48 protein-coding genes, 3 pseudogenes and 1 riboswitch (1 of these 52 only partly in view) are annotated in these 56,280 nt (G+C 67.0%); of the genes and pseudogenes, 33 read left to right on the forward strand and 18 right to left on the reverse strand.

Features of this window, described 5'->3' with window-relative positions:
- The 7 genes and pseudogenes from ACIIOY_RS16310 to ACIIOY_RS16340 all read left to right on the forward strand — a co-directional run.
- Positions 1–642, forward strand: a pseudogene (locus tag ACIIOY_RS16310) (hypothetical protein); the annotation flags it as partial.
- Positions 643–678: 36 nt separating this feature from the next.
- Positions 679–891, forward strand: a complete 213-nt coding sequence (locus tag ACIIOY_RS16315) for a hypothetical protein (RefSeq protein ID WP_411035735.1) — start codon at positions 679–681, stop codon at positions 889–891.
- Positions 891–2,081, forward strand: a complete 1,191-nt coding sequence (locus tag ACIIOY_RS16320; protein WP_411035736.1) for a pyocin knob domain-containing protein — start codon at positions 891–893, stop codon at positions 2,079–2,081. Before ACIIOY_RS16315 ends, ACIIOY_RS16320 begins: the two co-directional genes overlap by 1 nt.
- Before the next feature lie 15 nt (positions 2,082–2,096).
- Positions 2,097–2,459 (forward strand): hypothetical protein, encoded by a 363-nt coding sequence (locus ACIIOY_RS16325; protein ID WP_411035737.1) that lies wholly within the window; start codon positions 2,097–2,099, stop codon positions 2,457–2,459.
- Positions 2,443–2,868, forward strand: coding sequence for a DUF4376 domain-containing protein (locus tag ACIIOY_RS16330; RefSeq protein ID WP_411035738.1), 426 nt, complete (start codon positions 2,443–2,445; stop codon positions 2,866–2,868). The genes ACIIOY_RS16325 and ACIIOY_RS16330 overlap by 17 nt, the downstream gene beginning before the upstream one ends.
- Positions 2,869–3,008: 140 nt before the next feature.
- Positions 3,009–3,805, forward strand: a pseudogene (locus ACIIOY_RS16335) (DNA adenine methylase).
- A gap of 148 nt (positions 3,806–3,953) precedes the next feature.
- Positions 3,954–4,169: a hypothetical protein gene (locus ACIIOY_RS16340; protein WP_411035739.1), complete on the forward strand. Its 216-nt coding sequence runs from the start codon at positions 3,954–3,956 to the stop codon at positions 4,167–4,169.
- Positions 4,170–4,229: 60 nt separating this feature from the next.
- Here the strand turns inward: ACIIOY_RS16340 and ACIIOY_RS16345 are convergent, their stop codons facing one another.
- A complete protein-coding gene (locus ACIIOY_RS16345) occupies positions 4,230–4,742 on the reverse strand; it encodes a hypothetical protein (protein WP_411035740.1) in 513 nt (170 codons plus the stop codon).
- Between the two features lie 453 nt (positions 4,743–5,195).
- On the opposite strand from ACIIOY_RS16345, the gene ACIIOY_RS16350 reads away from it, so the two are divergent.
- On the forward strand, positions 5,196–7,739 hold the full coding sequence (locus tag ACIIOY_RS16350) for a methyl-accepting chemotaxis protein (RefSeq protein ID WP_411035741.1): 2,544 nt from the start codon (positions 5,196–5,198) through the stop codon (positions 7,737–7,739).
- 152 nt (positions 7,740–7,891) lie between these two features.
- Here ACIIOY_RS16350 and moaA read toward each other — a convergent pair whose 3' ends face one another.
- Positions 7,892–8,878, reverse strand: a complete 987-nt coding sequence (gene moaA / locus ACIIOY_RS16355; RefSeq protein ID WP_411035871.1) for a GTP 3',8-cyclase MoaA — start codon at positions 8,876–8,878, stop codon at positions 7,892–7,894.
- A 200-nt stretch (positions 8,879–9,078) separates the two neighbouring features.
- Here moaA and ACIIOY_RS16360 point away from each other — a divergent pair, with 200 nt between their 5' ends.
- From ACIIOY_RS16360 to ACIIOY_RS16370, 3 genes are read left to right on the forward strand one after another with little or no spacing between them, the layout of a single operon-like run.
- Positions 9,079–9,453: a gamma-butyrobetaine hydroxylase family protein gene (locus tag ACIIOY_RS16360; RefSeq protein WP_411035742.1), complete on the forward strand. Its 375-nt coding sequence runs from the start codon at positions 9,079–9,081 to the stop codon at positions 9,451–9,453.
- 55 nt (positions 9,454–9,508) lie between these two features.
- On the forward strand, positions 9,509–11,332 hold the full coding sequence (locus tag ACIIOY_RS16365) for a monovalent cation:proton antiporter-2 (CPA2) family protein (RefSeq protein ID WP_411035743.1): 1,824 nt from the start codon (positions 9,509–9,511) through the stop codon (positions 11,330–11,332).
- Between the two features lie 3 nt (positions 11,333–11,335).
- Positions 11,336–12,547, forward strand: a complete 1,212-nt coding sequence (locus ACIIOY_RS16370; protein ID WP_411035744.1) for a low temperature requirement protein A — start codon at positions 11,336–11,338, stop codon at positions 12,545–12,547.
- Here the strand turns inward: ACIIOY_RS16370 and ACIIOY_RS16375 are convergent.
- Complete coding sequence (locus ACIIOY_RS16375; protein ID WP_411035745.1) at positions 12,544–13,017, reverse strand: MarR family winged helix-turn-helix transcriptional regulator; 474 nt, start codon at positions 13,015–13,017, stop codon at positions 12,544–12,546. The two genes, ACIIOY_RS16370 and ACIIOY_RS16375, sit on opposite strands and share 4 nt — an antisense overlap.
- A 47-nt stretch (positions 13,018–13,064) precedes the next feature.
- Between ACIIOY_RS16375 and ACIIOY_RS16380 the strand changes: the two genes are divergently transcribed.
- The 3 genes from ACIIOY_RS16380 to ACIIOY_RS16390 all read left to right on the forward strand — a co-directional run bounded on the left by ACIIOY_RS16380 (position 13,065) and on the right by ACIIOY_RS16390 (position 15,287).
- Positions 13,065–13,973 carry an alpha/beta hydrolase gene (locus tag ACIIOY_RS16380; RefSeq protein ID WP_411035746.1) on the forward strand — a complete coding sequence of 303 codons (909 nt, stop codon included), beginning with the start codon at positions 13,065–13,067 and terminating at the stop codon, positions 13,971–13,973.
- A 146-nt stretch (positions 13,974–14,119) separates the two neighbouring features.
- Positions 14,120–14,506 (forward strand): hypothetical protein, encoded by a 387-nt coding sequence (locus tag ACIIOY_RS16385; RefSeq protein ID WP_411035747.1) that lies wholly within the window; start codon positions 14,120–14,122, stop codon positions 14,504–14,506.
- On the forward strand, positions 14,451–15,287 hold the full coding sequence (locus ACIIOY_RS16390; RefSeq protein WP_411035748.1) for a M15 family metallopeptidase: 837 nt from the start codon (positions 14,451–14,453) through the stop codon (positions 15,285–15,287). Before ACIIOY_RS16385 ends, ACIIOY_RS16390 begins: the two co-directional genes overlap by 56 nt.
- Before the next feature lie 4 nt (positions 15,288–15,291).
- Here ACIIOY_RS16390 and ACIIOY_RS16395 read toward each other — a convergent pair whose 3' ends face one another.
- From ACIIOY_RS16395 to fumC, 3 genes are all read right to left on the reverse strand, one after another.
- Positions 15,292–15,939, reverse strand: coding sequence for a L,D-transpeptidase (locus tag ACIIOY_RS16395; protein ID WP_411035749.1), 648 nt, complete (start codon positions 15,937–15,939; stop codon positions 15,292–15,294).
- A gap of 497 nt (positions 15,940–16,436) precedes the next feature.
- Positions 16,437–17,507, reverse strand: coding sequence for a GGDEF domain-containing protein (locus ACIIOY_RS16400; protein WP_411035750.1), 1,071 nt, complete (start codon positions 17,505–17,507; stop codon positions 16,437–16,439).
- A 168-nt stretch (positions 17,508–17,675) separates the two neighbouring features.
- Entirely contained in the window at positions 17,676–19,067 is a 1,392-nt protein-coding gene (fumC, locus tag ACIIOY_RS16405; protein WP_411035751.1) for a class II fumarate hydratase, read from the reverse strand.
- A gap of 533 nt (positions 19,068–19,600) precedes the next feature.
- Here fumC and ACIIOY_RS16410 point away from each other — a divergent pair.
- Positions 19,601–21,469 (forward strand): L,D-transpeptidase family protein, encoded by a 1,869-nt coding sequence (locus ACIIOY_RS16410; RefSeq protein ID WP_411035752.1) that lies wholly within the window; start codon positions 19,601–19,603, stop codon positions 21,467–21,469.
- Positions 21,470–21,473: 4 nt separating this feature from the next.
- On the opposite strand, the gene ACIIOY_RS16415 is transcribed toward ACIIOY_RS16410, so the two are convergent.
- Together ACIIOY_RS16415 and ACIIOY_RS16420 are read right to left on the reverse strand one after the other, a co-directional pair.
- A complete protein-coding gene (locus ACIIOY_RS16415) occupies positions 21,474–22,274 on the reverse strand; it encodes an APH(3'') family aminoglycoside O-phosphotransferase (RefSeq protein ID WP_411035753.1) in 801 nt (266 codons plus the stop codon).
- A 2-nt stretch (positions 22,275–22,276) separates the two neighbouring features.
- Positions 22,277–22,966: an HAD family hydrolase gene (locus tag ACIIOY_RS16420; RefSeq protein ID WP_411035754.1), complete on the reverse strand. Its 690-nt coding sequence runs from the start codon at positions 22,964–22,966 to the stop codon at positions 22,277–22,279.
- Positions 22,967–23,157: 191 nt separating this feature from the next.
- On the opposite strand from ACIIOY_RS16420, the gene rpiA reads away from it, so the two are divergent.
- The 3 genes from rpiA to gor all read left to right on the forward strand — a co-directional run bounded on the left by rpiA (position 23,158) and on the right by gor (position 25,982).
- On the forward strand, positions 23,158–23,856 hold the full coding sequence (rpiA, locus tag ACIIOY_RS16425) for a ribose-5-phosphate isomerase RpiA (RefSeq protein WP_411035755.1): 699 nt from the start codon (positions 23,158–23,160) through the stop codon (positions 23,854–23,856).
- Between the two features lie 18 nt (positions 23,857–23,874).
- On the forward strand, positions 23,875–24,414 hold the full coding sequence (locus tag ACIIOY_RS16430) for a DUF2059 domain-containing protein (RefSeq protein ID WP_411035756.1): 540 nt from the start codon (positions 23,875–23,877) through the stop codon (positions 24,412–24,414).
- A 179-nt stretch (positions 24,415–24,593) separates the two neighbouring features.
- Positions 24,594–25,982, forward strand: coding sequence for a glutathione-disulfide reductase (gene gor / locus ACIIOY_RS16435; protein WP_411035757.1), 1,389 nt, complete (start codon positions 24,594–24,596; stop codon positions 25,980–25,982).
- Here the strand turns inward: gor and ACIIOY_RS16440 are convergent.
- On the reverse strand, positions 25,960–26,862 hold the full coding sequence (locus ACIIOY_RS16440) for a LysR family transcriptional regulator (RefSeq protein ID WP_411035758.1): 903 nt from the start codon (positions 26,860–26,862) through the stop codon (positions 25,960–25,962). The two genes, gor and ACIIOY_RS16440, sit on opposite strands and share 23 nt — an antisense overlap.
- Positions 26,863–27,013: 151 nt before the next feature.
- Between ACIIOY_RS16440 and ACIIOY_RS16445 the strand changes: the two genes are divergently transcribed.
- The 3 genes from ACIIOY_RS16445 to ACIIOY_RS16455 all read left to right on the forward strand — a co-directional run bounded on the left by ACIIOY_RS16445 (position 27,014) and on the right by ACIIOY_RS16455 (position 29,306).
- A complete protein-coding gene (locus ACIIOY_RS16445) occupies positions 27,014–27,349 on the forward strand; it encodes a hypothetical protein (RefSeq protein ID WP_411035759.1) in 336 nt (111 codons plus the stop codon).
- A 66-nt stretch (positions 27,350–27,415) separates the two neighbouring features.
- Positions 27,416–28,789 (forward strand): class II 3-deoxy-7-phosphoheptulonate synthase, encoded by a 1,374-nt coding sequence (locus tag ACIIOY_RS16450; protein WP_411035760.1) that lies wholly within the window; start codon positions 27,416–27,418, stop codon positions 28,787–28,789.
- A gap of 121 nt (positions 28,790–28,910) precedes the next feature.
- Positions 28,911–29,306, forward strand: a complete 396-nt coding sequence (locus ACIIOY_RS16455; protein WP_411035761.1) for a GFA family protein — start codon at positions 28,911–28,913, stop codon at positions 29,304–29,306.
- Between the two features lie 6 nt (positions 29,307–29,312).
- Here ACIIOY_RS16455 and ACIIOY_RS16460 read toward each other — a convergent pair whose 3' ends face one another.
- The 3 genes from ACIIOY_RS16460 to ACIIOY_RS16470 all read right to left on the reverse strand — a co-directional run bounded on the left by ACIIOY_RS16460 (position 29,313) and on the right by ACIIOY_RS16470 (position 33,512).
- Positions 29,313–31,019 (reverse strand): pilus assembly protein TadG-related protein, encoded by a 1,707-nt coding sequence (locus tag ACIIOY_RS16460; RefSeq protein WP_411035762.1) that lies wholly within the window; start codon positions 31,017–31,019, stop codon positions 29,313–29,315.
- Position 31,020: 1 nt separating this feature from the next.
- Positions 31,021–31,443: a TadE/TadG family type IV pilus assembly protein gene (locus ACIIOY_RS16465; protein ID WP_411035763.1), complete on the reverse strand. Its 423-nt coding sequence runs from the start codon at positions 31,441–31,443 to the stop codon at positions 31,021–31,023.
- A 146-nt stretch (positions 31,444–31,589) separates the two neighbouring features.
- The gene (locus tag ACIIOY_RS16470; RefSeq protein WP_411035872.1) at positions 31,590–33,512 is read right to left on the reverse strand and encodes an LTA synthase family protein; all 1,923 of its coding nucleotides are present in this window, start codon (positions 33,510–33,512) and stop codon (positions 31,590–31,592) included.
- 302 nt (positions 33,513–33,814) lie between these two features.
- Here ACIIOY_RS16470 and ACIIOY_RS16475 point away from each other — a divergent pair, with 302 nt between their 5' ends.
- Together ACIIOY_RS16475 and ACIIOY_RS16480 are read left to right on the forward strand one after the other, a co-directional pair.
- Positions 33,815–35,494: an NAD+ synthase gene (locus ACIIOY_RS16475; protein WP_411035764.1), complete on the forward strand. Its 1,680-nt coding sequence runs from the start codon at positions 33,815–33,817 to the stop codon at positions 35,492–35,494.
- Positions 35,495–35,498: 4 nt separating this feature from the next.
- Entirely contained in the window at positions 35,499–36,326 is an 828-nt protein-coding gene (locus ACIIOY_RS16480) for a TolB family protein (RefSeq protein ID WP_411035765.1), read from the forward strand.
- On the opposite strand, the gene ACIIOY_RS16485 is transcribed toward ACIIOY_RS16480, so the two are convergent.
- On the reverse strand, positions 36,323–37,357 hold the full coding sequence (locus tag ACIIOY_RS16485; RefSeq protein ID WP_411035766.1) for a LacI family DNA-binding transcriptional regulator: 1,035 nt from the start codon (positions 37,355–37,357) through the stop codon (positions 36,323–36,325). The two genes, ACIIOY_RS16480 and ACIIOY_RS16485, sit on opposite strands and share 4 nt — an antisense overlap.
- A 93-nt stretch (positions 37,358–37,450) precedes the next feature.
- On the opposite strand from ACIIOY_RS16485, the gene ACIIOY_RS16490 reads away from it, so the two are divergent.
- The 3 genes and pseudogenes from ACIIOY_RS16490 to bluB all read left to right on the forward strand — a co-directional run.
- Positions 37,451–38,647, forward strand: a complete 1,197-nt coding sequence (locus tag ACIIOY_RS16490; protein WP_411035767.1) for a phytanoyl-CoA dioxygenase family protein — start codon at positions 37,451–37,453, stop codon at positions 38,645–38,647.
- A 76-nt stretch (positions 38,648–38,723) separates the two neighbouring features.
- Entirely contained in the window at positions 38,724–39,542 is an 819-nt protein-coding gene (locus tag ACIIOY_RS16495; RefSeq protein WP_411035768.1) for an SDR family oxidoreductase, read from the forward strand.
- A 56-nt stretch (positions 39,543–39,598) separates the two neighbouring features.
- Positions 39,599–39,816: riboswitch (cobalamin riboswitch) on the forward strand.
- A gap of 45 nt (positions 39,817–39,861) precedes the next feature.
- Positions 39,862–40,533 (forward strand): annotated as a pseudogene (gene bluB, locus ACIIOY_RS16500) (5,6-dimethylbenzimidazole synthase); the annotation flags it as partial.
- 19 nt (positions 40,534–40,552) lie between these two features.
- On the opposite strand, the gene ACIIOY_RS16505 reads toward bluB, so the two are convergent.
- Entirely contained in the window at positions 40,553–41,662 is a 1,110-nt protein-coding gene (locus ACIIOY_RS16505) for a DUF2865 domain-containing protein (RefSeq protein WP_411035769.1), read from the reverse strand.
- Between the two features lie 250 nt (positions 41,663–41,912).
- On the opposite strand from ACIIOY_RS16505, the gene ACIIOY_RS16510 reads away from it, so the two are divergent.
- A complete protein-coding gene (locus ACIIOY_RS16510) occupies positions 41,913–43,490 on the forward strand; it encodes an ABC-F family ATP-binding cassette domain-containing protein (RefSeq protein ID WP_411035770.1) in 1,578 nt (525 codons plus the stop codon).
- A 51-nt stretch (positions 43,491–43,541) separates the two neighbouring features.
- On the opposite strand, the gene ACIIOY_RS16515 is transcribed toward ACIIOY_RS16510, so the two are convergent.
- Complete coding sequence (locus ACIIOY_RS16515) at positions 43,542–45,854, reverse strand: NADP-dependent malic enzyme (protein WP_411035771.1); 2,313 nt, start codon at positions 45,852–45,854, stop codon at positions 43,542–43,544.
- A gap of 234 nt (positions 45,855–46,088) precedes the next feature.
- On the opposite strand from ACIIOY_RS16515, the gene ACIIOY_RS16520 reads away from it, so the two are divergent.
- Positions 46,089–46,931, forward strand: coding sequence for a UDP-2,3-diacylglucosamine diphosphatase (locus ACIIOY_RS16520; RefSeq protein WP_411035772.1), 843 nt, complete (start codon positions 46,089–46,091; stop codon positions 46,929–46,931).
- 144 nt (positions 46,932–47,075) lie between these two features.
- Complete coding sequence (locus tag ACIIOY_RS16525) at positions 47,076–48,296, forward strand: MFS transporter (protein ID WP_411035773.1); 1,221 nt, start codon at positions 47,076–47,078, stop codon at positions 48,294–48,296.
- On the opposite strand, the gene dgcA is transcribed toward ACIIOY_RS16525, so the two are convergent.
- Positions 48,266–49,249: an N-acetyl-D-Glu racemase DgcA gene (gene dgcA, locus ACIIOY_RS16530; RefSeq protein ID WP_411035774.1), complete on the reverse strand. Its 984-nt coding sequence runs from the start codon at positions 49,247–49,249 to the stop codon at positions 48,266–48,268. The genes ACIIOY_RS16525 and dgcA overlap by 31 nt on opposite strands.
- 130 nt (positions 49,250–49,379) lie before the next feature.
- Between dgcA and ACIIOY_RS16535 the strand changes: the two genes are divergently transcribed.
- From ACIIOY_RS16535 to ACIIOY_RS16550, 4 genes are all read left to right on the forward strand, one after another.
- A complete protein-coding gene (locus ACIIOY_RS16535) occupies positions 49,380–50,531 on the forward strand; it encodes an ABC transporter permease (protein WP_411035775.1) in 1,152 nt (383 codons plus the stop codon).
- Between the two features lie 8 nt (positions 50,532–50,539).
- Positions 50,540–51,325, forward strand: coding sequence for an ABC transporter ATP-binding protein (locus ACIIOY_RS16540; protein WP_411035776.1), 786 nt, complete (start codon positions 50,540–50,542; stop codon positions 51,323–51,325).
- Between the two features lie 59 nt (positions 51,326–51,384).
- Positions 51,385–52,755 (forward strand): MlaD family protein, encoded by a 1,371-nt coding sequence (locus tag ACIIOY_RS16545; protein WP_411035777.1) that lies wholly within the window; start codon positions 51,385–51,387, stop codon positions 52,753–52,755.
- A 149-nt stretch (positions 52,756–52,904) separates the two neighbouring features.
- Entirely contained in the window at positions 52,905–53,507 is a 603-nt protein-coding gene (locus ACIIOY_RS16550) for an ABC-type transport auxiliary lipoprotein family protein (RefSeq protein ID WP_411035873.1), read from the forward strand.
- A gap of 64 nt (positions 53,508–53,571) precedes the next feature.
- Here the strand turns inward: ACIIOY_RS16550 and ACIIOY_RS16555 are convergent, their stop codons facing one another.
- Together ACIIOY_RS16555 and ACIIOY_RS16560 are read right to left on the reverse strand one after the other, a co-directional pair.
- Entirely contained in the window at positions 53,572–54,543 is a 972-nt protein-coding gene (locus tag ACIIOY_RS16555) for a Tim44 domain-containing protein (protein WP_411035778.1), read from the reverse strand.
- 260 nt (positions 54,544–54,803) lie between these two features.
- On the reverse strand, positions 54,804–56,280 hold the final stretch of the coding sequence (locus ACIIOY_RS16560) for an apolipoprotein A-IV repeat region-like domain-containing protein (RefSeq protein WP_411035779.1). The gene runs 4,466 nt beyond the window's last position; the window shows 1,477 of its 5,943 coding nt (coding positions 4,467–5,943); its start codon lies off the right edge, out of view; the stop codon is at positions 54,804–54,806.

Below are 56,280 nucleotides of genomic sequence, written 5' to 3' on the forward strand. Positions count from 1 at the left end.
GCCGTTCCGAGCGACAGCACCGGCATCAATGTCGACTACACCTTCGAAGGCAGCAAGATCGTCTTCATCAACAACGGTGTGTCCTGTCGGGCGCGCTTCATCCTCTTCGGCGCCGATGCCAGCGCACCGACGTCCGGCAGCTACAACGTGCTGCGGCATTACCAGCACGGCGGCGAGCGGCATATCCAGTTCCTTCGGCCCGGCGCCGGCGACCCGCCGTCGTGGTCGGACGTCATCCTCGATACCCGTCGCCCGGTCATCCAGATCCTGCAAGAGGGCTATCTGACCGTGCCTGTTGGCATCGGCGTTGCGCAGACCATCACCTATGACGCGACCGGCTTCTTCCCGCTCATCAAGTTCTCCACCCACCACGGCTCCGGGCATAGCTGGTCCATGGGGGTGCGGGAGCCGCTGGTCAAGCGGCTGCTTCCCAACCAGTTCGGCAACGACACGCAGGCCGCAGGGGACAGCTCCCACTGCGAATACAACTACCAGCAGGCGACCTTCTACACCAACCGCGGCGCTCCGGTGAACCGGTACTGGCGAACGTCCGGCGGCCAGCGCGAAGCAGTGCGGGTGTTCGATACGTCCCCCATCCTCGGAATTAGGTACTACGTCCTCGGCATTCCGGTCGCGGACTGACAGGAGATCGACCATGTCCACACCAGGAGCCACGTTATGAGCCAGGTTCAAATTTCACCCCACGTGGAAGTGCAGGAGCTGCGGGCGATCGAAGCCTCGCTGCGCAACCGCAACCTCCTCCTGGCCCAGGCAGTCGACGAGGCGCGAACGCTGCTTGCCGAGAAGGAGGCACAGCTCGCCTCCGTCATCGAAGAACTGGAGCGGCTGAAGGCGCTCACCGAAACGCCCGTTGAAGAAAGGAGCGCATGATGGCCGTCGCAATCCCCTACAACACCGGCACCGCATCGGTTAACGCCGGTTCGACCACTGTTGCCGGTCAGGGCACGACCTGGCTGGCAAGCGGCATCCGGCCGGGAGACCTGTTCTGGGCGGCGGGCCTCTCCGTGCGGATCGCCGCAGTCAACAGCAACACGAGCCTGACGCTCGCCTATCCCTGGCCCGGGGCGAACCAGTCGGCGTCCGCCTACGAAATCCGCCTGACGCCGGAGGGCGAGCTGGTCTATGCCGCAAGCCGCCGGATGCTGACAGAACTGGAAAGCGGGGGGCTTTCGCCGCTCTCGGGCCTTACGCCGGCTGCCAACAAGATGCTGCTGTACACCGGCGCAGCCACCGCGACGCTGATCGATGCGACGACGCAGGCTCAGACATTGCTTTCGGGCACCGCGCTCAGCCGGTCCGGCACCAACTACACCCTTGACGGCCGGCTCCTCGGACAGGCCGTCACACAGAGCCAGACAGACACGACCGGCGGGCGGCTGATGAAGACCAACGACTTCGGTCTCGGCTACGCGATCACTCTGACGGCGGCCGACAACCTCGACAACCTGACGGCAAGCGGCCTTTACTACAATCCGACCGGCGCCAACACGACCGGCAACAACTACCCGATCAGCTCGGCCGGCGCGCTATACGTCTGCTACAGTCAGACCAACAGGCACACGCAGATGTTCGTGTCGTATGGGGGAAACTCTACGGCGGCAGGTCTTAGCACCTTCATTCGCAGCTATGGCAATTCCGGGTGGACGCCGTGGTGCGAGATTATCCATCAGGGAACCATTCTCAGGCCCGTCGGCCAGTCGGGCGGCGTTCCGACCGGCGGCGTCATGCAGCGCGGCAGCAATGCCAACGGCGACTGGGTGAAGTTCGCTGACGGGACGCAGATTGCCACGAGCAGTGTCACCGCAACCTACGACATAAACACGGCAGCAGGTTCTGCCTATGTCTCAGCCGTTATCGGCCTGTCGCTGCCCATAAACTTCCTCTCCCTCGCAACGACGTCCGTGTCGATTTCGCCGGACCAGCTCGCCGTGGGCAATATCTGGGTTGGCTTCCAGCGGGCATCGGCCGTCGGCGCGGCGCAGTGCCGTCTCATGGCGTCGTCGTCGCTGGCGGGGCAGACGGTCGGGCTTAAGATCACTGCGGTCGGCCGCTGGTTCTAGGAAAGGAGCATAGCAATGATCATCAACCTTTCGCCGCTCTATGACGGGCCGCCCGTCGAGATCGTCAAGTCGGGTGACTGCCTCTGGATCAACGGCGAGGAATTCGACTTCTCGGACCTTCCGGAAGGAGCCGAGATCGCCGACTTCGTGGTGCCCTGCGACTTTATCCGTGGCCCCATCACACGCCAGGGCGGGCACGTCGTCCTTACCATCCGGCTACCATACTCGGGGGAAAACCCCTCCGCAGCCGTGACGCACCCCGCGCCGATCGTCGATCCGCCGGACGGCCTTGTTGTCCTGCCGGCAGACGAGCCGGAGGCCGAAGAATTCATCGATCCGCCGCAGGTAGAGGAGGTTGCCAATGACGTGGAAGCTTGAACCATCAATGTACATCACGGCCGAGGCAAAGGCGCGCGATGCCAAGCTCGCCGCGATCTCCGCTCGCGTCGCCGGCCTCCTTGCTGCCGGATACCCTGCCGGCGGCGGACTGCACGTCGCTCTCGACGATGCCAGCCGCGCCGACATGGGCGCTATGGCCACCACGGCCGTCGCGGCGGCCGGCGGCGGCGTGCCCTGGCCGGAAAGCTACCAGACTGGGTGGATCGCGATCGAGAATGTACGCATCCCTCTTGCGACACCTGCCGATGGCCTCGCGCTCGCCGCCAGCGTCGGCGATTACTACGCGCAGATCCGACAGCACGGCCGGACCCTGAAGGATGCCGTGCTCGCGGCCGAGGACGTCGCCGGCATCGCGGCCGTCGACATCGAAACGGGCTGGCCGGCTTAGCCGGGCGGCCGAGGCGCGGAAACGCCTCAAGCGACGGGCCTTGATTGGCGTCCAGTCCCGTCCGACAGCCGAATTGCACAACCGTCGCACCCGTGCCCTGCAGGGCGGGAGACATGTGACTGAGTCGTGAGCTATTTGAAATGGTGAATTTGCAGCCGGTCGCCCCGGTCTCTCCCGCCGCTCCCTATATCGGCGGCAAGCGCGTGCTTTCGAAGGTCATAATCCGCCGCATCAACGCCACGCCGCACGACGGCTATGCGGAGCCCTTCGTCGGCATGGGCGGCATCTTCCTTCGCCGCACCATGCAGCCGCGCATGGAGGCGATCAATGACATCAGCGGGGACGTCGCAAACCTCTTCCGCATCCTCCAGCGCCACTATCCGCAGTTCATGGAGACGCTACGGTTCCAGATCACGAGCCGGCGGGAATACGAGCGTCTGGTCAAGGTCGATCCCTCGACCCTGACCGACCTCGAACGGGCGGCGCGTTTCCTCTACCTCCAGCGCCTGGCCTTCGGCGGCAAGGTCTCCGGCCGCAACTTCGGGGTGGTCAAGGCAGGAGGCGCAGGTTCAACCTTTTGAAGCTCGCGCCGCTGCTGGAGGACATCCACGAGCGCCTGGCCGGCGTCGTCATCGAATGCCTGCCCTGGCGGACCTTCATCGAGCGCTACGACCGGCCGGGCATGCTCTTCTATCTCGATCCGCCCTATTGGGGCAGCGAGGGCGACTACGGCAAGGCAGTATTCGGCCGGGAGGAATTCGCCGAGATGGCCGACGTCTTGAAGGGCATTCGAGGCACCTTCATCCTGTCCTTGAACGCCGTTCGAGGCGTCTTCGAAACCTTCAAGGACTTCTCGATCGAGGAGGTCGATTGCACCTATACGGTCAGCGGCAAGGGGCGAGCCAGCGCCGTGAAGGAGGTGCTGATCGGGCCGTGATCGGCCGCGAACAAAAGTGTTGCTCGACGTCGGTCGACCAACGGCCGCAGCCGGAAAAGCGATTCGCGTCCCGGCGATCAAAGCACTGGCATTGCTCGATGCGCGGGCGGCTTCGAGCGAAGGTGTCGCCATCGACAAGGAGGCACACATGAACGACCGAAACCCCGCCATCACGCAGATCATCAAGGCCATGCAGCGCGATGCGGAGGACCTCATGAACCAGATCGATCTTGCGGCCGGCGACATCGGAGAAGGAAGGCGGAACGGAGCGATCGGCGCCCTGGCGCCGGTCGACGCAACCCTGGAGCGGCTGTCCTCGCTTCTGGCTGCGGCGCGGGCGATCCACCGCATGACGCCGCTCTAAGCCAGAGCCGAGCACGAAGAGCGCCAAAGCCCTGCGGTGAGAGCCGCAGGGCTTTTCGGTCTAGCGAGGCAGTTTGACCAGTTCGAGCTCGATCTTCGGGTTTGCACGGCCGGCTTCCTCGCAGAGAGTGCAGGTGAGTTTTTCCTCGATCAGCGCCAGGGAGAACGATTTCCACTTTGCTACCGGCGGCGCGTACCTATCGAGTTTTCGGGAGCGACCGCAGCTGCAGCGAGCTTCGATGCCGTACCATTGCGGCAGGTCTTCAAGCGCGATGCTCTTGTAGCTGGTGTCCCGGCCGGGACCGGAGCCGACGTCGTCATCGGTCGGCACCTTCGCTGCACTGATCACGAAGTGCGCGTTCTTTCTGATCAGGTAGCGGCCTGGGTACGCCTTTATCGCCTCCGGCCAGGCCTGGCACTGGATGATCCACAAGGACGTGCGCAGGCAGATGCCGATCAGCTCGCCGCCCTCACGGTTCCAAACCTCAATGGTGTAGTTGTCTTCTGCCTGTAGTCCCTTCGCCTCCGGCGTCGGGCCACCCAGCAATGTTTCACGCGGTCGATCGGAGCACACGTATCCTCACCGTCTACCCCCTGTGGTTTCGTTTATGGTCGCCGCGCGGGAGGAAATAGGGGGAGGCAGAGCTGCCGTCAACCGACGCCATTTTGCTGCCACATGATCTTGCGCGGCGTGCCATTCGATTTTGCGCGCTACACGAGGGGGCCGGTTGCCGAAAGAAGGGGCGGATGGGCGGATTTTGGGCAGAAAAGTATGACCAATTCGGCGCAACAGCTTGAATTACTGCCGCTTTGGCGAAGGGTTTCATTAAGTTTCCCCACCTATCGTTGCGTTATCCCAATGAGCGATCGCATGATGCGACGGGTGAGGGCGTGCCGCCTGGTGGAAGATCGGCCGAGCCCCGACAGTGCAAGGACGGCCGCGCTCGCGATGGCGAGTCCGAGCGGCCGCTCGGCTTTGAGAAGCACCCGAGGGGATCTTTGGTCGTCATAAAACGTCGGGGAACCCATGTCCTTCATCGACCGCCTGCTCCAGCAGCGCCGCATCGTCACCAAGGTGCTGCTGTTCGTCATCCCTCTCGTCGCGCTGATCGCGGGCATCGGCCTCGTCGGCTATTTCACGGCGAGCACGCTGAACGGCCACATGACGGTCACGCGCGAGACGATCAACAGCCTGTCGCATTTCCAGAACCTGCGCACCGGGTTGCAGGACTTCGTGGACAGGCCGGGCGAAGAGACCCGCGATGCGCTGAGCGCGCGGATCGACGAGCAGGAGGCCGGCATCCGCGATCTCGACGCCCTGCTGCCCGACGCGGCGGAGAAGGCGAAGATCGCCTCCGTCGTGGCGCTCGCCGCGACCATGCGCAGCCAGACCGAGACGCTCTGGACGATCGACCAGGAACGCAACGCCGTGACCGCCGGCCTGGAGGGCGCGCTGGCGGCGATGGCCAAGGACGGCGAATTCGCCGAAAAGCAGATCGGCGTCATCCGCAGCGAATCGGGCGAGAAGGAAGCCTTCGCCAAGGCGCTGCTCTTCGACGCCGCGGCCTACCAGGGGCTTGCCGAGCGCATCGGCAAGTTCCGCAAGCCCGTCGCGCTGGCGATGAAGCCGGAAGACAAGGTCAAGGCGGCCGAGACCTACCTGCCGCAGCTCCTGAAGCAGCTCGGCGAATCCAAGGCGATCGCCTCGCAGAAGGCGCTGGCGCAGATCGCGCCCTTCGAGGCGGAGATCGCCAAGGTGAAGGAAATCCTCGCCGGCGGCGAGGATGCCGAAACCAAGAAGACCAAGTTCGTGCCGGTGCTGACCAAGCTCGCCAAGTTCGACGCGGATTTCCTCAAGGAGGCGGGCAAGAATTCCGACACCGCCGCCAAGCGCTTCGTCGGCATGGATGCCGAGATCGCGCTGCTCAAGACGCTGATCACCCTGATGGGCGATACCTTCAAGGGCATCGACGAGACGCGCCTCCACATCAGCGAACTGCACCGCAAGCTGGACCAGGCAAGCCGCGACGCCGTGCTGGCCGACGTCAAGGCCGTGTCCGCGAGCGCTGCCGAGCTTGCCAAGCTCGGCGGGAAGAATGCGGCGCTGCGCGATCTTTCCGCCAAGCTCGCGCCCTCGCTCGAAAGGATCGAGAAGGGCACGCAGGACCTCATCTCCGTCGGCGAGAAGTGGCAGGCGGCGCGTGCAGCGGCCTATGCCTCGGTCGCCGATGCCAGCCAGACGCTCGAGCAGTTCGTCTCCAGCGCCCAGGAAGCCGGCAAGAAGGACAGCCAGCGCTCGGCCAACGTCTCCATCATCGCGATGGTCGCCGGCACGCTGCTGGCCATCATCGGCGGCCTGATGCTCGTCGAGACGCTGCGCGGCCCGCTGAAGCGCGTGACCGAAGCCATGTCGCGGCTCGCCAGCGGCGACCTCGACATCTCCATCGACGGACGCAACCGCGGCGACGAGATCGGCGACATGGTGCGCTCGGTCGCCGTCTTCCGCGACGCGGCGCTGGAAAACATCCGCCTGGAGCGGGAGGCGGAAGCCCAGCGCCAGCTGACGGCCGAGGAGCAGGCACGCCGCGCCAGCGAGCGCGCCCGCATCGAGGCGGAACAGACCGAGGCGCTCACCGCGCTGTCCGAAGTCCTCGGCCAGCTCGCCGCCGGCAACCTCGAAGAGAGCATGACGGAGGCGCTGGCCGCCGAGTACGTCGCCATGGCCCGCACCTACAACAACGCGGTCGAGGCCCTGCGCGCGACCCTTTCGGACGTGCGCGCCACGACGATGGAGATCAACGGCGGGGCGGGGAACCTCGCCGCTTCCGCCGACGACCTCGCCCGCCGCACGGAGCAGCAGGCGGCGGCGCTGGAGGAGAGCTCGCGGGCGCTGCGCCAGCTCACGGAGATCGTGCGCTCGACGGCCGAAAGCGCGCAGCAGACCGCCGTCTCGGTCGACGAGACGCACAGCTACGCCCGGCGTTCCGGCGAGGTGGTGGCGAAGGCCGTCGACGCCATGGGGGAGATCAACAGGTCATCGGAGAAGATCAGCACGATCATCGGCGTCATCGACGAGATCGCCTTCCAGACGAACCTCCTGGCGCTGAACGCCGGCGTCGAGGCCGCCCGGGCCGGGGAGGCGGGCCGCGGCTTTGCGGTCGTGGCGCAGGAGGTGCGCGAGCTCGCCCAGCGCTGCGCGGGGGCGGCCCGCGAGATCAAGGGGCTCATCTCCGACAGCTCGTCGCAGGTCAGGAACGGCGTCGCGCTCGTCACGGAGACCGGTGAGGCGCTGACGGTGATCAACCAGCACATCTCGTCGATCCACGCCCTGGTGGGCAAGATCGAGGCGGCCGCGGCCGCCCAGTACGAGGGCATCAACGAGGTGAACCAGGCGGTGCACCAAGTCGAGCTCATCACGCAGCAGAACGCGGCGATGGTGGAGGAGAACACGGCCGAGATCCACGGCCTGCGCCGCCGCGTCGAAATCCTCAACCAGAAGATCGACCACTTCAAGACGCGCGACGCCGATGCGCGGCCGGAGGGCGTTCACGGACAGACCTACGCGGCTTGAGGGGGCGGCTCTTCAGCAAGAGGGGCCGGGGGCAAAGGCGGCCGGGCGAAAGCCCGGCCGTTTTCGTTGGAGACCTTCACCCCGCCTATCGTCGTCCCCGGCCTTGAGATGGTGCCGGCCGGGCCTACCCCGGCGGGCGGCAATCGGGCGGATCAGCCGCCCGTCACGCTCATGTGGCGGGCGACGGCGGGGCGGTTGCGGCGGTCGATGACGAAATCGTGGCCCTTCGGCTTGCGGCCGATCGCCTCGTCGATCGCCTGGGAGAGCAGGGCGTCGTCTTCCGACGCGCGCAGCGGCAGGCGCAGGTCCGCCGCATCGTTCTGGCCGAGGCACATGTAGAGCGTGCCGGTGCAGGTGAGGCGGACGCGGTTGCAGCTTTCGCAGAAATTGTGCGTCATCGGCGTGATGAAGCCGAGGCGGCCGCCGGTCTCGGCGACCGTGACGTAGCGCGCCGGCCCGCCGGTGCGGTAGGCGTTGTCGGTCAGGGTGAATTCGTCTTCCAGGCGCGCGCGCATCTCGGAAAGAGGCATGTAGCGGTCGGTGCGGTCTTCCTCGATCTCGCCCATCGGCATGGTCTCGATGAGGGTGAGGTCCATGCCGCGGCCGTGCGCCCAGCGCATCAGCTCGGGGATCTCGCGGTCGTTGAAGTCCTTGAGCGCCACGGCGTTGATCTTGATCTTCAGGCCGGCCGCCTGCGCCGCGTCGATGCCGTCCATGACCTTGGAAAGGTCGCCCCAGCGGGTGATGGTCCGGAATTTCTGCGCATCGAGCGTGTCGAGGGAGACGTTGATGCGGCGCACGCCGCAGTCGGCGAGCTCGGCCGCGTGCCTTGCGAGCTGCGAGCCGTTCGTGGTGAGCGTCAGCTCGTCGAGGCGGCCTTCGTGCACGTGCCGGCCGAGCTCGCGCACCAGATGCATGATGTTCTTGCGCACCAGCGGCTCGCCGCCGGTAAGCCTGAGCTTGCGCACGCCCTTGGCGATGAAGGCGGAACAGAGCCTGTTCAGCTCCTCCAGCGTCAGGAGGTCCTTCTTCGGCAGGAAGGTCATGTTCTCCGCCATGCAGTAGGTGCAGCGGAAGTCGCAGCGGTCGGTCACGGATACGCGCAGATAGGTGATCGCGCGCCCGAAGGGGTCGATCATCGGCGTGTCGGATTGCGCGATCGCCTTCGCGCCGTTCCAGGGACCTGCATACGAGTTCAAGAAACATCCTCCATGACCGACATGTCGTGCGCCGGGCACGCGGCGTCAAGCCGGTGCTGTGATTATGACAGCATTTTCCGCCTTGCACATCCCCGGCTTGCGGCATAGTCCTTCGCGAAATCCTATGGAAAGGAAACGGCATGAGCGACCTTTGGCCGACCGAGCTGCGCGTGTCCAAGGACCGGCAGCGCCTCGTCGTGACCTTCAACGACGGGGCGAGCTTCGACCTTTCCGCCGAGATGCTGCGCGTGCTTTCCCCGTCCGCCGAGGTGCAGGGCCACGGTCCGGGGCAGAAGGTGACGGTGCCGGGAAAACGCAACGTCGCCATCATCTCCATGACGCCGACGGGCAACTATGCCGTGCGCATCGGCTTCGACGACTTCCACGATACCGGCATCTATACCTGGTCCTATCTCAGGGAACTGGGGGAAAAGGGGGCGGAGCTCTTTGCCGAATACGAGCGCGAGCTTGCGGAGAAGGGCATGAGCCGCGATATTTCGGAAAAGCCGCGATAACCTGTTGGACTGCCTGCCGGAGGCCGCGTCCACCCAGAGAGAACGGGAGATGCCCTTGGCCGCAGAGGCGAATGCAAACGATCTGACGCAGGTTGTCGTGCTGCTGGCGGCGGGCGTGGCGGCCGTGCCGGTCTTCAAGAAGATCGGGCTCGGCTCGGTGCTCGGCTACCTGGCGGCGGGGCTTGCGATCGGCCCCTTCGGGCTCGGCTTCTTCTCCGACCCGCAGGCGATCATCCATGTCGCCGAACTCGGCGTGGTGATGTTCCTCTTCCTCATCGGCCTGGAAATGCAGCCGTCCAGGCTCTGGGGCATGCGCAGGGATATTTTCGGCCTGGGGGCGTTCCAGGTGCTCGGCGCCATCGCGGCGCTGACCGGCATCGGCCTTTCCTTCGGCTTCCCGCTCGTTCCCTCCTTCGTCGCCGGCACCGGCTTCGTGCTCACCTCCACCGCCATCGTCATGCAGATGCTGCAGGAGCGCGGCACGCTCTCGACGCTGAAGGGCCAGCGCATCATCGCGATCCTGCTGTTCGAGGACCTCGCCATCGTGCCGCTGCTCGCCATCGTCGCGCTGCTCGGCACGGGCGCGGCGGCGGCGGATGCCTCCGACCGCTGGCTCTCGATCGGCATCGCCGTCGGCGCGCTCGTGGCGCTGGTGTTGGCGGGACGGTACCTGCTCAATCCGCTCTTCCGCGTGCTCGCGGCCTCCGGCGCGCGCGAGGTGATGACGGCGGCGGCGCTCTTGGTGGTGCTGGGCTCGGCGCTCGCCATGCAGCTTTCCGGCCTCTCCATGGCCATGGGCGCCTTCCTCGCCGGCGTGCTGCTTTCCGAATCGAGCTTCCGCCATCAGCTCGAAGCGGACATCGAGCCGTTCCGCGGCATCCTGCTCGGCCTGTTCTTCCTCGGCGTCGGAATGGCGATCGACCTATCGGTCATCGCCGCGAACTGGCCGCTCGTGGTGGCGAGCGTCGCCGGCTACATGGTGGCGAAGACGCTGCTGATCTACGTCGTCGCCCGGCTGCTCGGCACCTGCCACCGCGAGAGCCTGGAGCGCGCGGTGCTGATGGCGCAGGGCGGCGAATTCGCCTTCGTGCTCTATGCGGCGGCCGTCTCGGCCGGCATCCTCGACGGTAAGGAGAACGCCATCCTGACGGCGACCATCATCATCTCGATGGTCCTGACGCCGCTGATGGTCATCCTGCACGACCGGCTGGTGCCGAAGCAGCAGCCGTCCACGGAAGGGCTGGCGCTGCCGGAGAACGTCGAGGGCACGGTGCTGATGATCGGCTTCGGCCGCTTCGGACAGATCGTCAGCCAGCCGTTGCTGGCCCGCGGCTACACGCTCTCGCTGATCGACAAGGATGCCGAGTTCGTGCGCGACGCCTCGGACTTCGGCTTCAAGGTCTATTACGGCGACGGCGCGCGCATCGACATCCTGCATGCCGCCGGCGCGGCGACCGCCAAGGCGATCCTCATCTGCCTCGACGACAAGGAGGCCGCCGTGAAGATCGCCGAGGTGGTGCGCGAGGAATTCCCGCTCGTGCCGATCCTGGCGCGCGCCTACGACCGCGGCCATGCGATCGACCTCGTGCATGCCGGCGTCGACTACCAGATCCGCGAAACCTTCGAATCGGCCTTGCTCTTCAGCCGCGAGACGCTGAAGGCGCTCGGCGAGGACGAGGACGTCGCCGCCGAGGTGGTGGAGGAGTTCCGCGACGTCGACCGGGAGCGCCTGGCGCTCGAGACCGTGGGCGGCATCTATGCCGGCCGCCAGCTCATCCGCGGCAATGCGCAGCCGGCCGACCTCGTGGCGGCCCGCACGGCGCGGGAGCGCGCGGCGGAGGAGGAGCGCCTGCTCCACGCGCAGGAAGAGGCCGGCTGAGGGATGACGGAAGAGGACGACCAGCGTTTCGCCCGATCGGCTTGCCTGCGCACGCGCGGCACCGCGCAGGAAGGCAAGGTGGCGTTCGCCGAGCTCTTCTTCGACCTCGTCTTCGTGTTGACGATCATCCAGCTTTCCCATTCGCTGGCCGCGCACTATTCGCTGCTCGGCCTCGTCGAGGCGGCGGTGCTGATGCTGGCGGTCTGGTGGGTGTGGATCTACACGACCTGGGCGACGAACTGGCTCGATCCCGACAAGGCGCCGGTGCGCATCCTGCTCTTCGTGCTGATGTTCCTCGGCCTGATGCTGTCGATCGCCATCCCGACCGCCTTCGGCGTCGGCGGTTTCCTCTTCGCGCTTACCTATGTCGCCATGCAGATCGGCCGCTCGGCCTTCACCGCCTACGTGATGCGGCGGGACTGGCCGGAGAACAGCCTGAACTTCACCCGCATCACGGCCTGGACGGCGTTTGCCGCCGTGTTCTGGCTGGCGGGCGGCCTTGCCGGGGACGAGGCGCGGCTGGCGCTCTGGCTGCTCGCGCTCGCCATCGAATACGCCTCGCCGGCGCTCGGCTTTCCCGTGCCGGGCCTCGGGCGCTCGAAGGCGAGCGACTGGCAGGTCTCGGGCGCGCATATGGCGGAACGCTGCGCGCTCTTCGTCATCATCTGCCTCGGCGAGACGATCCTCGTCACCGGCCGCACGGTCGCCGGCATGGAACTGCTCGACGGCTTCACGATCATCCTACTGGCCACCGCCTTCCTCTCCACCGCGACCATGTGGTGGATCTACTTCCGCTTCGGCCATGGCGAGGCGGCGCACCTGATCGAGCATTCGGCGACGCCGGGGCGAATCGCGCGGCTCGCCTTCACCTATGCCCATATCCCGATCGTCGCCGGCATCGTGCTTTCGGCGGTGGCGGAGGAATTCGCGCTCGACCACCCGCACGGGGACGTCGACATAAAGACGGCGAGCGCCATCATCGGCGGGCCCGTCGTCTTCCTCCTCGGCAATATCTGGTTCAAGGCGGCGATCCGCGGCCGCTGGCCCCTGTCGCACCTCGCCGGCATCGGCGCGCTGCTGGCGCTTTGCCTGATCGTGCCGATCGTCCAGCCCTACCAGCTCTTCATCGCCGCCGCCGCGGTGCTCTTCGGCGTGGCGCTGTGGGAGTTCCTGGCGCTGAAATCGACGCGGGCGGACGACGTCGCGACGGTCTAGGATTCGTCCTCGTCCGTCTCCATCGTCTGGAGGATGCCGATGATGTCCTCCATGGCTTCCGCCACCTGGAGGCAGCGGTCGGCGGGCGTCTGCGACATGATGCGGTCGATGAGGCCGGTCTGGATGGCCATCGCCTGTTCGGTCAGGGCACGGCCGGCCTCCGTCAGCGACAGGCGCAGCACGCGCTTGTCCTTCGCATCGGGCCTGCGCGCGATCAGGCCGCGCCTTTCGAGCTGCGGCAGCAGCATGCTCATGTTCGAGCGGCCGACGAGCAGCTTTCGCGCCAGCTCCTGCTGGGAAATGCCGTCGAAGCGGTAGAGGTTGATCAGGATGTCGAGGTGCGGCGTCTTGATGTCGAGGCCGGCGATCGCCTTCGTCATCGCCTGCTGCATGAGCTGGCAGGCGCGCGCCACGCCGACCCAGCTGCGAAAGCGCGGATGATCCCAGGGGAAGGCTTGATTTTTGTTCATCGTTGTACTTTATTGTTCAGCATTGAACATTTTTATGGATTCCCAATATGGCATCCTTTGGCTTGAAGGTCATCCGGCTCGCGCTTGCCGGCGTTTCCGCGGTTTCCCCCCGGGCGGCCGGCCGCGCCGCCTTCCGTCTCTTCGCGACGACGCCCGGCCGCCGGCCGCGCACGGCGAAGGAGAAGGAGCTGTTCGCCCGGTCCGAGGGCTGGATGCGCCAAGCGCAGCGGGTGGAGCTTTCCTTTGCCGGGGGCAGGGCGGTCGCGCACCGCTTCGCGGCGCGTCCCTGCGAGGCTTTCACCGGCCGCGTCCTTGTCGTGCACGGCTGGGGCTCGCGGGCGGCCTACCTCACGGCGCTGACGGAGAGGCTGGTGGCGGCCGGGCACGAGGTCGTCGCGCTCGACCTGCCGGGCCACGGGGCTTCGCGCGGGCGCACGCTGACGCTGCCGATGGCCGTCAAGGCGATCGATGCGGCCTGGCGGCGTTTCGGCGGCTTCGACTATTTCTGCGGCCATTCCTTCGGCGGGGCGGCGCTCGCCTGCGCGGCGAGCGGCCTGGTGCCGTCCGTGCCCGCCCATCGTCCGCGCCGGCTCGTGACCATCGGCTCGCCGAGCGAGATGACATGGCTGTTCAAGGACCTGGGGCGCGTTCTGAAGCTCGCTCCCGAGGCGCAGGCGGCGCTGGAAAGCCATGTGGAACGGATCGCCGGCGCGCCGCTTTCGGCTTTCGACGCGGCCAACGGGGCCGGGCGGCTCGACACGCCGATGCTGGTCGTCCACGCGGAGGACGACAAGGAGGTGCCGGCGCTGCATGCCCGCCGCTATGCCGCGGCCGGGCCGAACGTCACGCTCGAATGGGCGAACGGCTTCGGCCACCGCCGCATCGTCTCGGCCGAGCCGGTGATCGACCGCATCGTGGATTTCCTTGCCGAGGACGGGCGGCGCATCGCCGCCTGACCGGCTTTTCCGTCTTGACCCTGTCATGCGGGGGTGCGATGCGCCGGCAAGGGGCAGGCACCATGTGGTGAGGAAGCGAATATCTTGCCGCTCCGGCCCGTCCTGTCATTGTTTGTAAAGGGCTTCGGCCGGATCTGGAGTGGGAAATGCGGACAGGAATTCTTGCGGCGGCTTGCGCGGCGGCGATGATGGTTTCGGCCGGCGCGGCGCATGCCGACGAGCTGCTGGAAAGTTACAGTGCCTATATCGGTCAGGACGACCTCTACAATTCCAGCAACGAGCGGCTGACCCAGCCCTGGCAGGTCATCCGCCAGGACCGCGCCAATGTCCACCGCTTCGGGATCCGCCAGCCCGGCGACGACATCGACGGTTTCTTCGCTTCCCCCCGCAACCGCGATCTTGCCGAGCGCATGATCCGGCACGGCCGCATCGAGGGCGATGCCGCCCGCCGGCTGCTCGACGGCGACGTCCGCGTCCATGTGGAAATCTGGCGCGGGGCGGGAGGCGACTATATCAATATCTCGGTGGACTGAGCGCTGGATCGCCGTCGCGATCGCGCTGGCTGCCGTGCGGGCGGCCGGCGCGGCCGAGCCCGACCTCGCGACCCGCCTCAAGCTGCTGGTGGAAGCCTATCCGGAGAGCCTTTCGGGCGTCGAGGACGACAGGCTCGTCTTCCGGGACGGCGGGCCGCCGCTCGAGATCGACGACGGGAAGACCAAGGACCACCAGGCGGCGCTTTCCGCCGGCGACGTGGAGGACAGCCTCCGGCAGGTCTACCCGCTCGGGGCCTGCGAGACGGAACCCGCGGTCGATTTCGATCCCGGCCGCATCCGCAGCGATCCGTTGATGATGCGGCTCTACGGCCGGTCGGCGAAGGCGGTGGAGGCCAGCCTCGTGCCGGTCGAATGGTTCGGCGCGACGCTTCGCGTGACGAAGCGGCAGGGCGCCGCGGCGGCCCTCGAGAAGGTGCGCGACGACCTTGCGGCGAAACCGGAGCTGAGGCGCTACCTCGCGCCGTCCGCCGGCACGTTCAACTGGCGCAAGGTCGCGGGCGCGCCGAACCTGTCGGTCCACAGTTTCGGCGCGGCCATCGACCTCAATACGAAGTTCGCCGACTACTGGGTCTGGTCGGGCGGCAAGCCGGGCAATGTGCCGGGCCATGCCAACAGGTATCCGATGGCGATCGTCGAGATATTCGAGCGGTACGGCTTCATCTGGGGCGGCCGGTGGTATCACTACGACACGATGCACTTCGAGTATCGGCCGGAAATCGTCGCGATAGCGAGGGCGGCGGGCGCTTCCGCCTGCCGGTGAGCGGTCAGTCCCGCACGATGACGGTCGTGCCCGCCCGGACCTCTTCGTAGAGGTGCTCGACGTCTTCGTTCGCCATGCGGATGCAGCCCGAGGACTGCGCCTTGCCGAGTGAGGACGGCTGGTTGGTGCCGTGGATGCGGTAGACGGTCGAGCCGAGGTAGATGGCGCGCGAGCCGAGCGGGTTGTCGAGGCCGCCCTTCATCGAGACCGGCAGGATCTTGCCCTTCTTCGCCTCGCGGGCGCGCATGTCCTGCGGCGGCGTCCAGGTCGGCCATTCGCTCTTGCGCGTCACCTTCTCCGTACCGGTCCAGAGGAAACCCTCGCGGCCGACGCTGACGGCATATTTCATCGCAAGGCCGCTGCCGAGCACGTGGTAGAGGCGCCGCTCGGAATTGTCGACGATGATCGTGCCGGGGGCGGCCTTCTCATGGAAGGCGACGAGTTCGCGGGCGATGGGCGCACGGGAGACGGCGGCGACCCTTTCCCTCGACTTCACCGGCTTGCCGCCGGAAAGCACCTGGAGCCAGCCGGTCTTCTGCGTGGAGGAGGAAAGCGAGGCGACTTCGATCGGGTCGATGGCGCTGCCGGCGGCAAGGGCGCTGCCGGCGGTGGAAAGAAGGCCTGCGATGACGGCGACGGCGAGCTTTTTCATGGTCCTGTCCCTGTCCGGAGCGGCCGGGGCATTCATGCCCGGCGTCTTCTGATGGGGACCTTTTAGGACAGCGCCGCCTTTCGCGGTGTTCCGGCGGGAACAGGACGCTCCCGCCATTCCGTCAGAAGGGCTGGATCCAGACGAGGCTGCTCAGCATCAGGACGGCGATCATCGTCATTTCGAGAAATCCGGTTTGCATGGCACGCTCCTCCTTTGCCGCAAGAACGCGCGATTTCCGCCGTGGTTCCGCCCGACATGGGGCACGGAGGGAAAAATCCTTGCCGAAACGTGAAAAGATGCTTGGAGGGGGCGGTCAGTTTGATGCGAGACATTGCCCCAGGCACGCCGTCATCCTCGGGCGTGACCCGAGGATCCATTCTTTTCAAAGGCTTATGGATGGTCGGGTCAAGCCCGACCATGACGGAGGAGAGGTTGGCGATGTTTGCCGTCACACCGACGGCGCCCCGCGGGCACCGTTTCGGGACGGGTGGGCCTTCCTACTTGCGGTAGATCAGCCAGCTCTTCGCGAAATCCTTCTTCATGCCGTCCTCGAAGGCCATGGTGCGGTTGCGGCCGCCGTTCTTGGCGCAGTAGAGGGCGATGTCGGCCTTGGAGTAGAGCTCGCCGGGGCCTTCCGCCCAGGAGGCCATGCACAGGCCGAGCGAGATGGTGATCGGCCCGTAGTTGACGCCGGTCTTGGAGTTCTTGAAAGGCGTGTGCTCCAGCGCGACGCGGATGCGCTCGGCGATCGCCATCGCCTCTTCCTCGGTATTGCCCTCGACGATCATGGCGAATTCCTCGCCGCCGGTGCGGGCGACGAGGATGTCCTTGCGCACGTTGGCGCGGATCAGGCTGCCGACCGAGGCGAGGATCTTGTCGCCGACCGGATGGCCGTAGGTGTCGTTGATCTTCTTGAAATGGTCGATGTCGGCGAGAATGAGCGCCGTGACGTTGCGCGACAGGGTCGAGTTGTAGATCGCGGAAAGCTTGTCGTCGAAGGCGCGGCGGTTGGAAAGCTGCGTCAGCGAATCCGTGTTGGCGATGCGCTTGTACTCGTCGAGCTCCTTGCGCACGTTCTCCATCTCGCGCGATTTCTGCGTGACGTTCTCCACCATCTCCTTGCCCTGGGTGATGGTGTCGCCGGTGGCTTCCGTCAGGACGCCGATGACGCTCTTGATGATGTCGACGCTCGTGGCGTTCTTGCTGGTGATGCGCACGAAAGTCTCGTCGAGCAGCTTGTTGTAGCTTTCGAGCGAGTTCTGTTCCTGCTTGAGGAGGCGCAGCAGACCTTCCAGTTCGCCGACGATCTTCGTGTGCGCGCCGTCGATGGCGGTCGCGCCGTGGTGATGGCCGAAATACTGCTGGCCGATCTCGTCCAGCTCCTCCTGCGAGGCCTTGCTGCCGAGGGCCGCGAGCTCGCGCGTCAGCTTGGGGTTGGAGCCGATATAGGCCTCGTAGAACAGCTCGTAGTTCCGCGGGATGGGAGAGACACCCATTATGCGCATCGCGTAGGTCACCTGCGCCGCGATGTCCGGCACCTGGACCTTCTGCGCAACTGCCGTGTTCATGTCGGCTGCTCCTGATTTTCGTTCGTTGGCTCCCATCCCGTAAAATAAGGCGAAAATGCTTTGGGAATGATTAACGGTTGTATGTTCCGCAAGGGAAAGCGGGCAGAAAAAAGGCCGCAAATCCAAGGATCTGCGGCCTCGATGGCGGCATTCTGGTAAACGCCGTCCTCAACCCGGCATGATCATCTTTTCCGGGCGCACAACCTCGTCGAACTCCTCGTTCGTGACGTAGCCGCCGCCGACCGCTTCCTCGCGCAGCGTCGTGCCGTTCTTGTGGGCCGTCTTGGCGATCTTGGCGGCGTTGTCGTAGCCGATCTTGGGGGCAAGGGCGGTGACGAGCATCAGCGAGCGGTCGAGCGCCGCCTTGATGTTGTCCTCGCGCGCCTCGATGCCGACGACGCAGTTGTCGGTGAACGAGATCGCCGCATCCGACAGGAGCTGGACGGACTGAAGGAAGTTGTAGGCCATCAGCGGGTTGAAGACGTTGAGCTCGAAATGGCCCTGGCTGCCGGCGAAGGTGAGGGACGCATGGTTGCCGAAGACCTGGGCGCAGACCTGGGTGAGGGCCTCGCACTGGGTCGGGTTCACCTTGCCCGGCATGATCGAGGAGCCCGGCTCGTTTTCGGGAAGCGCCAGCTCGCCGAGGCCGGAGCGCGGGCCCGAGCCGAGGAAGCGGATGTCGTTGGCGATCTTGAAGAGCGCGGCGGCGGCCGCGTTGATCGCGCCGTGCGAGAAGACCATGGAATCGTGCGCGGCAAGCGCCTCGAACTTGTTCGGCGCGGTCTTGAAGTCGATGCCGGTGATCTTCGCGATGTGCTCGGCGACCTTCTCGGCGAAGCCGACCGGGGCGTTGAGGCCCGTGCCGACGGCGGTGCCGCCCTGGGCGAGCTCGCACAGGCCCGGCAGCGTCAGCTCGATGCGCTTGATCGAGGAGGCGACCTGCGCGGCGTAGCCGGAGAATTCCTGGCCGAGGGTCAGCGGGGTCGCGTCCTGCGTGTGCGTGCGGCCGATCTTGATGATGTGGTCGAAGGCCTTGACCTTGGCCTCAAGCGCGGCGTGCAGGTGCTTGAGCGCCGGGATGAGGTCATGGACGATGCGCTCGGCGCAGGCGATGTGCATGGCCGTCGGATAGGTGTCGTTCGACGACTGGCTCATGTTGACATGGTCGTTCGGATGCACCGGCTTCTTGGAGCCCATGACGCCGCCGAGCATCTCGATCGCCCGGTTGGAGATCACCTCGTTGGCGTTCATGTTCGACTGGGTGCCCGAGCCCGTCTGCCAGACGACGAGCGGGAAATGGTCGTTCAGCTTGCCGTCGATGACTTCCTGCGCGGCCGCGACGATCGCCTCGCCGAGCTTGGGGTCGAGGCGGCCGAGCTCCATGTTGGCGCGGGCGGCGGCCTGCTTGACGATGCCGAGGGCGCGCACGACCGAAAGCGGCTGCTTCTCCCAGCCGATCCTGAAGTTGCCGAGCGAGCGCTGGGCCTGGGCGCCCCAGTAGCGGCTGCTGTCCACCTCGATGGGGCCGAACGTGTCTGTTTCCGTGCGCGTCGATGTCATTGTGCTTCCCGCTTAAAGCCCATGCGCTTCGTCCTGCCGCCGGCGCCGCCGCCGCATGGGACGCGGCAGGCCGGGCGAGCGCGGGCCGTGCGAGACGGCCGCGCCTGTGCGAATAAATCGCACAAGTCTCTGGCTCATCTGCGACCTGCTTGCAAGGGTGGAATCCCCGCCGGAGGCGAGACTTTCGGTTAAAATCGATTAGGCGCAGACAGGCGCTTTGCGGAGGCTGCCGGAGCCGTCCCGGGCTTGTGCCTTTTCCATCACAACCGCCCGATCATTTTTTCGGATTTTTTCGCACGGCCGCGGAGAAAGGCCGACCGAACGCAAAAAATCCGCGTCGATTCAAATTTTTACGCCGTGTCGTTCGTCCTCATTTCCAGGCTCCGGAATGACGGCTTCGTGAGGTTCGGCAGGGCTGGCGGAAACGGGCGTTTCCTTTTCATTCACCATCCTTTCCTATAACTTACCGGCCTGCTGGTTCGGGCGTCGCCAGAAGACCGCGATGTGCGGTTCATACGGGGAATGGAATACATATGAAGCTGACAAAGACTGCCGTGCTGGCCGCCGCGCTGGCGTTCTCCTGCGCCACCATCACGTTCAACGCCGCGCCCGCAAACGCCCTGACGCTGATGGACATCATCCGCGGCGGCAAGAAGAGGGAACCGGCGCGCGAGGGCCTTCCCGGCGTCATGCTGCCGGGAGGCGAGGCGAAGCGAGAGGCAAAGCCCCTGCCGCGCGTCACCGGCCCGCGCTACTACACCTACAAGGCCGACGCCCTGAAGCGCGTTGCCGTCGACAAGCTTGCCGATCCGGTCGTGACCAGCTCGATCTCGGCCGACCTCGCGCCGGCCGGCGACGCCGGGATCCGCGCCGCCTTCTCGGCGGTGAACGTGCGGGCGACCCCCGATGCCGCAAAGGCGGTCGAGACCTTCTACGGCACGCAGAAGAGGTTCGTCTGGGTCGACGGCACGGGCATCACCGAGAAGGCGAAGACGGCGATCGCCGTTTTGGCCGATGCCGCGGCCGTCGGCCTCGATCCCTGGGACTACGCGGTGAAAATTCCGCCGGAGAGCTTCGACGGCGCCGATATGAGCAAGCGCTACCAGGAGCTTGCCACCTTCGAGATCGCCCTGTCCGCCGCCGTCGCGACCTATGTGCAGGATGCGGTGCGCGGCCGGATCGATCCCAACCGCATTTCCGGCTACCACGATTTCAAGCGCAAGGACGTCAACCTCGTCGCCGCGCTCAGGAACGTCGCGCTCAGCGGCAACGTGAAGGCCTATCTGGAAAGCCGCTCTCCGGCGAGCGCCGACTTCCTCGCGCTCAAGGCCGAGCTCGCCAGGCTCAAGGCCGAGAAGGACAGCGAGGACCGCGTCGAAATCGCGGAAGGCACGCTGCTGAAGCCCGGCCAGAGCAGCCCGGAGCTCGCCAATATCGTCAAGGGCATCGTCAAGCACGGCTCCGACGCGCTGAAGACCGATCATTCGGTGACGATCGCCACCTATCACGGCACGCCGGAATACACGCCCGAACTGGTCGCCCTCGTCGAAGCCTTCCAGAAGGAAAACGGGCTGAAGCCGGACGGCGTCGTCGGCAAGGCCTCGATCCGCAAGCTCACCGGCGGCGATTCGATCGCCGACAAGATCGCCAAGGTCGAGGTGGCGCTGGAGCAGGCGCGCTGGCTGCCGGCCGACCTCGGCGCACGCCACGTCTTCATCAACCAGCCGGCCTACATGGTCTACTACCACGAGAACGGCGCGGAGAAATTCTCGATGCGCACGGTGGTCGGCTCGAAGTCGAACCAGACCTATTTCTTCCAGGACCGGGTGCAGACCGTCGAGGTCAATCCGTACTGGGGGGTACCGCAGTCGATCATCATCAACGAGATGCTGCCGAAGCTTCGCAGCGACCCGTCCTACCTCGACCGCATGGGCTACGAGGTGGCCGTGGGCGGCCGCGCCGTGCCGTCCTCCTCGGTCAACTGGCACGGTTCGACCGCAGGCGTTTCGGTGCGCCAGCCGCCGAGCGGCGACAATGCGCTGGGCGAGCTGAAGATCCTCTTCCCGAACAGCCATGCCATCTACATGCACGACACGCCCTCGAAGAGCTTCTTCAAGAAGGACATGCGGGCGCTGAGCCACGGCTGCGTGCGCCTTGCCGAGCCGCGCAAGATGGCCGCCGCCGTGCTCGGCGTGACGGAGGAGGAGGTCGGCAGGGAGATCGCCGCCGGCCGCAACAAGGCGCTGAGCGTCAAGGCGGACATCCCGATCTACATCGCCTACTTCACCGCCTGGCCGAACAAGGACGGCACGGTCGAATATTTCGACGACGTCTATGGCCGCGACGACTACATGCGCAAGGCCTTCGCCGCCACGCGCACGGTGCGGCAGGCGCAGGGCTGAGCCCTCAGCCCCAAGTCAGCGGGTCGAGCCTGAGATAGAAGGCGAGGCGCTCCCTGTCGGGCGCCTCGATTCGCAAGACCGAGAAGAGGATGTCGAAGGCGCGTCCGGCCTCTTGCGGCGTGTTCCAGCTTTCCCCGGCATTGGCGAGCATGAGCGCGAGATCGGCATGGCGATCCGCCGTGCCGAGGCGGCCGAGGTCGATGACGCCCGTGCAGCGGAGCGTTGCCGGGTCCACCATGAAATTCGGCATGCAGGGATCGCCGTGGCACACGACGCGGTCCTGCGCCTCCTGGGAAAGCCGCAGGGGCAGCTCCGCTTCCACGCGCGCCAGCAAATCCCGGGCGGGTACGTCCTTGTCCTCGTCCGGCAGGAAATCCGAATTGACGGCGTCGCGCGCCACGACACCGGCGGCGCGGGCGAACATGTCGGAAAGGCTTTTGCCGAAGGGGCAATCGCCGGCCGGAAGGGCGTGGATGGCCGCAAGCTGCTCCACCATGGACGGCCAGGCCTCCAAGAGGCTCGCGCCGGAAGGCGTCGCCGCCGGAACGCCGGGCACCGCGCTCATCACGAGGCAGGCGCCGTGCTCGTTCTCCCGCCAATCCTCTGGCTCGGGGCAGGCGATGCCCTTGCCCGCGAGCCAGCCGAGCCGGTCCCGTTCGCCGGCAAGCTCGGCCGCGCGCGGGCCCGCCGCGAGCTTGGCGTAGCGCCTCGCATCCGCGCTGCGGAAGACGCGATCGCCGGATTCGCCCTGATGCGCCGGGGTCCATCCGGACCGGATGTCGAGCAGCGTTTCAATCCAGTCCAAGATCACTCCATCGAAGGTCGGGGGGCGATGAGGCGCTCGACGAGGCCGGGCGTCAGCTCGTCGAAATGGGCGATGACGTGGTCCGGTTCAAGATCGGCGACCGGCACGTCGGAATAGCCGAAGGGTACGCCGATGGAGGGAACGCCGGCATTGCGGGCGACGAGCATGTCGTTGAGGCTGTCGCCGATCATCACCGTGCGCCTGGGGTCGGCGCCGGCGAGGCGGACGGTGCCGAGCAGGTGCTCGGCATCCGGCTTGCGGACGGGGAAGGTGTCTCCGCCGGTGATCGCCGCGAAGCGGGCGGAGAGGCCCAGGCCCTCGATGAGGCGGCGGGCAAGGCCCTCCAGCTTGTTCGTGCAGACGGCGAGGCGGTAGCCGGCGCCGTCGAGGCGGTCCATCGCGTCGGCGAGGCCCGGATAGGGCACCGAGACGCCCGGCATGGCGTTGGAATAGTGCTCGACGAAGATGGCGAGCATGCGCTGGAGGTCGCCGTCGGAAATCTCGCGGCCGCGCAGCGCGAAGGCGCGCTTGATCATCACCTGGCCGCCATGGCCGACGAGGTAGGTGAGGTCGCCGTATCCCACCGGCTCCAGGCCCTCTAGGCCGATCGTGTGGTTGAGGCTCGCCACGAGGTCGTGCGCCGTATCGATGAGCGTACCGTCGAGATCGAAGACAACGAGTGGAGCGGACATGGGAAAACCTTGCGGGCAGAGGGGAGGGACTTCTCCGGTATGCGATGGCGCGGGCATTTGCAATCCGCTTCTGTGCCGCAGGAGGCCGGCGATTTTGGCTTTCGTTTGCCATTCAGGGCGTGTAAGTGTCTCACCGGAATTGCGGCCGCTTCGCGTGCGACGGCTGGTATCTGTTCAGGGAGCTTGAGGGCATGGACGCCCGGGAAATGAAGATCAAGGCCGCAGAGGCAGCGCTCGCCCACGTGGAAGACGGCATGCGCCTCGGCATCGGCACCGGATCGACCGCGGAGGAGTTCGTGCGGCTTCTGGCCGAAAAGGTGGCCGGCGGCCTCAAGGTCGAGGGCGTGCCCACCTCCGAGCGCACGGCGCGGCTTTGCCTCGAGCTTGGCGTGCCGCTGAAGTCGCTCGACGAACTGCCGGAACTGGACCTTGCCATCGACGGCGCCGACGAGGTGGACGGCAGGCTGCGCCTCATCAAGGGCGGCGGCGGCGCGCTGCTGCGCGAGAAGATCGTCGCCAGCGCCTCGCAGCGCATGATCGTCATCGCCGACGAGAGCAAGGTGGTCGAGACGCTCGGCGCCTTCAAGCTGCCCATCGAGGTCAACCCGTTCGGGCTGGTCGCGACCCGCATCGCCATCGAGAAGACGGCGTCGCGCCTCGGCCTTTCCGGGGCGATCACGCTGCGCACCTCCGGGGGCGATACCTTCACGACGGACGGCGGGCACTATATCCTCGACGCATCTTTTGGCCGCATTCCTGATGCAGATGCGCTCGCAAGCAGTCTCAATGACATACCGGGCGTCGTCGAACACGGCCTCTTCATCAATATGGCGTCGCTTGCCATCATCGCGGGACCCGCCGGTGCGCGCACGCTGACGGCGAAAGAATAGACAGGAGCACAGACCGATATGATCAAATTTGCTGGTTTCGGCCGGACCCTCGCGGCGACCCTCATCGTTTCGGCAGGCCTTGCCGGCGCCGCCAAGGCGCAGGACGTCACGGACGAGCAGATCAAGACCGCGCGTTCGGCCATCGACGCCATCGGCGCGACGACCAACTTCGACAACATCCTGCCCGGCCTTGCCAACCGCGTGAAGTCCACGTTCGTCCAGGCTTCGCCGAATCACGAGGCGGAAATCAACGCCGTCGTTGACGAACAGGCGCTCGCGCTCGCGCCGCGCCGCGCCGATCTCGAGAGGGAAGCCGCGACCATCTACGCCAAGACCTTCACGCAGGAAGAGCTGAAGGCGATCGCCGACTTCTACAATTCCCCGGTCGGCAAGAAGCTCCTGGCAGACGGCCCGATCGCCACGCGCGAAGTCATGAAGGCCGCCGAGATCTGGGCCGCGGGCATCGACCGCGACCTGCGCACCGAAAGCGGCAAGAAGCTCGACGCGATAATCGGCACGCCGCCGGCCGGCGACGGCGGTGAAGCGCAGCAACAGTAACGCGGAAGGCGGCCCCGGCCGCCTTTTTCATGCCTGCGCCGAGGCGGACCTTGCAGGCCGTCGCGACGGGGCCTTTCCCTTTTTCCTGCGCTGTTCCTATATGTGGAAAGCCTCGCGCGGATTCGTCCGGCGGGTCCCCCGACGGCCGACCGGCCAGCTTGCCCGCAGGAGATCTCGACATGACGGCATTCGACTACGACCTCTTCGTCATCGGCGGGGGATCCGGCGGCGTGCGCAGCGCGCGCCTTGCCGCCGCCATGGGCAAGAAGGTGGCGATCGCCGAGGAGTTCCGTTTCGGCGGCACCTGCGTGATCCGCGGCTGCGTGCCGAAGAAGCTCTACGTCTATGCCTCGCAGTTCCACGAGCATTTCGAGGACGCGGCGGGCTTCGGCTGGAAGGTCGGGGAAACGCGCTTCGACTGGCAGGCGCTCGTCGCCGCCAAGGAGAAGGAGATCACACGCCTCGAAGGCCTTTACCGCAAGGGGCTGGAGAACGCCGGCGCGACCATTCTTGCGACACGCGCCGTGCTCGTGGGGCCGAACACCATCCGCCTCACTGCGACGGACGAGCTGGTGACGGCCGAGCGCATCCTCATCGCCGTCGGCGGCCATCCGACGCCGCATTTCGACCTGCCCGGCCACGAGCTCTGCATCACCTCGAACGAGGCCTTTGACCTGCCGGAGCTGCCGAAATCCATCCTGATCGCCGGCGGCGGCTACATCGCCGTCGAGTTCGCCAACATCTTCCACGGCCTCGGCGTCAAGACGACGCTGATCTATCGCGGCAGGCAGATCCTGTCGCGATTCGACCAGGACATGCGCCAGGGCGTGCAGTCCGCCATGATCGCCAAGGGCATCCGCGTCATCTGCGAGGACATCATCACGAAGGTCGCGGAGGCGGAGGACGGGCGCCGGTCCGTGACGACGAAGGCGGGCGAGACGCTCACCTTCGACCAGGTGATGCTGGCGCTCGGCCGCGTGCCGAACACGGGCAGCCTCGGGCTGGAGACGGCGGGCGTCAAGACGAACGAGAAGGGCGCCATCGTCGTCGACGCCTATTCGCGCACCAACGTGGCCGGCATCTTCGCGCTCGGCGACGTGACCGACCGCGTGCAGCTCACCCCCGTCGCGATCCACGAGGCCATGTGCTTCATCGAGACGGAGTTCCGCGGCAATCCGGTCTCGCCCGACCACGACCTCATCGCCACCGCCGTCTTCTCGCAGCCGGAAATCGGCACGGTCGGCATGAGCGAGGAGGAGGCCGCGAAGGAATTCGACGATCTCGAAATCTACCGCGCCGAATTCCGCCCGATGAAGGCGACGCTTTCCGGCCGGCAGGAGAAGACCATCATGAAGCTCGTCGTCAACGCGACGGACCGCAAGGTGCTCGGCGCGCACATCCTCGGCCACGAGGCCGGCGAGATGGCGCAGCTTCTCGGCATCTCGCTGAAGGCGGGCGTCGGCAAGGACGACTTCGACCGCACCATGGCGGTCCATCCGACGGCGGCGGAGGAGCTGGTGACCATGTACCAGCCGAGCTACCGCGTCAGGAACGGGCAGCGGATCTAGCCGGCACTCCATTTCCGGCCGGCAGGCGTCCGGCGAAACGATCCTCGTTGCGCTTGAAAAGCGCCGAGAGGCGATCGATCACGAGGCGCATTTCCGGCCGGTGGCGGTCGTCGTCGTTGACGGCAAGCCACAGGGGATGGGCAAGCTCCCCGATCGGCTCGCCTTCGCGCACGAGGGACGGCAGGGCGTCCCCGACGAAGGCCGGCAGCGCGCCGCGCCCGGCCCCGCCTGCGATCAGCCGGGCGAGCACGTCGGGAGCGTTCGTCCAGGTGTGGATCTGCTGCTCGTGGTTGCGGAACACCCAGCGTTCCGCATCGGACGCCGCGACCTCCGTGCCGATCGACACCCAGGGCAGGTCATCTTTCGAGGCCGCGCCGGCGGCCCGGTAGACCGCATAGGCGACGTCAACGGATTTGCGGACCGCGACGTTGCCGATCCGGGGGGCGCTGTCGAAGAGCGCGATCATGCCGTGCCGGTAGGTCAGGTCCTCGCCGGGCGGCAGCCGCTTGCAGCACAGGCGGAAGCTGTCGTCCGGGCCGCGCAACGTGCCGACGTTCTCGGCGATGAAGCCGCTCAGCCAGATGTCGCCGGCGATCGAGACGATGGGAAGCGCGAAGGCATCGCCGTGCCAGCGGGTGATGTCGGCCGTCGTGCGGCGGATGGTCTGCACGTGCTCGAACAGCACCATGCCGTCCGGAGCGAGGCGGTAGCCCTGCTGGCTGCGGATGAAGAGCGTGCGCCCCATGGCCCGCTCCAGCGCCAGCATGCGGCGGCCGATCGTGGGCGCGCTGATGCCCGTCATGGCCGAGGCGCCGGCAAGCCCGCCCTCCGAGGCCACGTGGAAGAAAAGCTGCAGGTCGCTCCAATCGACTTCGGACATCGCCGGCTCCTCGTTCTTGCTCCCCTGTTTAACGCAAAACCGGCCGGCCGGTATCGCTCACCGGTGAAACGGGCGTTTCATTTTCGCATCTACGATCGCAGGGCCGCGCTCGCTACGTCATGGCAGACACCGAAAGATCAGGAGCTTTGCCATGAGCCCGGAATGGATGATCGCCTTCGAGAACATGCGCGCGGCGGGCGGCCGGCGCGAGGCGGGCCCGCTTGCCGATCCCCTGGAACGGGAGGAGTGGGGGGGCCTGCAATGGGCAGCCGGCCTGCTCTGCCGGCTGCTGGGCGGGCGCCGCATGCGGGGCCCGGCGCCTTCCGGAACGGACTTTTCCGACCGGATGCCCGCGCATGACGCGGCTTCGCACGGCTTGCGGCCCGATGCCGCCGGCCGGGCGGATTTTTCGGCGGCGGCGGGCCGCCGCAAATGCGTCGCCGTCGCTGGAACTGCGGCTATGCAAGAACCATCTAACGGTTTATAAGCCCGCATCTTCAAACGAAGGGGCGTCCGCCGCTCTTGCGGGCGCTTTCCAGGACAGGTGAGTATCATGGCACAGAATTGGACGCCGAGCAGCTGGCGGGAAAAGCCCATCCAGCAGGTTCCGGATTACCCCGATCTCGCCGCATTGGCGGCGACCGAAGAGCGCCTCGCGAAGTTTCCGCCGCTCGTCTTCGCCGGTGAGGCGCGGCGCCTGAAATCGGCGCTTGCGAACGTCGCCGAGGGCAAGGGTTTCCTGCTGCAGGGCGGCGATTGCGCCGAGAGCTTCGCCGAGCACGGTGCCGATACGATCCGCGACTTCTTCCGCGCCTTCCTCCAGATGGCCGTCGTGCTGACGTTCGGCGCGCAGCAGCCCGTGGTGAAGGTCGGGCGCATCGCCGGCCAGTTCGCCAAGCCGCGCTCCTCGGGCATCGAGAAGCAGGGCGACGTGACGCTGCCCTCCTACCGCGGCGACATCATCAACGGCATCGAGTTCACGGAAGAGGCCCGCATTCCGAACCCGGAACGCCAGATCATGGCCTACCGCCAGTCCGCCGCCACGCTGAACCTGCTGCGCGCCTTCGCCATGGGCGGCTATGCCAATCTCGACAACGTGCACCAGTGGATGCTCGGCTTCGTCAAGGATTCGCCGCAGGCCGAGCGCTACCGCAAGCTCGCCGACCGGATTTCCGAGACGATGGACTTCATGAAGGCCATCGGCATCACCTCGGAGAACCATCCGAGCCTGCGCGAGACGGATTTCTTCACCAGCCACGAGGCGCTGCTGCTCGGTTACGAGCAGGCGCTGACCCGCGTCGATTCGACCTCGGGCGACTGGTACGCGACCTCCGGCCACATGATCTGGATCGGCGACCGCACGCGCCAGCCAGACCATGCGCATATTGAATATTGCCGCGGCATCAAGAACCCGATCGGCCTCAAGTGCGGCCCGTCGCTGACCAGCGACGGCCTCCTCGAACTGATCGACCTGCTCAACCCGGCCAACGAGGCGGGCCGCCTGACGCTGATCTGCCGCTTCGGCCACGACAAGGTCGCCGAGAACCTGCCGCGCCTTATCCGCGCCGTCGAGCGGGAGGGCAAGAAGGTCGTGTGGTCCTGCGATCCGATGCACGGCAATACGATCACGCTCAACAACTACAAGACCCGCCCGTTCGAGCGGATCCTGTCGGAAGTGGAGAGCTTCTTCCAGATCCACCGCGCCGAAGGCACGCATCCGGGCGGCATCCATATCGAGATGACCGGCAACGACGTGACGGAATGCACGGGCGGCGCGCGGGCGCTGTCGGGCGACGACCTCGCCGACCGCTACCACACCCATTGCGACCCGCGCCTCAATGCCGACCAGGCGCTCGAGCTCGCCTTCCTTCTCGCCGAGCGCATGAAGGGCGGCCGCGACGAGAAGCGCATGGTGGTGAACGGCTGATCGCCTTCCGTTCACGCTTCGGTTCCGTAGATTAGCGGGGCTGATGCAAGCATTCAGAAACGTGAATTTGACAGGACCGGGCCGGCTCGCAAAGCTGGCCCGGTTTCGTCCGGGAGGAAGAATGAGCGAGGAACATACGGGGCATTGCCTGTGCGGCGCGGTGCGCTTCCGCACCGTCGGGCCCCTGCGCGAGGTCATCGCCTGTCATTGTAGCCAGTGCCGGCGGCAGACGGGCCATCACTATGCCGCGACCAACGTGAAGGACGTGGGGCTGACGGTGGAGGGCGGCGAGAACGTCACCTGGTACAGGGCGAGCGACACGGCGAGCCGCGGCTTCTGCCGCATCTGCGGCTCCGCGCTGTTCTGGAAGGGCGACGGCTCGGACTATACCTCGGTGATGGCCGGAACCTTCGACCTGCCGACGGGGCTGAAGATCGGCGTGCACATCTACTGCGCCGACAAAGGCGATTACTACGAGATCGACGACGGCCTGCCGCAATACGCCCAGAACCGGTGAGCGGCCCTACTGGACGAGGGCGGGGCGCTGGCAGGCCACGCCGGTCACGCGGATGTCCGCCTCGCCGACCTTTACGCCGACGGCAAGCAGCAGGTTGTAGAGCAGCTCATCTATGGCGGGCGTCACCGTGCCGAGCGTCGAGGCGAGCGCGGCGGTGATCGCCTTCGGCGTGCCGAGGGTGAGGAAGAGGATCTGGATGTCGAGGTCGAGCTTCTCCAGGAGGCTCTTCGTCGCCGAGGTCAGCGTGTCGCGCGTCGAGACGGTTTTCGTCTCGCGGGCGGCGATCTGCGTCGGGGAGAAGGAGAGGCGGGTCTTGCCGAGGTTCTTGGCCTCGACATGGGCGATCGCGTCGATGTTGAGGAGCGCCGAATCGACGATGCGGGCCTTCTTCACGCGCGGCTCGTCGGAAAAGTCGGACAGCACCGCGGGATCCACCTTGCCGACGGCGATTTCCGCGACGCCGGGGACGGCGTCGATCGATACGCTGGCGTTGGCCGGCGCGCCGCCGAGGCAGCGTATGTCGGCAAGCTTCGCCTCGGAGGCGGCGACCTCCACATAGAGCGGCAGCTTTATCCTCAGGTTGGCAAGCGCGGCGAGGCCGTCGATGCCGATCTCCACCGCAAGCCGCGTCTGGGTGCTGCGCACGGCGCTGCCCGGCGCGCCGAGCCGGTGGGCGGGCGTTTCGGCCGGCGGCTCGCCGATCGCAAGGCGCACGCTGACGGAGGCGAGCCCGGGCAGGGCGGCGCCGAGGTCGAGGGCCACCTGGTTCCCGCCGTTGGCAAGCGCCGCCGCGGCCGTGACCATCTGCAAGGCATTGACCGCCATCTGCCAGTCGCCGCCCGTCGCAACGGCAAGGCCCTTCTTGGGATCGAGGTTGAGGATGCGGGAGAGCGGCAGCTTCACCGCGGAGCCGGCCGTCGCCTTCTCGATCGCGTGGAGGGCGGAGCGCACGGGACCGGAAAGGCCCTGGACGGCGCGCATGGAGGCGAGGACCTGCGGCATGGTGAGGTCGGCGTCCAGCACCTCTTCATAGGTCGCCGCCGTGAGGTTCAGGTCCGTCGCGACCGCCCCGAGGAACGGCCGGATCGCGATGTCGGCGTCCGCCAGCGCCTCGTAGTCCATCAGCTTGAGCGAAAGGCTGGTGCCGAGAAGCTTGCCGAGCAGCGCGTTGAGGACGCCGTCGTTGAGGCTCGCAAGCCGCGTTCCGATGGAGAAGGCGGCGAGCTTCGTGCGGGAGGCGGAGCCCGTCGCGGAAAGGTGCGGCGGTTTCGGCATGAACATCGCGGCGAGAAAGAGGTCGGCGGGGCGCGAGAGGGTCACGCGGGCGGCGTCGGCGTCGGCGCCCGCCGGCCTGAAGCGCTCCTCGGGCGCGATGTGCGGATCGGCGACGTAGCGGCCGCGCTCGACGCTTGCGGTGGCGGCGTTGAGGTGCAGCGAGGCGGACGCCGGTATCGTCACGCCGTTCCCGCCGGTGACGGCGACGGGAAGGTTGTTGAGCGCGAAATAGGCGGCCGCCGCCTTTTCCGCCTCGGCGATGTCGGATGCGGCGGCGATGGCGGCAAGGTCGGCGGCGGCCTGCAACTGGCGCTGCTGCACGGTTAGGTAGCCGTAGTCGACGCCGAGGGCGAGGGAGAAGACCATCAGCGGCAGGCTGAGGGCGGCGAGCGTGCCGATATTGCCGGAACGGTCGGCGAGGAGGCCGGGGCGCTTCATGTCACAGCCCTCCCACGCGCACCGTCGCGTAGCGCTCGATCTTCTCGTGCGGCAGCGCGAAGGTGAAGAGCTTCCAGATCGGCAGGTCGCTGGAATCGTAGGAGACCGTCACGGTGAACTGCTCGGGATTGCCGGGATCGTCGGTGACGACGACCTGCATCTTCGCCCGGTTGATGAAGGAATAGTCGAGGCGCGAGGCGTGGAGGTAGCGGTTGACGAGCGTGACGCGCTCGGCCGGGTTGAGGCCGGCGACCGCCGTGCGGGCCGCGTCGGCGGCAATCTGCTGCACCGAATGGGTGACGGAAAGATAGATGCCGTAGGCGATGAGGGTGAAGAGCGCGAGGAAGAACAGCGGCGCGATGATCGCGAATTCCAGCGCCGACGTGCCGGCGCGGTCCTTCGACAGGCGGGTGAGGGCGTGCATGACATCTCCTCTTCGGATCGTCTGAGGACAAGGCGTTCCCGCATCCAAAAAGGATGCACCTTTATCGTGCACCCGGAGTCTTAATTTCTCCTATAGATTGATTTAGGCGGGTTTGCGCCTATCCGCGGTTGCGTCCGGTTGTGGTGTCAGAAGCCCGCGGCCATCAGCTCGGCATGGGAATCAAAGAAGCGTTCGAGGCCGTACTGCTTGCCGAACATGATGTCGTGCTGCAGGAAGCGGAAATCGCGCACCAGCGGGTCGATCGTCTTCTTGCGGGCCCAGTCGGCCGTCGCCTTACCGTTGGCGTCGATCAGCATGTAGCGGTCGATGACGCGCAGCTTGTCGTGCACCGCGCCGAGGAAGCCGGTGTAGTAGGGATGCTCGTAGCCTGCCTCCTTGAGGATGTGGTAGGACAGGAACGCCGGGCTGATCGTGCCGACCTCCTTCTCGACGCCGGTCTTGTTCGACCAGATGACGAGCGGGGTCTCGTGCTCCTTCTTCATCTGCTCGGGCGTGCCCTTGCGCGAGGCAGTGATGCCCTTCATGTAGCCGGAGTTCTTGTAGACCGTGTTGAGCGGCGGCAGGTGGTCGCCGAAGACGACGATGATCGTCTCGCGGTCGCGCTTCCTCGCCCAGTCCATCAGCATCTTCAGGCTCTTGTCGGCCTCCTTCACGCCCTGGGCGTAGCTCGCCAGCATGCGGGTGTCGCGGGCGTCGAGGCTGCCGTCGACCTTGACGTCGGTCTTGGCGTAGCGGCCGTCGTCATAGGGGCCGTGGCCCTGGAGCGTGACGGTGAAGAAGAAGAACGGGTTCTCCTGCATGTCCGCCTGGCGGATGATCTCCTTGGTCAGCGCCTCGTCCGAGGTGAAGTTGCCGCGTTTTGCGAGCGGCGGCATCTTGTCGACGTCCTTGAAGGTCTCGAAGCCGAAGGCCTTGTAGACGCTCCTGCGGTTCCAGAACCAGCCGGAGAACGGATGGATGGCGCGTGCCGTGTAGCCTTCCGCCCGGAAGAACGTCGCGAGCGAGGGGATCGGCTTGCGCACGTACTGCTGGTAGGGAATGCTGCCCGTCGGCAGGAAGGCGTTGGAAAATCCGGTCAGCGCCTCGAACTCGACATTGGCGGTGAGGCCGCCGAATTCTGGCGAGAAGACGTTGCCGCTTTGGTTCTTGCGGATGACGGGCATCGGGTCGGGCGACAGCTTCACGCTCTGGATGCGCGTCGGATCCCACAGCGACTCGCTCATGACGACGATGACGTCGGGCTTGGAGCGGTGCGTCGTGCCGGCCGGCATGGGCTTGGACGGGATCTTGTCGATGGCGTCGATCATGTAGCCGGCCGGCGCCTGCACGTTGGCCATCGGCAGGTTGATGGCAAACGCCATGACGAAGCCGTTGTGGCGGTAGTTCTCCGCCTGGTCCCACATGATCGGGAAGACCTTGAGCCGGTCGCGGATCCAGGAGAACTCGTTGTAGTCCATGATGGAGACGAAGCCGGCGATGAGCGGCAGGGCGACGGCGAGCCGCGTCAGGCGTTCCCTCTTCGTCAGCGGCCGGAAGCGGCGCCAGGCGAAGATCCAGAGGCCGACGAGGCCGACGACGGCGGCGACGACGGCGAGCGCGAGGCCTGCGGCCGTCCACGGCCGGTCCTGCACCAGCACCGGCATCAGCTCCAGGATCTGGCGGCCGAAGAGCAGGTCGGTCGGATAGAGCGGGTCGGTGAGGAAAACCTGCTTCTGCTGCGAGATGACGCCCATCAGCATGACGAGCGGCGAGACGAGCAGGACGGCCTTGTGCTGCCGGCCGATCAGCGCGTCGATGGCGAGATAGACCAGGAAGAACAGGCCCGTGGTGGTCCAGCCGGGCTGCTGGAGATTGGTCAGGTAGGCATAGGTCTGCTGGAGCGAGCCGCGCGTGATGAGCTCGATGACGGCGACGGTGGCAAGGGCAAGAAGGCCGGAGACGGCGAGCGAGCGCAGAACGGCGAACGTCTTGGCGTGGCGGGCGAGGAAGCCTGTCTCGACGGCAAGTCCTTCGGTGGCTTCGATCGCCACGGCTGCGGGAGTGAACAAGGCCAAGGCCGTCTCCAAACTTCATAAAACTTTCGTGTATCTGTCATACGGCTGTCATCTTGAACAGGAGATGAACGTTTCCCGCAACGTTCTTCCCGTCCTTTGGTTCCTCCTGTTGCATTGTCGCAATGGTGTGCGGAACCCGCTGAAAAACGAGCGTTTTTGCCGAAAGCGCAGGCAATTGCCCCGCTCTTCATTCCCAAAGCGTCCGGCATGCTCTAAAGAGCGTATCGACCGTCCGCAGTTTCCTGCCGCTTTGCACGGGGAAACGGCGGACACGAGCAGGAGACGGGCCCGCAGACATGACTTCCGACACTGAAAAGGCGACGCTGCGCATCGCCGTCGCGCAATTGAACCCGACCGTCGGCGACGTGGCCGGCAACCTCGCCAGGGCGCGCGCCGCCCGCGAGGACGCCGCTCGTCAGGGCGCCGACCTGCTGCTTCTGACGGAGCTCTTCATTTCCGGCTATCCGCCGGAGGACCTCGTGCTCAAGCCCGCCTTCCTGAAGGCCTGCCGCCGCGCGATCGACGATCTTGCCGCCGACACCGCCGATGGCGGGCCGGGCGTCGTCGTCGGCTTTCCGCGGCAGGACGAGACGGGGCGCTACAACGCCGTCGCCGTGCTCGACGGCGGCAAGGTGAGCGCGATCCGCGACAAGGTGGACCTGCCGAACTACGGCGAGTTCGACGAGAAGCGCGTCTTCGACCAGGGCGCCATGCCCGGCCCGGTCAATTTCCGCGGCGTGCGGCTCGGCATTCCGATCTGCGAGGACATCTGGGGCGAGCTCGGCGTCTGCGAGACGCTGGCCGAGAGCGGCGCGGAAATCCTCATCTCGCCGAACGGGTCCCCCTATTATCGCGGCAAGGTGGACGTGCGCCATCAGGTGGTGCTGAAACAGGTCATCGAGACCGGCCTGCCGCTCCTCTACGCCAACCAGCTCGGCGGCCAGGACGAGCTCGTCTTCGACGGGGCGAGCTTCGCCTTCAACGCGGACAAGACGCTCGCCTTCCAGATGAGCCAGTTCGAGGAGACGGTCGCGCTCACCACCTGGAAGAGGGCGGGCGAGGGCTGGGTCTGCGACGGCGGGCCGATGTCGCGCATTCCCGAGCGCGAGGAGGCGGACTACCGCGCCTGCCTCCTCGGCTTCCGCGACTACGTCAACAAGAACGGCTTCAAGAACGTGGTGCTCGGCCTTTCCGGCGGCATCGACTCGGCGATCTGCGCCGCCATCGCCGTCGATGCGCTCGGCGAGGAGCGGGTGCGCTGCGTGATGCTGCCCTACCGCTACACGTCCGGGGATTCGCTGAAGGACGCGGCCGATTGCGCCAGGGCGCTCGGCTGCCGCTACGACGTCGTGCCGATCGAGGCGCCGGTGGCCGGCTTCCTTTCCTCGCTCTCCGAGCTTTTCGAGGGGACCGAGGAGGGCATCACGGAGGAGAACCTCCAGAGCCGCGCGCGCGGCACGATCCTCATGGCCATCTCCAACAAGTTCGGCTCGATGGTCGTCACCACCGGCAACAAGTCGGAAATGTCGGTCGGCTACGCCACGCTCTACGGCGACATGAACGGCGGCTTCAACCCGATCAAGGACCTCTACAAGATGCAGGTCTACGCGCTGTCGCGCTGGCGCAACGAACATGTGCCGCCGGGCGCGCTCGGCCCTTCCGGCGAGGTCATCCCGAGAAACATCATCGACAAGGCGCCGTCCGCGGAGCTTCGCCCCAACCAGACCGACCAGGATTCCCTGCCGCCCTATCCGGTGCTCGACGACATCCTCGAATGCCTCGTCGAGAAGGAGATGAGCACGGAGGAGATCGTCGCGCGCGGCCACGATGCGGCGACCGTGCACCGGGTCGAGCACCTGCTCTACATCGCCGAATACAAGCGCCGCCAGTCGGCCCCCGGCGTGAAGATCACCCGGAAGAATTTCGGCCGCGACCGGCGCTACCCGATCACCAACCGGTTCCGGGACCGAGGCTGAGGCCATGCGCAGCTCGGTCGAAATCCACAACATCGCGACCGGCAAGACGCGGGTCGTGTGGCAGACGGAGCGGCTGGTCGAGGCGCCGAATTTCTCGCGGGACGGGCGGTTCCTGATCGTCAACGGCGACGGGCTCATCTATCGCCTTGCGCTTAACGGCGGCGGGCCGGTGCGGATCGACACGGGCTTTGCCACGCGCTGCAACAACGACCACGGGCTCTCGCCGGACGGCAGCCTGCTGGCGATCAGCGACAAGGCGGAGTTCGGCAAGTCGGCGGTCTACGTGCTGCCCGCCGAAGGCGGCACGCCGCGGCTGGTGACGCCGAACCTGCCGTCCTACTGGCACGGCTGGTCGCCGGATGGCGGAACGCTCGCCTATTGCGGCATCCGCGACGACCTCTTCGACATCTTCACGATCCCGGTCGCGGGCGGCGCGGAACGGCGGCTGACCTTCGGCGAGGGGCGCAACGACGGGCCGGATTATTCGGCGGACGGCGGATGGATCTATTTCAACTCCAGCCGCACCGGCCGCATGCAGATCTGGCGGGTGCGGCCGGACGGCAGCGCACCGACGCGCATCACCGACAGCCCCTATGGCGACTGGTTCCCGCATCCCTCGCCGGACGGAAGGCACCTTCTCGTCCTCTCCTATGACGGCGACGTCGTCGATCATCCGCGCGACCTCGATGTGCGGCTGCGGCTGATGGACGTCGACGGCGGCAACGCGCGGATTCTCTTCGGCCTTTTCGGCGGGCAGGGCACGATGAACGTGCCGAACTGGTCGCCGGACGGGACGGAATTCGCCTTCGTGCGCTATGCGCCGGCCGCCTAACGCAGGAAATCGGCCGGAATGTTGAAGGGCGTTATCACCTCCACGGCGGAAAGCCGCGCGGGGCTGGCGGCGGCCCGTGGGCGCTTGCGGGCGAGCATGGCGCGAAACACCTGCCGCACGTCCGTCCGCAGGTCGTGGTGCAGCACGAAGGAGAGCTTCCCGCTTCTCAGCAGGTCGAGGTTCTCCGCGTCGAGGTCGTGCGCGACATAGACGCGGCACGGCCGGCCGGCAACCTCGAAGGCCGAAAGCACGGCCTGGTTGCCGCCGCCGATCGAATAGACGCCGGCTATGTCGGGATGCCGCGCGAGGGCGGCGGCAACGAGCGCGCCCGTCGCAGCGTCGCGGCCGAACCCTTCGCTGACCTCGACGATGCCGATCTCCGGATAGCGCTCGCGCATCAGCCGGCGAAAACCGATCTCGCGCTCCTCCTCGCCGCGGAAGCGGTTGGAGCTGAGCGTGACGAGGATGCGCAGGGTCTCGCCCCTCAGCCGCTCGCCGACGAGATAGGCCGCGGTTTCCCCCGCCGCCCGGTTGTCCGCGCCGGCATAGGCGGCGCGCGGCGTGTTCGGCAGGTCCGTCACCAGCGTCACGACCGGGATGCGCGCCGCCTCCAGCCGTTCGACGGCGCCCGCCACCTCGGGCACGTCCGGCGCCTTGAGCACGACGCCGTCGGTGCCGCGCAGCCGGATGCGGTCGAGGACCTGCGCCATGTCCGCGGGACGGATGACCTCGGCGAAATGGAAGCGGGCGCGGAAGACGGTGGTGCCGAAGGCCCCGGCCTCGCTTTCGAAGGCGCGCCGCACGGCGCTGGTGAAGCGGTCCGGCGCCTCCATCACCACGTCGATGGCGTGGACGCGGGCAGGGCTTTCGTGGCCGGCCTCCTGGAGGCGCTCCAGCTCCTCGACGGCGGCGCGCACGCGGGCGGCGGTCTGCCGGCGCACGCCCGGCCGGCCGTTCAGCACGCGGTCGACCGTCGCGGTGCTGAGGCCGGCCTGGAAGGCGATGTCCTTGACGAGGAAGGGATGGGCCATGGTGCTTCTGATGGTTTTTTGATGGTTTCCCGATCTACCTCGGATCGTGCCCTGCCGTATAGTTCCTTCATTCGATCCGGGAGGAGGAACCCCATGAAGACCGACAATCTTGCGAAACTGCGCGGCGACCGCGTGTTCCTGAGCGTCGAGGCCTGCGACATCGCCGATTTCGCGACCGAGGTGCAGCGCACGACCTCGCTTTCCGATTATCCGAACGCGGCTTCGGTCGAGAAGAACGTGCTGATCTACGATTCCGAGGCCGTCGTTGCCGCGGCCGCCGCCGGCCGGGACAGCCGCCGGGCGATCCTTTCGGAAATCTGCGATGCCTTTGCCGACGGTCCGGGCGTGATCGTCTTCAAGCAGGCCTATGCGGATCTTTCCGTCATCGACCGGGCTTCGGCCATCTTCGATGCGATCATCGAGGCGCAGCGCCGCGAAAACACCGGCGGCGGCGACCATTTCGCCAAGCCCGGCGCGAACGACCGCATCTGGAACTCGCTGGAGAAGCATTGCCTCGCCGATCCGCAGAACTTTGCCCGGTACTACGGCAACGCCGTCGTCGCGCTGGTCAGCGAGGCCTGGCTCGGCCCGCACTATCAGATGACGGCGCAGGTCAACCGGGTCAACCCGGGCGGGGCGGCGCAATCGGCGCACCGCGACTACCATCTCGGCTTCCAGACGCAGGCGGAGATCGAGCGCTTCCCGGCCCATGTGCACCGCCTTTCGCCGGTGCTTACCCTGCAGGGAGCCGTCGCCCACTGCGACATGCCGCTTGAAAGCGGGCCGACGCTCTTCCTGCCGTTCAGCCAGACCTACGAGCCCGGCTACCTCGCGCTGAAGCGGCCGGAATTCCGCGACTATTTCGACGCGCATCATGTCCAGCTGCCGCTGGAAAAGGGCGACGCCGTGTTCTTCAACCCGGCGCTCTTCCACGCCGCGGGCACGAACAGTTCCGCCGACATCCGGCGCGTCGCGAACCTGCTCCAGGTCTCCTCCGCCTTCGGGCGCGCCATGGAGACGGTGAACCGGCAGCGCATGTCGGCGGCGCTCTATCCGGCGCTGAAGGCGTTGCGCGATGCCGGCGCGATCAGCGACGCGGAGGCGGAGAACGCGATCGCCAGCACGGCGGAAGGCTATTCCTTCCCGACCAATCTCGACCGCGATCCTCCGATCGGCGGCCTGGCGCCGAAGACCCAGGCGGCATTGATGCGCGAAGCGCTGGCCGAAGGCTGGGAGGCGGAAAAATTCGAAAAAGCGCTTCAGGAACAGTCCGAAAGGCGCGTGAGCTGACAAATCGAATCATCCGGATCGAAGGCTCCTCCGAAGCTCGGAGGGGCCCGAACCGCTTTATGGAGGGAGGAATGCGATGAGCAACGGTGCACGGCTGGACGGCAGGATCGCCGTCGTGACGGGAGGAACGCAGGGGCTGGGCGCAACGATCGCCCGGCTGTTTGCCGAGCGCGGCGCGGCGGGCCTCGTCATCTGCGGCCGCAACGCCGGAAAGGGCGAGGCGAAGGCCGCCGAGATCTACGACGGGACGGGCGTGAAGACGGTCTATGTGCGGGCGGACCTCGAAAGGGTCGAGGACGCGCGGGCGGTGATCGCCGCCGCCGACAACGCCTTCGGCCGCGTGGACGCGCTGGTGAACGCCGCGGCCATCACCGACCGCGGCACGATCCTCGACACGAGCCCGGAGCTCTTCGACCGGATGTTCGCGGTCAACGTGCGTGCGCCGTTCTTCCTGATGCAGGAGGCGATCAGGGTGATGCGGCGGGAGAGGATAGAAGGCACGATCGTCAATATCGGCTCGATGTCGGCCAGGGCCGGCCAGCCGTTCATCGCCGCCTATTGCGCCTCCAAGGGCGCGCTGGAGACGCTGACCAGGAACACGGCCTATGCGGTCCTGCGCAACCGCATCCGCGTCAACGGCCTCAATATCGGCTGGATGGCCTCGGAAGGCGAGGACCGCATCCAGCGCGAATACCACGGTGCGGCCGACGACTGGCTGGCGAAGGCGGCGGCGGCGCAGCCCTTCGGGCGCCTGGTCGATCCGGCGGAGGTGGCGCGCGCCTGCGCCTATCTTTCCTCGGAGGAGTCCGGCCTGATGACGGGCTCGGTCATCTGTTTCGACCAGTCGATCTGGGGTGCCTACGACGCTTCGCCCCATCCGGCCGCGCCGCTCTGAGGCGTTTTCGGACAGGCGTGCGGTGCGGCCGGGCTTGCTCGCGCGCGAAAGCCGTGCGCATATCCCTTCCGTCAGGTGCCCGCTTTGCGGGAGAATCGGGAATCCGGTGCGGGGCAGACCCCAGGTCCGGAACGTGCCCAACGCTGTGACGGGGATGACGTGCGCCGCAAAGCTTGAATCGATTCAAGCTTTTGCCACTGGCTTTTCAACCGGGAAGGCAGGCGCTCGCTGCGGGAACCGAAGTCAGAAGACCGGCCTGGCGAGATAGACCGGACCGCGCGGACGGCGGCAGGTTGTGCGCATTGTTGGGGAGATGACGATGCGAACCGAACCCTGGGACCATCTGGTCCGGGCGGGCGCCTTTCCGCACGCGGACAGGCAGGCCGTCTACCGCGCCATCGAAACGCGCCGCGACGTGCGCGACGAGTTTCTGGCCGATCCTCTGCCGGACGACCTCGTCCGCCGCCTGCTGCATGCCGCGCACAGCGCGCCTTCGGTGGGCTTCATGCAGCCGTGGAATTTCCTCATCGTGCGCAGCGAGGCGACGCGGCGCGCCGTGCATGCGGCCTTCCTCAAGGCCAATGCCGAGGCGGCGGCGATGTTCGAGGGCGGGCGGCAGGCGCAGTACCGGGCGCTGAAGCTCGAAGGCATCCTGAAGGCGCCGCTTTCCATCTGCGTGACCTGCGATCCGACGCGCGGCGGCAAGGTGGTGCTGGGACGCACGCACAATCCGCGCATGGACGTCTATTCCACGGTCTGCGCCGTGCAGAACCTGTGGCTCGCCGCGCGGGCTGAAGGGGTCGGCGTCGGCTGGGTCAGCATCTTCCACGACAGCGACATCCGGCAGATCCTCGGCATTCCTGAGCATGTCGAGATCGTCGCCTGGCTCTGCGTCGGTTTCGTGGACCGGCTCTACGCGGAGCCGGAGCTTGCCGTGAAGGGATGGCGGCAGCGCCTGCCGCTGGAGGACCTCGTGTTCGAGGAGCGCTGGCCGGACGGCGGAGCGGACGTCAGTCGACGCCGGCATCGGCCGGACGGCCGAGATCGATGGCGGTGGAGTTTTCCGGCAGGAAGACCGGGCCGACCGTACGCACCTTGCTCGTCGACGGATCGTAGACGCGTTCCTCGACCCTCGCCGGTGTCCCGGCCGCGGCTTCCTCCTTCTTCGGCAAGGTGCGGATGGTGGTGATCGAACCGCTCTGCTCGGCGCCGGCCCCGCCCGTGCTGGCGGTCTGCGTGCCATCGCCTTTCGCCGCCTTCCCGCGCTTGATCATTTCCTGATGGTAGGCGGCGAGATTGCAGCCGCAGGATCCCGGCTTGGAGAGATCGCGCGTGCGGTATGAGAAGGCGTTCGGCAGTTCGTAATAGGGGCGGCCGGTGACCGTCGAGGTCATCTGCTCGGTCTCCTCACCGTTCGTCATCGACTGGTAGAAGAGCTCCGTCTCGGTTTGCGGGCACATCATCGCGCAAACCTTCTGGTCGCGGCGGAAATCGAGCGGCGTGGCGCCGGAGGAGATCGGGAAGAAGCCGCCGTCGCAGGTGCGCACGCAGACGGTGCGCAGGTTCCCATGGCCGGAACTGCCGCCGAGGGAGCGCAGCTGCAGCCGCTCGCTGCCCTCCGGCGCCGTGCCGAGCGGCAGGGTGCGCGTCTCGTCGATCGTCCGCAGCGTCTCCGTCGCGGCGACCGGCGTCACCTTCGGCTTGCCGTTGCAGCCGTTCGTCTCCAGCGACGCTTTCAGCACGTTGCGCCTGCCTTGCGAGGCGCCGCCGCCGGAAAATTCGCGGCGCTTCTTGTCGAGAATCTGGAGGTTGCGCTCCATCTTGCCGATGACGGACGCGAGCGTGGCGCAGGCCTTCGCATTCGCGCCGCCGATGACGACGATGCTGCCCGACGAGCAGCCGAGGCGGCGCTGGTCGCTCTTCGCCTTGCGCAGCTGGATGTTCTGGCGGGTGATGGCGCCGGCATATTTGCGCGCGCTCGCCGTGTCGACGAGGACCTTCGGCATGTTCGCAAGCTCGGCCCGGATGCGCCCGCACACATCCGCCGCCGCCGTGCCGCCCGACAGAAGAAGCGGCAGGCCGGTTGCAATGGCAAGGAGAAGACGAGCGCGTCCCTTCAATTCCCGATCCCTGAACGCCTGGTGCTGCCGGCCGGCGCAGCCGATCCGATCGGCCCCTATCATAGGTCGTGCGGGGGCGCGCGCAACGTCCTCCCGCATTTGTGATTAACGGCGGCGGCACCGCTTGCCTTGCAAGGGCCACCATTCGGCTCTAGATACCGGCCGTCGTCAACGCCGACCGGATGGTGCACCATGGATTTCGACCCGACCGCAAACCGACTTCGCTTTGCCATCGGGGAAATCCGTATCCATGCCGCATTCCATCACGCTTTCCAAAATCACGTGGTCCACGCCTGACGGACACACGCTCCTTTCCGATATCGACCTGACCTTCGGGTCGGAGCGCGCCGGCCTCGTCGGCCGCAACGGCGTCGGCAAGACGACGCTGCTGAGGCTCATGACCGGCGATCTCATCCCGCAGGCCGGCGCCGTCACGGTCGACGGGACGCTCGGCTTCCTGCGCCAGAGCGTGCAGGTTGCGCCGGAGGAAACCGTCGCCGGCCTGTTCGGCGTCGGGAAGGCGCTCGATCTTCTTCGCCGGGCCGAGCGGGGCGAGGCGGAGGCGGACGACCTTGCCGAGGCCGACTGGACGCTGGAGACGCGGCTTACCGCCGCGCTCGCCCGCGTCGGGCTGGAGGCGGAGCCGGACACGCGGCTTGCCGCTCTTTCCGGCGGCCAGCATACGCGCGCGGCGCTGGCCGCGCTCGTCTTCCGCGAACCGGACTTCCTGCTGCTCGACGAGCCGACGAACAATCTCGACAGGGACGGGCGGCGCGCCGTCGTCGACATGCTGGCCGGCTGGCGGGCCGGCGCGATCGTCGTCAGCCACGACCGCGAACTGCTCGAGACCATGGACGCCATCGTCGAGCTGACGACGCTCGGCGCGGCGCGCTACGGCGGCAGCTGGAGCGCCTATCGCGAGCGCAAGGCGCTGGAGCTCGCGGCCGCGCACCGGGACCTCGCGGACGCGGAAAAGCAGGCGGCGGACGTGGCGCGCACCATGCAGACCATCGCGGAGCGCAAGGCGCGCAAGGACGGTGCGGGGCGTCGCAGGAAGGCGCGGGGCGACATTCCGCGCATCGTGCTCGGCGCGATGAAGGAGCGAAGCGAGCTGACGGGAGGCGCCCATGCGCGGCTCGCCGAAAGCCGGCAAGCCAAGGCGGCCGAAGCGGTCTCGGCGGCCCGCGAGCGCATCGAGATCCTCCAGCCGCTGACCGTCACGGTGCCGCCGACGCATCTTCCCGAAAGCCGGATGGTGCTGAGGATGGACGGCGTTACGGCCGGCCACCTGCCGGCGCGGCCCGTGATCCGCGATCTTTCCTTCGCCATGACCGGGCCGGAGCGCGTGGCGGTGACGGGGCCGAACGGTTCGGGCAAGACGACGTTCCTGGCGCTCGTCACCGGCCGGCTTCGACCCTGGCAGGGAAGCGTGCGGCGCTTCACCGACGTCGCCATGCTCGACCAGCGCGTGAGCCTGCTCGACCCCTTGCTGCCGATCCGCGACAACTTCCTGCGGATCAACCCGGAGGCGGACGAAAACGCCTGCCGTGCGGCGCTGGCGCGCTTCATGTTCCGCGCGGACGCCGCCTTGCAGGCCGCCGGCAGCCTCAGCGGCGGGCAGCTCCTGCGCGCCGGGCTTGCCTGCGTGCTCGGCGGCCCCAGGCCGCCGGCGCTTCTCATCCTCGACGAGCCGACGAACCATCTCGACATCGCCTCCATAGAGGCGGTGGAGGCGGGCTTGCGGGCCTATGACGGCGCGCTCCTCGTCGCCAGCCACGACGAGCCGTTCCTGGCGGCGATCGGCATCACGCGCCGGCTGGAGCTTTGAACGAGAACGGCCGCCGGAGCGGCGGCCGCTTCATAAGGCGGATGGCGCGGGTCAGGCCGGGTTGGACGCCTCCACGACGGCGAGCGCCGCCATGTTGACCACGCCGCGCGAGGTGACGGACGGCGACAGGATGTGGGCGGGCATGGCGGCGCCGAGCAGGATCGGCCCGACATGCAGGCTGTCCGTCATGGTCTTCACCACGCCGAGCGTGATGTTGGCGGCGTCGAGGTTCGGGAAGACCAGCAGGTTCGCCTCGCCCGTCAGGGTCGAATCCGGCATGACGCGCTGGCGCAGCGCCTCGGAAATGGCGGCATCGCCGTGCATTTCGCCGTCCGCCTCGAGGTCCGGATCCATGTCGCGCACCATCTCCATCGCCTTGCGCATCTTGAAGGCGCTTTCCGAATCGCGCGAGCCGAAGTTGGAATGCGAGACGAGGGCGGCGCGCGGCGTGATGCCGAAGCGGCGGATTTCCTGCGCCGCCATGATGGTCATCTGCGCGACCTCCTCGGCCGTCGGCTCCATCGTCACGTAGGTATCGGTGAAGAAGGTGGCGCCGCGCTGCGAGATCAGCAGGCTGAGCGCGGAGAAATCGAGCACGCCCTCCTTCTTGCCGATGATCTGGCTGACGTCGCGAAGGTGCTTGGCATAGCGGCCTTCCACGCCGCAGATCAGCGCATCGGCCTCGCCGCGCTTGACGGCGAGCGCGCCGATGACCGTCTGGTTCGTGCGCACGATGGTGCGGGCGGCTTCCGGGATCACGCCTTTGCGGCCGACGATGCGGAAGTAGTCGTCCACATAGTCGCGGTAGCGCGGATCGTCTTCCGGGTTCACCACCTCGAAGTCGGTGTGCGGGCGCACGCGCAGGCCGTAGCGCTTGAGGCGCGTCTCGATGATCTGCGGGCGGCCGATCAGGATCGGCCTGGCGATCTCCTCCTCCAGTAGCACCTGGGCGGCGCGCAGCACGCGCTCGTCCTCGCCTTCGGCGAAGATAACGCGCTTCTTCTCCGCCTTCTTCGCGGCGGCGAAGATCGGCTTCATGATGAAGCCGGAGCGCCAGACGAAGCGGTTGAGCTGGTCGAGATAGGCGTCGAAATCGGTGATCGGGCGCGAGGCGACGCCGGTTTCGGCCGCCGCGCGGGCCACGGCCGGCGCGATGCGCAGGATGAGGCGCTGGTCGAAGGGCGAGGGGATCAGGTAGTTCGGCCCGAAGCTCGGCGTGTCGCCGGAATAGGCGCGCGCGGCGACGTCGGAGACCTCCTCGCGGGCGAGGCCGGCGATCGCCCTGACCGCCGCCATCTTCATCTCCTCGTTGATGGTGCGGGCGCCGCAGTCGAGCGCGCCGCGGAAGATGTAGGGGAAGCAGATGACGTTGTTGACCTGGTTGGGGAAATCCGAGCGGCCGGTGCAAATCATGGCGTCCGGCCGCGCGGCGCGCGCCTCTTCCGGCATGATCTCCGGCGTCGGGTTGGCGAGCGCCATGATCAGCGGCTTTTCCGCCATGCGGGCGAGGAGTTCGGGCTTCAGAACGCCGGCGGCCGAAAGCCCGAGGAAGACGTCCGCGCCGTCGATGGTTTCGGAAAGCTGGCGCTTGTCGGTCTCCTGGGCGTAGACGGCCTTCCACTGGTCCATCAGCGCTTCGCGGCCCTTGTAGACGAGGCCTTCGATGTCGTGCACCCAGATGTTCTCCACCCTGGCGCCGAGGACGACAAGCTGGTTGAGGCAGGCGAGCGCCGCCGCGCCGGCGCCGGAGGCGACGATCTTGGCGTCGGCGAGCGCCTTGCCGGCGAGCTCCAGGCCGTTCAGCACCGCGGCGGCGACGATGATCGCGGTGCCGTGCTGGTCGTCGTGGAAGACGGGAATGTCCATCTTCTCGCGCAGCTGGCGCTCCACCTCGAAGCATTCGGGCGCCTTGATGTCCTCCAGGTTGATGCCGCCGAAGGTCGGCTCCAGCGCGGATATGACGCCGACCATCCCGTCGACGGTCGGCGCGTCGATCTCGATGTCGAAGACGTCGATGCCGGCGAACTTCTTGAAGAGGACGGCCTTGCCCTCCATCACGGGCTTGGAGGCCAGGGGCCCGATATTGCCGAGGCCGAGGACGGCCGTGCCGTTGGAGACGACGGCGACGAGGTTCGAGCGGGCCGTGTAGTCGGCGGCCGTGTTCGGGTCGTCGCGGATGGCAAGACACGGCGCGGCGACGCCGGGCGAATAGGCGAGCGCCAGGTCGCGCTGGTTGCCGAGCGGCTTGGTGGGGTTGATCTCGAGCTTGCCGGGACGGGGATGACGGTGGAAGAAGAGGGCCTGCTGGTCGATGTCGCCGCTCGCGGGGCCGTTCTGCGTCCTCGGTTTGTCACCCGTGCTCATGATGCTTCCTGCCATATGCTGTTTTCGTCGCGGCTCTTCGTGGCACGAAACCGCCGCGACGTGAAGTTTCCGGAACCTTCCATAAAGCCGCAATCAGCCGCCTGCGCAATGCCTATTTGCGGACGAAAAATGCATAGGTGTGTCATCAATCTGAAACAGGACTCTGGTTTTCAACGGGACGAAAGCCGCCCGTCACGAGGTGATCGCGGCGGCCGGCCACCCGGAGACAAACGCATGACCGCGACCCCCGTTGACCCCAATATCCGCCACTTCCGCACGCTCTTCATCTCGGACGTGCACCTCGGATCGAAGGCGGCCAAGGCGGACTTCCTGATCGACTTCCTGCGGCATCATGAAGCGGAGACCATCGTGCTCGTCGGCGACATCGTCGACGGCTGGCGGCTGAAGCGCAACTGGTACTGGCCGCAGGCCTTCAACGACGTGACGCAGAAGCTGCTGCGCAAGGCGCGCAAGGGCACGCGCATCATCTACATCCCCGGCAACCACGACGAATTCCTGCGCGACTTCCCCGGCACCCATTTCGGCGGCGTCGAGGTGGCCGAGCGCATCATCCACGAGGCGGCGGACGGGCGGCGCTACCTCGTGCTGCACGGCGACGAGTTCGACGTCGTCGTGCGCCACGCCCGCGTCGTCGCCTATCTCGGCGACTGGGCCTACGACGCGGCCATCGCGATCAACGTCGTCTTCGCCGCCATCCGCCGCAAGCTCGGCCTGCCGTACTGGTCGTTCTCCTCCTGGGCCAAGCAGCAGGTGAAATCGGCCGTGAACTTCATCGGCGAATTCCAGAAGGTCGTCGCGGAGGAGGCGCGCCGGAACGATGCCGACGGGGTCATCTGCGGCCACATCCACCATGCCGTCATCACCGAGATCGATGGCATACGCTACATCAACAGCGGCGACTGGGTGGAAAGCTGCACGGCGATCGCCGAGCATCACGACGGGACGATGGAGCTCATCACCTGGCAGAAGCTCGCGGCCGCGGCCGAAGTGGTGCCAGTGTCGCGCCAGATGCGGGCGATCGAGGCGATGGAGCCGGCCAGCGCCGAAGCCGCCTAGGGACTGGAAACGCCTCCGCGGAAGGGCAGGGCGGCGGTGTGCGATCGCCGCTCCGGAAGGGCAGCGCATCCGCAGAAATAGCGGATTGGCGTACGTACATCGGCGTGGTACAGCGGAAGGCATTCCAACCCGGGTTCCCCGCCAATGACCGCCCCTTCAGGGTTTACCGTGTCCGCCGGCGCGCCGCCGTTCTTCGCCGCGCGCATCGCCCTCGTTTTCTGCGCGCCGATGATGGTCAACGGCATCGCCCTGCCGTTCTTTCCGCTCTGGCTCGAGACCCTGTCGATGAGCGATTTCCAGATCGGCATCGTGCTGGCCGTGCCGATGTTCGTGCGCGTCTTCACGGCGCCGGTGGCGGGCATGGCGGCCGACAGGCTCGGCGAGCGGTCGATCGTGCTGCTCTGGTCGGGCATCCTATCGCTGCTGACGGGGCTTGCCCTTTTCGGCGCGAGCGGCTTCTGGCCGATCCTGCTGCTCTACACGCTGCAGGGCGCGGTCTATTCGCCCTACGTGCCGATCACCGACGCGATCGCGCTTTCCGGCGTCCGCCGCTGGAACTTCGATTACGGCCGGATGCGGCTGTGGGGGTCGCTCGCCTTCATCCTCGCCACCATGATCGGCGGATGGCTGGCCGGCCTTCATGGCGGGGCCATCGTGCTGCCGACGATGGTCGCCGCCTTCGCGCTGACCGTGCTCGGCGCGCTCATCGTGCCGAAGATCGGCAAGCCGCGCCGCCCGTCGCCCATCGCGGCCATCGCGGCGGCGCCGGCAGCCACGCTGCGGCAGCGCGACGTGCAGCTCATGCTGATCGGCGTATCGCTGGTCAATGCCAGCCACGCGATGCTGTATGCCTTCTCGGTGATCTACTGGCAGAAGATGGGCTTCAGCGGCACGGCCATCGGCATCCTCTGGAGCGCCGGGGTCCTCGCGGAGGTGATTCTCTTCGTCTTCGCGATTCGGCTGCGGCGGCGCTTCAACCTCTGGTCCATGATGATCTTCGGCTCGCTGGTCGCCGTGGGCCGCTGGCTGGCCTTTCCGCTGGAAACGGGCTTTGCCGGCTATTTCGTGCTGCAATGCCTGCACGCCTTCACCTTCGCGATCCTCCACATCAGCGTGCAGAGCCGCCTCGTGGAGCGCGTCGCGGAGGAGCAGGAGGCCGCGGCCCAGGGCCTCTATTTCTTCTACACCGGCATCTTCATGGCGGTTGCCACCTTCCTGTCCGGCTATGCGTTCAACTGGTACGGCGTCCACGGATTCTACCTGATGTCGGCCATCGCCGCCGCCGGACTCGTCTTCGTCGTTGCCGGCCGGTTCGTCGCGCCGCAGGCCGCCGTTCAGCCCCAGAGCGCCGCTTCCGGCGGGTAGACGTCCGAACCCTCGTAATGGAGGCCCGGCTCCCGGTCGCGGGCGAGCAGAAGCGGGCCGTCGAGGTCGACGAAATCGGCGCCCTGCGCCAGAAGCACCGCCGGCGCCATGCCGAGCGAGGTTCCCACCATGCAGCCGACCATGACCTTCAGGCCGTGCTCGCGCGCCGCCTCACGCAGCGCCAGCGCCTCCGTCAGGCCGCCCGCCTTGTCCAGCTTGATGTTGATCGCGTCGTAGCGGTCGACGAGCTTTGCGACATCCGCCGTGCGATGCACGCTCTCGTCGGCGCAGACGGGGATGGGGCGCGCGTGACCGCGCAGCGCCGAATCGTTGCCGGCGGGAAGCGGCTGCTCGACGAGGGCGATGCCCGCCTCGGCGCAGGCCGCGAAATGATGGACGAGGTTTTCCGGCGTCCAGCCCTCGTTGGCGTCGAGGATGATGGCGCTTTCGGGCGCTCCGGCGCGCACGGCCCTTATGCGCGCGGCATCGTCCGCGGTGCCGACCTTGACCTTCAGCAGCGGCCGCCAGGCCTGTTCCGCCGCCTGGCGCCGCATCGTCTCCGGCTCGCTGAGCGAGAGCGTGTAGGCGGTGACGAGCTTGCGCGGCGCCGCCGTGTTGACGACCTGCCAGGTCGGCACGCCGGAGAGCTTCGCCTCGAGGTCCCAGAGCGCGCAGTCGATGGCGTTGCGCGCGGCGCCTGCGGGCATGCGCCGGGCAAGGTCCTCGCGGCCGATGCCGTCCTCGACGGCGCCGCGCATGTCCTCGATGGCGGCAAGCACGCCGGCGACCGATTCGCCGTAGCGGGCGTAGGGCACGCATTCGCCGCGGCCGGCAAGGCCGGACGCGGTTATCGTGCAGGTCAATACCTCCGCCGTCGTCTTCGCGCCGCGCGAAATGGTGAAGGATCCGGCGATCGGGAAGCTTTCGGCGGCGGCGAGAAGGGTGCGGCGCATGGGGTCGATCCTGGGAGGCCTGAAAATTTCAAGGCGGGAAGCGGCTTTTGGCCGTTCGTTCGGTGACAGAAGGCCGGCAAGCCGGTAAGACAGGCGCATGTTGTCCCAAGCACGGGAAGATGCAAGAGACTTGACCGCCGCCGCCAGCCCCACAGCCGAGATCGTGACCGAGAGCCTGCCCGGCAAGGGCGGAGAGATTTGGCGTCTTTCCGGCCAGTGGGTGAACACGACCGCCGTCGGCGCGAGCAGGCGGCTGGCCGAGATGGCCGGCGGGCAGGGCGGCGACCTCGAGATCGACCTCAGCGGCGTCGCGGAGATGGATACGGCGGGCGCCTGGCTGCTGCGCCGGGCCATCACCGAGCGGCAGGCGAACGGCGCCGAGGTGAGCGTCACGGACAAGGAGGGGCGCTATGCCGACCTGATCACCGCGCTGCCGGACAAGCTCGCCGAGCCGCGCGAGGAGAACGGGCCGCCGGGTTCGCGGTTCGAGCGCATCTTCGCGCCGATCGGCCGCGTCATGGCCGATGTCTGGGACGATGCGGTGGCGGCCATGTTCATCCTCGGCTCGGCCGTGCGCGGCGCGCAGCTGAAGCTCGGGCGCAAGAGCGGCGTGTCGCCGGCGGCGATCGTGCACCAGATCGACCACATGGGCGTGCGCGCCGTGCCGATCATCCTCCTGATGTCCTTCCTCATCGGCGCGATCATCGCGCAGCAGGGCGCCTTCCAGCTGCGCTACTTCGGTGCGGAAGTGTTCGTCGTCGACCTTGTCGGCATCCTCCAGCTGCGCGAAGTAGGCGTGCTGCTCACGGCCATCATGATCGCCGGCCGCTCCGGCAGCGCGATCACCGCCGAGATCGGCTCGATGAAGATGCGCGAGGAGATCGACGCGCTGAAGGTCATGGGCCTCAGCCCCATCGGCGTGCTGGTCTTCCCGCGGCTTGTGGCGCTGACGGTCGCGCTGCCCCTGCTGACGATCATCGCCAATTTCGCGGCGCTCGCGGGCGCGGCCTTCGTCGCCTGGTCCTATTCCGGCATCACCTTTGAGACCTTCCAGTCGCGCCTGCGCGAGGCGATCGACCTGTCCACGGTCGTCTCCGGCATGATCAAGGCGCCGTTCATGGCGCTGATCATCGGCATCGTCGCTTCCGTCGAGGGGCTGAAGGTCGGCGGCAGCGCCGAATCGCTCGGCCGCCACGTCACGGCCTCCGTGGTGAAGGCGATCTTCGTCGTCATCCTCGTCGACGGCCTCTTCGCCATGTTCTACGCCGCGATCGATTTTTGAGGAGGCCCATGGATTCGGTTTCGGCAGAACAGGACGACGTGGTGCTCTCGGTCAAGGACCTGACCGTCGGCTTCGGCAGCAACATCGTCCTCGACAAGCTCAACCTCGACATCTACCGCGGCGAGATCCTCGGCTTCGTCGGCGCGTCCGGCACGGGCAAGTCCGTCCTGATGCGCACGGTGCTGCGGCTCCTGCCGCGCCGCGCCGGCACGATCCGCATCTTCGGCACGGATTTCGACAAGGCGAGCGAGGCGGAGCGCCTGGCGCTCGACATGAAGCTCGGCGTGCTCTTCCAGCACGGCGCGCTGTTCTCCTCGCTGACGGTCAAGGAGAACATCCAGGTGCCGATGCGCGAATATCTCGACCTGCCGCAGGCGATGATGGACGAGCTGGCGCGCCTCAAGATCGAGCTGGTCGGCCTTGCGCCCGAGGCGGCGAACAAGTTCCCCTCGGAGCTTTCGGGCGGCATGATCAAGCGCGCGGCGCTGGCGCGGGCGCTTGCGCTCGATCCGGCGCTGGTCTTCCTCGACGAGCCCACCTCCGGCCTCGACCCGATCGGCGCGGCGGAATTCGACGAGTTGATCGCCAAACTGCGCGACACCCTCGGGCTGACCGTGTATATGGTGACTCACGACCTCGACAGCCTGTTTTCGGTCTGCGACCGCATTGCCGTCCTCGGGCAGAAGAAGGTTCTGGTCGAAGGCACGATCGAGGACATGCTGGCCTTCGACGATCCGTGGGTGCAGTCCTATTTCCAGGGCAAGCGCGCACGCTCGATCGTGCGGAAGGCATGAGGAATATCCGGGACCTAAGGGCCCCGATGTATGGAATTGCGAACAGGATAGCCTGAAGCATGGAAACGAAAGCCAATTACGCCCTCGTCGGTTTCTTCACCGTGCTGGTCATGGCCGCCGCCTTCGTCTTCGTCTACTGGATGTCGCAATACGGCCGCGGCGGCGAGATGGCGCAGCTCATGATCCGCATTCCGGGCTCGGCGAACGGCCTTTCCGTCGGCTCTCCCGTGCGTTTCAACGGCATCCCGGTCGGCTCCGTGCGCAGCCTTGCGATCGACGCGGACGACCCGCGCTTCTCCGTCGCCATGACGGAGGTGTCGACGAGCGCGCCGGTCAAGAAGTCCACCTCCGCCGTGCTGGAGGTGCAGGGCCTGACGGGCGCGGCCTATATCGAACTCGGCGGCGGCAATGCCGACGATCCGAATATCCTGCGCGAGGCCTTGGAAAACGAGACCGCCGCCGTGCTCGAGGCCGAGCAGTCGAGCGTGACGAACATCCTTTCGACCGCGGACAAGATCCTCAAGCGCGCCGATGCGGCCATCACCGACATCCAGGGCTTCGTGGCCGATGCCCGCGGGCCGCTCACCACCACGATCCGCAACGCCGAGCAGTTCTCCGATTCGCTCGCCCGCAACGGCGAGAACATCGACGAGTTCCTGCAGAGCGTCGGCGGGCTTTCGGAAACTTTCCGCAACCTTTCCGGCCGGCTGGATTCCACGCTCGCCGCGGTGGATTCGCTCATCAAGGCGGTCGATCCGAAGAAGGTCGAGGACTTCGTCAGCAATGTCGACAAGGTCAGCAAGGACATCGCGGACGCCTCGGGCGACGTGAAGGCGACCGTGCAGAGCTTCCGCAGGACCGCCGAGACGTTCGATGCCTTCGGCAAGCAGGCGTCGGCGACGCTCGACAAGGTGGACAGCCTGATGGCGGCCGTCGACACGCAGAAGGTCGGCGGCGCCATCGACAACATCTCGGTCGCGACGGCGGATGCCCGCAAGGCGATCGCCTCCGTGACGGGCGTCGCCAACCGCATCGGGCAGCGCGAGGAGGACATCGACCAGATCATCACCGACGTGCAGCAGATGACCAACAAGCTGAACGCCGCCTCCTCGCGGGTCGACGGCGTGCTCGCCAAGCTCGACGGCTTCCTGGGCGAGGGCGATTCCGAATCGCTCTTCGCCGAGGCCAAGGCGACGCTGCAGTCGATCAAGCAGGCAGCGGACACGCTGAACGGCCGGATCGGCCCGATCGCCGACGGGCTGCAGCGCTTCTCCGGCTCCGGCCTGCGCGACGTGGAGGCGCTGGTGCTCGACACGCGCCGCACGATCCAGAACCTCGACAGCGCCATTTCCGGTTTCGAGCGCAATCCCCAGCGCCTGCTGTTCGGCGGCGAGACGGTCAAGCAGTATGACGGCCGCACCCGGCGCTGAGAACGGCCGGAAAGTGTGGCCCTATCTCCACAACGCAGAACCTGTCGTGCCCGGACGCGAATTTGTCCGCCCGCGCAACCGTGACAGCGTGCCAAGCCGCTGCTACACAGGATGCATCAGGGTTTGAGGATGAAATGACGGTACCGGGTATGGAGTTGTTGCGGAACGGGACTGCGGCGCGCGCCGCTCTCATTGCCGTTCTGGCGGCGACGCTTGCCGCCTGCGGCGGCGGCCAGGCCAAGAACGATACGTTCAGCCTCTCGGCCGAGCCTTCCGTCGAGGGACCCTCGGCGAAGAACCGGCAGATCCTCGTGCCCCAGCCCTCGGCCCTGAAGGCGCTCGACAGCGGCCAGATCGTCGTCCGCCCGTCGCCTTCCGAAATCCAGTATCTCGCCGAGGCGCAGTGGAGCGACAGCCTGACCAAGATGGTGCAGGCCAGGCTCGTGCAGGCGTTCGAGAATACCGGCCGCCTCGGCGGCGTCGGCATGCCGGGCCAGGGATTGGCGATCGACTACCAGATCGTCACCGACATCCGCTCGTTCGAGGTGCAGACGTCCGGCGCGGACACCGCCGTCGTGGAGATCTCGGCAAAGCTGCTCAACGACCGCAACGGCACGGTGCGGGCGCAGAAGGTGTTCCGCGCGGCCTCGCCGGTGCGCGGCTCGGGCAATACCGCATTCGTGAAGGCGCTGGACGCGGCCTTCGCGACGGTCACCGCCGATATCGTCGGCTGGACATTGGCGTCGATCTGACCGGCGATCCCCCCGTGAAGTTCAGGCTCGTGCGCCGCAGGCCGCAGCGCACGGCCTTGCCGCGTCAGGCGGCTTCGACGCCCTGGATCGCCGAGACCTTCCAGTCGCCGCCGTTGCGGCGCACGAACGTCCATACCTCGACGGCTTCCGTCAGCTCGTCCGGATTGCCGGACACCACGCGTCCGCCCTCGCGCTCGCGCATCACGTCGATGCTCTCGTAGCGCATGGCGACGGTGGCATATTCGTCCGCGCCCTCGCGCCAGGCCTCCGCGACATCGCCCTGGACGAGATGGATGTCGCGCACCTCGTTCCTCAGGCCCTGCGTGGCATTGTCGCCGATCTCCTCGGCGAGGTAGGACATCGCCTCCGGCGTGGTGATCTGGCGCAGCGTGCGGAAGTCTTCCGCGGCATAGGCCGCCTGCAACTCCTTCAGCAGGGCCTCGAACCGGTCGAGGTCGGCCTGCTTGATGCCGATCTCGTCGCCCGGCTTCGGCTGTGCGGTGGCCTGGCGGCTCCCGCCGCCGATGCGCGGAATCTCGAAGTGCGCGCCGCCGCCGTCATGGACGTTGCGGGCGGAGGCGCCGCCAGCATAGGCGGGTGCGTTCCTCTGCGCGAACATCCGGCGCAGGAACATGAAGAGGCCGGCGATCAGCAGCACCTGCAGGATGAGGCCGAGGAAGCCGATGCCGCCGCCGAGGCCGTAGCCGAGCAGCATGCCGACGAGGCCGCCGAGCATCAGGCCGCCGAGGAGCCTGCCGCCGAACCCGTTGAAGAGGCCGGGACGCGGATTGTTCGCGTTCGTGTTGCGGCTCGCGGAGGGCTGGGCCGATTGCTGGCGCGTCATCGTGCGGTCGATCGGCTGGGCATCGGTGGGGGCCGTGCGCGTCGTCGACGGCGTCGAGAAGGTGCGGCTGCCGCGGCTGCCGAAACCGCCGCCGGCGCGGCGGGCTTCCGCCACGTCCACCACCGTCATGATCACCATCAGCGCCAGCGCCAGCGTCGCCAGCACGCGGCCAAATCCCTGTATCAAAATCATTCTCGTCTCTCTTCCCTTGCGCCCCGTGGCGCTCCGGAAGGCATATAGAGGATGACGGCGCGGATTTTAAGGTTCGGCGGCACAAAAGAAGACGGAGCCCCAGCCGCGGCCGCCCCAGGTTGCCGGCAAAGTTCGCCAAGCCTCTCCGTCGTCATGGTTGGATCAAGCGCGAGGACGGCAGCGTGCCTGGGGGAATGTTCGTCGCCAAATTGGACGGCCGCCCGAGGGGCGGCCGTCCTTTGGTTCCTGCCGGGTTCCCGTCAGCTGAAGCGGCCGGCGGCGTGGGCCAGCATGGTGTAGACCTTGCCGGTATCGGAGGTGAGGTAGGTCTGCGTCATCACCTTGTCGCGGTCGTTGCGGGCGACGTCGGCGAGCAGCTTCTCGAAGTCCGAGATGTAGCGGTCGACCGCGGTGCGGAATTCCGGCTCGCGCTCGTACTTGCGCTTGATCTCGTCGAAGGTCTGCTGGCCCTTCAGCGTGTAGAGGCGGCGGGTGAAGACGTCGCGCTCGCCGCGCTGGTAGCGCCGCCACAGGTCGACCGAGGCATCGTGGTCGATGGCGCGGGCGATATCCACCGAAAGCGAGTTCAGCGATTCGACCACATGGCGCGGATTGCGGTTGTCGGCCGGACGGGCCGCCTGGCCGTCGGCACGCGGCTGGCCGAACTGCGCCTCTTCGCGCGAGACGGCCCCGCGCAGCAGGTCGCGCATCCAGCCGCCTTCGCCGGCCGTCTTGTTCTCGGCCTCGGCGGAGGGCAGGGGCTGCGTGCGCTGCGGGACCGTGGCGGTCGCCGCACGTTCCAGGCCGAGGCTACCGCGCAGCGGCGTCGCTTCCTCGCGGCGGGGTTCCGCGCGGGTCTGCTGCACCGGCTGGGCGGCCGTGGCCTGCACCGCCGGGCGGGAGACTTCCAGCGCCGAGGAGGACTTGCCGATGATGTCGGAGAGGTCCTGAAGCGCCTTGATCTGCTCGCTGACGGCGCGGCGCATCTGGGCGGCGTTTTCCTTCGCTTCCTCCGGAAGGTCGAAGGCGCTGCGCTTCAGTTCGCCGCGGGTCTGGTCGAGCTCCTTGCGGATATCGGCGGCGGCACGGCGGATTTCCTCGGTCGCGCCGGAGAACTTGCCGACGGCTTCCTCGACGGCCTGGCGCAGCGTTTCGCGCATGACGGTCGTCGCCGCCTCGGACTTCTTGCCGGATTCGCTGAGCAGGCGATCGACGTCGGAAAGCGAGGCGCTGACGCTGCCGCGCAGGCGGTTCGCCACTTCCTTCGTCCGTTCCTCGGCGCGCGTGAAGGCGCCCTCGACGGACTGGCCCGCTTCCTCGCCGGCCTTGACCAGCGAATCGCGCAGCGTATTGGCGGCCGCCTCGGCGCGCTTCTCGGTCTCGCCGAGGATGCGGCCGACTTCGGCGAACGAGTTCTGGATGCCGCCGCGCAGGTTCCCGGCGATCAGGCTCGAACGCTCCTCGGCGCGGCTGAAGACGCCTTCGACCATGCCTTCGAGCGACTGCATCGTCTTTTCGATCTCCTCCGACCGCTGGACGAGGCCGATGGAGAGCGAACGCAGCGCATCCTGCCGCTCTTCCAGCGTCGAGACGAGGTTCGACTGGGCGGCGGCGAGCAGGTCGGAGGCCTGCGACAGGATCTTCGAGTGGTCCTCGAAGCGGCCGACGATGCCGCCGATCTGCGACAGCGTGCCGGCCGAGATGTCGGACAGGCGGTCGACCTTGCCTTCCAGGAGG

Source organism: Shinella agrisoli (assembly GCF_046557955.1).
Taxonomy (GTDB): domain Bacteria; phylum Pseudomonadota; class Alphaproteobacteria; order Rhizobiales; family Rhizobiaceae; genus Shinella.

Coding starts and splice junctions, on each gene's coding strand:
- dgcA (WP_411035774.1), bottom strand. CDS start 49,249: ATGCGCCGCACCCTTCTCGCCGCCGCCGAAAGCTTCCCGATCGCCGGA.
- ACIIOY_RS16555 (WP_411035778.1), bottom strand. CDS start 54,543: ATGATTTTGATACAGGGATTTGGCCGCGTGCTGGCGACGCTGGCGCTG.
- ACIIOY_RS16430 (WP_411035756.1), top strand. CDS start 23,875: ATGATCAAATTTGCTGGTTTCGGCCGGACCCTCGCGGCGACCCTCATC.
- ACIIOY_RS16440 (WP_411035758.1), bottom strand. CDS start 26,862: ATGTCCGAAGTCGATTGGAGCGACCTGCAGCTTTTCTTCCACGTGGCC.
- ACIIOY_RS16520 (WP_411035772.1), top strand. CDS start 46,089: ATGACCGCGACCCCCGTTGACCCCAATATCCGCCACTTCCGCACGCTC.
- ACIIOY_RS16320 (WP_411035736.1), top strand. CDS start 891: ATGGCCGTCGCAATCCCCTACAACACCGGCACCGCATCGGTTAACGCC.
- gor (WP_411035757.1), top strand. CDS start 24,594: ATGACGGCATTCGACTACGACCTCTTCGTCATCGGCGGGGGATCCGGC.
- ACIIOY_RS16350 (WP_411035741.1), top strand. CDS start 5,196: ATGTCCTTCATCGACCGCCTGCTCCAGCAGCGCCGCATCGTCACCAAG.
- fumC (WP_411035751.1), bottom strand. CDS start 19,067: ATGACATCGACGCGCACGGAAACAGACACGTTCGGCCCCATCGAGGTG.
- ACIIOY_RS16385 (WP_411035747.1), top strand. CDS start 14,120: ATGCGGACAGGAATTCTTGCGGCGGCTTGCGCGGCGGCGATGATGGTT.
- ACIIOY_RS16330 (WP_411035738.1), top strand. CDS start 2,443: ATGACGTGGAAGCTTGAACCATCAATGTACATCACGGCCGAGGCAAAG.
- ACIIOY_RS16525 (WP_411035773.1), top strand. CDS start 47,076: ATGACCGCCCCTTCAGGGTTTACCGTGTCCGCCGGCGCGCCGCCGTTC.
- ACIIOY_RS16510 (WP_411035770.1), top strand. CDS start 41,913: ATGCCGCATTCCATCACGCTTTCCAAAATCACGTGGTCCACGCCTGAC.
- ACIIOY_RS16410 (WP_411035752.1), top strand. CDS start 19,601: ATGAAGCTGACAAAGACTGCCGTGCTGGCCGCCGCGCTGGCGTTCTCC.
- ACIIOY_RS16465 (WP_411035763.1), bottom strand. CDS start 31,443: ATGCACGCCCTCACCCGCCTGTCGAAGGACCGCGCCGGCACGTCGGCG.
- ACIIOY_RS16315 (WP_411035735.1), top strand. CDS start 679: ATGAGCCAGGTTCAAATTTCACCCCACGTGGAAGTGCAGGAGCTGCGG.
- ACIIOY_RS16370 (WP_411035744.1), top strand. CDS start 11,336: ATGACGGAAGAGGACGACCAGCGTTTCGCCCGATCGGCTTGCCTGCGC.
- ACIIOY_RS16390 (WP_411035748.1), top strand. CDS start 14,451: ATGTGGAAATCTGGCGCGGGGCGGGAGGCGACTATATCAATATCTCGG.
- ACIIOY_RS16395 (WP_411035749.1), bottom strand. CDS start 15,939: ATGAAAAAGCTCGCCGTCGCCGTCATCGCAGGCCTTCTTTCCACCGCC.
- ACIIOY_RS16490 (WP_411035767.1), top strand. CDS start 37,451: ATGAAGACCGACAATCTTGCGAAACTGCGCGGCGACCGCGTGTTCCTG.
- ACIIOY_RS16545 (WP_411035777.1), top strand. CDS start 51,385: ATGGAAACGAAAGCCAATTACGCCCTCGTCGGTTTCTTCACCGTGCTG.
- ACIIOY_RS16325 (WP_411035737.1), top strand. CDS start 2,097: ATGATCATCAACCTTTCGCCGCTCTATGACGGGCCGCCCGTCGAGATC.
- ACIIOY_RS16420 (WP_411035754.1), bottom strand. CDS start 22,966: ATGTCCGCTCCACTCGTTGTCTTCGATCTCGACGGTACGCTCATCGAT.
- rpiA (WP_411035755.1), top strand. CDS start 23,158: ATGGACGCCCGGGAAATGAAGATCAAGGCCGCAGAGGCAGCGCTCGCC.
- ACIIOY_RS16540 (WP_411035776.1), top strand. CDS start 50,540: ATGGATTCGGTTTCGGCAGAACAGGACGACGTGGTGCTCTCGGTCAAG.
- ACIIOY_RS16340 (WP_411035739.1), top strand. CDS start 3,954: ATGAACGACCGAAACCCCGCCATCACGCAGATCATCAAGGCCATGCAG.
- ACIIOY_RS16455 (WP_411035761.1), top strand. CDS start 28,911: ATGAGCGAGGAACATACGGGGCATTGCCTGTGCGGCGCGGTGCGCTTC.
- ACIIOY_RS16485 (WP_411035766.1), bottom strand. CDS start 37,357: ATGGCCCATCCCTTCCTCGTCAAGGACATCGCCTTCCAGGCCGGCCTC.
- ACIIOY_RS16360 (WP_411035742.1), top strand. CDS start 9,079: ATGAGCGACCTTTGGCCGACCGAGCTGCGCGTGTCCAAGGACCGGCAG.
- ACIIOY_RS16400 (WP_411035750.1), bottom strand. CDS start 17,507: ATGAACACGGCAGTTGCGCAGAAGGTCCAGGTGCCGGACATCGCGGCG.
- ACIIOY_RS16445 (WP_411035759.1), top strand. CDS start 27,014: ATGAGCCCGGAATGGATGATCGCCTTCGAGAACATGCGCGCGGCGGGC.
- ACIIOY_RS16475 (WP_411035764.1), top strand. CDS start 33,815: ATGACTTCCGACACTGAAAAGGCGACGCTGCGCATCGCCGTCGCGCAA.
- ACIIOY_RS16380 (WP_411035746.1), top strand. CDS start 13,065: ATGGCATCCTTTGGCTTGAAGGTCATCCGGCTCGCGCTTGCCGGCGTT.
- ACIIOY_RS16480 (WP_411035765.1), top strand. CDS start 35,499: ATGCGCAGCTCGGTCGAAATCCACAACATCGCGACCGGCAAGACGCGG.
- moaA (WP_411035871.1), bottom strand. CDS start 8,878: ATGATCGACCCCTTCGGGCGCGCGATCACCTATCTGCGCGTATCCGTG.
- ACIIOY_RS16450 (WP_411035760.1), top strand. CDS start 27,416: ATGGCACAGAATTGGACGCCGAGCAGCTGGCGGGAAAAGCCCATCCAG.
- ACIIOY_RS16550 (WP_411035873.1), top strand. CDS start 52,905: ATGGAGTTGTTGCGGAACGGGACTGCGGCGCGCGCCGCTCTCATTGCC.
- ACIIOY_RS16460 (WP_411035762.1), bottom strand. CDS start 31,019: ATGAAGCGCCCCGGCCTCCTCGCCGACCGTTCCGGCAATATCGGCACG.
- ACIIOY_RS16375 (WP_411035745.1), bottom strand. CDS start 13,017: ATGAACAAAAATCAAGCCTTCCCCTGGGATCATCCGCGCTTTCGCAGC.
- ACIIOY_RS16515 (WP_411035771.1), bottom strand. CDS start 45,854: ATGAGCACGGGTGACAAACCGAGGACGCAGAACGGCCCCGCGAGCGGC.
- ACIIOY_RS16495 (WP_411035768.1), top strand. CDS start 38,724: ATGAGCAACGGTGCACGGCTGGACGGCAGGATCGCCGTCGTGACGGGA.